This window comes from Bordetella genomosp. 11 (assembly GCF_002261215.1).
Classification (GTDB): domain Bacteria; phylum Pseudomonadota; class Gammaproteobacteria; order Burkholderiales; family Burkholderiaceae_B; genus Bordetella_C.
This window is the reverse complement of sequence record NZ_NEVS01000004.1, coordinates 1028348-1086018: the sequence shown is the minus strand read 5'-3', so window position 1 is coordinate 1086018 and position 57671 is coordinate 1028348. Positions and strand designations below refer to the sequence as shown.

Sequence of the window (57671 nt, the reverse complement as noted above, 5' to 3'; positions counted from 1 at the left end):
AACGCCGTGGTCAACACGCCGGAGTTGCGCGAGGCCTATAACGCGGCACTGCCCAAGGTCACCGATTTCTCTACCTGGGTCGGACTGCACGAGGGCCTGTACCGGCAGTACCAGCGCTTGCGCGCCGCGCCCGCCTTTGCCTCGTGGAGTCCGGTGCGCCAACGCGTCATCGAACTGGCGCTGCGTGACTTCCGGCTGAGCGGTGTGGAGCTGCGCGGCGCCGACCGCGATCGCTATGCCGAGATCTCGGATCGCGAGGCCCAGACTTCGCAGAAGTTCTCCGAAAACGTGCTGGACGCCATCGACGCGTGGTCGCTGCTGGTCGAGGACGAAGCCCGCCTGGACGGCGTGCCGGCCGACGTCAGGCAGGCGGCGCGCCAGGCGGCCGAAGCCGACGGCAAGCCGGGCTGGAAGCTGACGCTGAAAATGCCCTGCTATCTTCCGGTCATGCAATACGCCCGCGACCGCTCGCTGCGGGAAACGCTGTATCGCGCCTACGGAACGGTGGCGTCGGAGCTGGGCGACAGCCAGTTCGACAATTCGCCGCTGATCGAGGAATTGCTGTCGCTGCGCGCGGAGGAATCGCGCCTGCTGGGGTTCCGCAACTTCGCCGAACTGCGCCTGCAGACCCGCATGGCGCGCAGCGCGGAACAGGTCATCGCCTTCCTGCGCGATCTGGCCGGCCGCGCCCGTCCCTATGCCGAACGCGACCTGGCGCAACTGCGCGACTATGCGCGGCAGGAGCTGGGCATGGACGACCTGCAGCCCTGGGACGTGACCTACGCATCGGAACGCCTGCGCGAAGCGCGCTATGCGTATTCCGAGGACGACATCAAGCAGTACTTCACCGAACCGCGTGTGCTGGCGGGTCTTTTCCAGGTCATCGAAACCCTGTTCACCGTGCGCCTGCGCGAAGTTCCGGTGTCGGCCTGGCATCCGGATGTGCGTGGGGTACGCGTGGAACGGCCCGACGGCGACCTGGTGGGCTATCTGTACCTGGACCTGCACGCGCGCGCCGGCAAGCAAAGCGGCGCATGGGTCGACAGCGAGCGCAGCCGGCGCCTGGCGGCGGGCACGCTGCACACGCCGGTTGCCTACCTGACCTGCAATTTCTCGCCGCCGAACGGCGGCAAGGCGGCGCTGCTGACCCACGACGACGTCATTACGCTGTTCCACGAAACGGGACACGCGCTGCACGCCCTGCTGTCCGAGGTGGATGAGCCCGGTGCCGCCGCCTTCGCGAGCGTGGAGTGGGACGCCATCGAACTGCCATCCCAGTTCATGGAAAACTTCTGCTGGGAATGGCCGGTGGTACAGCGCCTATCCGCCCACGTGGACAGCGGCGAACCGCTGCCGCGCGCGCTATTCGACAAACTGCTGGCCGCGCGCAACTTCCAGAGCGGCATGCAGACGGTGCGCCAGATCGAGTTCGCGTTGTTCGACATGCTGCTGCACGACCGGCCCGACGGCGCCGATATCCGTTCCGTGCTGGATCTGCTGAACGAAGTCCGCCGCGAAGTGGCGGTGCTGATGCCGCCGGCCTGGCATCGCATGCCGCATAGTTTTTCGCATCTGTTCGCGGGCGGCTATGGCGCCGGCTACTACAGCTACAAGTGGGCGGAAGTGCTGTCCGCCGACGCGTATGAGGCCTTCGAAGAGGCAGCCCGCGGCGGCGACCAGGGCACGCTGGATGCGCAGACCGGGGCACGCTTCCGGCGCGAGATCCTGGCGGTGGGAGGGGCGCGGCCGGCGGCGGATTCCTTCAAGGCCTTCCGCGGCCGCGAGCCGCGCATCGACGCGTTGCTGCGCCACAGCGGCATGACCGCCCTGCAGGAGTAGCGCCATGCGTCGAACCGCCATGCCGCGCTTCGCCCTGCCCGGCTCGGCCGCCCCGCTATGCACCGGGCCGGATGCCGGCCCCGCGGTATGGGCGCGCGCCGGCGCCTTCCTGTCGCGCCTGGCAGTCGCGATCGCGGCCATTTTTCTGGCAGCCGCCGCCCACGCGGCCCCGCAGCCCGCGATCTACGACATCCATGGCCATCTTCCGGACCTCCGCTTCTCCTTGTCCGGCGCGCAGGGCCACTCCGTCAGCCAGGATGACGTCAAAGGCAAAACGGTATTGCTGTTCTTCGGCTACGCCAGTTGTCCCGACGTGTGCCCAACCACGATGGCGCAACTGGCCGATGTGATGAACCGGCTGGGAGAAGACGCCGCCAATGTCCGCATTCTTTTCATCAGCGTGGATCCGCACCGCGACACCCCGGATGGATTGCAAGCTTATGTGAACGCCTTCAACAGCAATGCCATCGGCCTGACCGGCACGGAAAGGCAGATCGCCGATGTCGCCCGGCGGTATCGCGTCTCTTACCAGATCGATAAACCCAAACCCGGTGCCGACCCGAAGGTCTACAACGTCACGCACAGCCGCGGTGTGTATATCTTCGATCGCGAGGGCGAAGCCCGTCTACTACTGTCGGACAGCAGCTCCACGGAAGAGATCGTTGACGCGCTGCGCAAGCTGATCGGGGGCTCGCGGCGTTAATACAACAGGGCAATCTGTTGTTACATGACATGGACGACCCCGCCACCCCGCCGCCGCTATGATGGCCCGTGTTGCTGTTCCCCTTGGACGCGTATCGAAACGGAAAGGAGCACGTATGGAAATCATCATCATGATCATCGTGGGTTTCATCGTCGGCCTGATCGCGCGCGCGCTCATGCCCGGCAATCAATCCATGGGCATTATCCTGACGAGTATCCTGGGCATCGTCGGGGCCGTCGTGGCCGGATTCCTTGGCCGCACGCTGGGCTGGTACGGGCCCGGCGAACCGGCTGGGTGGATCGCTTCGGTCATCGGCGCGATCATTGTCCTGTTCGTGGTGGGGATGTTCACACGTCGCCGCGGCGCCTAGCCCCCTGCCGGCCCGCGCCGGCCAGCCGCTTGCCCGAAAAGCCGCGCTGCATCGCAGCGCGGCTTTTTTTCGTTTGTTCAACGCCACGGGCACGCCTGACTCGTCCACACGATCAGGGCCGCAATGCCCGCGTCGACCGTACCCGTATGGTCTTTCCAGGTGCGGCGCTTCTTTCCTGGCACACCGGCACGGACATCCTCGACAACAACCACCCGGAAAAAGCAGGCGGGTCCTGTCGACACATGAAGGAATCAACCCGCGGGGAATTGCACGCATGCCGCATTGGCGATGACGTCACAGTGTTCCGGGACGACGCATAGCCGACCGGCAACCCTGCGCCAGATCGCCACCGCATCCTCCACCACGCCGTGCCGGGATCCGACCGTCCGCCCGTCAACGCACTCGCCTGTATCAAGGGAATCCCACCGATGCCAGATCATCTCGTCCTGACGCCATCCGCGTCTGCCTCTTATTCATTCGCCCCACCCGCCGGATCGCCAGGACACACAGGCGGTGCGTTCAAACCGGAAGCCGTATGCCAACGCCCCGCCAGGGCGTCCTCGGACTGCTCGCGACGGGCGCGACCCGCTTCGTCCATCATCGAGACGCCCCCTTTCCGGCTCTCCGCCGGGCGCGCGTCCGGGACGGTATTGCGCCACGCGCCATTGCGCCCTGGAAGAAAAGCGCACGACGATGCGCCCACGTCTTCCCCAAGCAGCGACAGCCTGGCCAGCAGCGGCTATCACGGCAGCACCGGCAGCATCAGCCTGGCGCCGTCCATCGCCAGCGTGTCGTCTTCGGTCTTCACGAGCAACGACAGCCTGTCCACCTTCCCGCGGCCTTCCAGCCAGTTTCGCGCAAGCAGCGAGATCAGCATAACGCTGGTCGACGACACGGCAGGTGCCGCGTTGCCCGCACTTCCGGCCTCGCATCCCGTGACCAGCGTGGCGACGGCAACCATTACCGATCCCAGCGCCATCACCGAGAAGGTGCTGCGCACGGCCGAATCCATCGTGTCCCTGGATCGGGCGCCCCTGGTGCGGGCCGCCGTGGACGCATTGCTGGACGAATGCCCGGCTTCCGACAGCATCGGGCCCACCCTGCCGGCCCCGCCGCAGTCCTTCAGCACCGCGACGCCGGAACCATCCCCTGCCGAGCGGCCGACGCCCGGCTCGCGGCTTTATATCGTGGGCCGCGATATCCATAGCCACCTGTCCGAGCGAACAGCCGGCTGGCACGAACGCGCGGCGTCGAGCATCGTGCAAGCCGCGCGGATGCTGGCGGACGGCGTCGAACGCAATACGATCGAATTCAATTTCATACGGATGTCGCTGGCCCAGGCACTTAACCACTTCGGGCCGCGAACCGGCTCCCCCGCCTCGACGCCGGGCGACAATGACCGTGCCGTTCCCGCCACCGCGGAACAACTGGATGCGCTGGACCGTCCCGGGCGGCTACGCGATCCCGAGAACGCGGATCGCCGCAAGCTCGATGCAGCCCTGGATATCGCCCTCCCCGGCCACGCCGATCCTAAAGTGCGCCGTTTGGCCGGGCGCATTGTCGACCTGGTGGCGGAAATGGCCAACGAGGCGTTCAGGCAGCGCCTGTACCGTGACGAGGTCGAGCATTTGGTGGCCGCCAGCGATCGGAACGACCTCGATGCCATGCATAAGGCGTTCATCCAAATGTACGGGCTCGACCGGTCCTTCGCCTCCCCCTATCGGAGCGACCTGGACCGCTGCGTTGCGCTGGTCGACAGCCTGCCGCCGTCCGTGCAGGAAGACTTCATGCGCACTTTCGCGCTGTCGGCGCAGGTCTCCCCGACGCACGGATTGGGGCGCTACCTGGATACCATCCTGGCGGGCACGGCACTTCCCGACGAGACCAGCGAACGGTTGCGATCCGATCTTCGGCGCTTCATGATGGATCTCTTCGCAGCTGCCGAACGGCTGGCCGGCGCGCGCACCGGCACCGCGCCGGCGGCAAGAACAACGGGTGCGCGCACGACGGCGACATTGCTCGACATGCCGCCGCCAGCCCGCCCAACCGTACGGGCTGTCGCGCTTGGGATCTGGCGCCGTATCTTTCCCGGCACTCGCCTGGAACGCGCGAAACGCCAGGTCTTCCAAGCCATCAAACGACAAGCCGCCTCCGCGAGGCTGCTGACCAGATCGGAATGGCAAGCGCTCGAGAATGCCATGCGGGAACTGGCTCGCCTGCAGCGACCACCCGCCCGTTATGCCGATGTCGTCCAAGCCTGCGTCGGCACGCTGACACCGGGCGAATGCATCGCCCTGCACCACGTGGTCGAAACCTATCCCTTCCTGAAGGTGGACGATCCCGAAGGCCGTCGCATCATGCCGGCTCCGCAAAAGCAACACCTCCTGGCCCTGGATGCGGCACTGACCATGGAATCGGCGACGCGCCACGCCGTGCCGGTGGTGGCCCAGGCGGTCGAAGCACTGCGAGGCGATCGCCGCTCCCCGCGTTTCCTGGACGCGCTTGAAGCCTTGTCGGACTGCCTGGACAAACACGCCGCCGACTTGCCGGATGCCCGGGCCTTGTGCGAATCGGCGCTGCGACGTCTCGCCCTGCCATCCCGCGATGTCCATGCAGCGCTGGAACGGCTCGCAACGCTGACGGCGCAGGGGCGCTTGAAGGACGATATCAAGGCAGAGCAGATCAACAACCGCAAGGCTTCGAACCCGCGGATGGAAACGATCAGCCTGATGCCGGCGCTGCGTGCCCTGGGCGCGGCGCTCGAGCACCGCGCCGCCTGACACCGTGTCACGGTGCCGCCCCTTGGCCGCGCGCCACCGCTGAAAGACAAACGGCCTGCCGTGTTACCGGCAGGCCGCAAGGCCACGGGCGCGCCGCGAGCGGCACACCTATGCAGCGTTAGCCAGCGCCGGCTCTTGCGCCCGGACCTGCGCTTCGGCGTCGCGCAGCGCGGTGCGCAAGCCCTCTTCAACCACCGGGTGGTAGAACGGCATCTCGAGCATGCGGGCCACGGTCAGCTCCTGCTGCAGCGCCCAGGCCAGCAAATGGGCCAGGTGTTCGACGCTGGGACCGACCATCTCGGCCCCCAGGAACCGGCCGGTGCCGCGTTCCGCATATACGTGCAGCCGCCCCTTGTTCTTCAGCATGACGCGCGAACGTCCCTGGTTGCCGAAGTCCACCTCGCCGGTGACATAGTTCCCCTCGGGCAAGCGGTTGTAAGGCGTGCCGACCACCGCGATCTGCGGATCCGAAAACACCACCGCCATGGGTGCGCGGCGCAAGCCCGCCTGGACCTGAGGAAAACTGGCGGCGTTTTGTCCCGCGATACGGCCTTCGTCCGCTGCCTCGTGCAGCAGGGGCAGATCGCTGTTCGCATCGCCGGCGATGAAGATGGGCGACTTGCCCGCCTGCATCGTGTAGCGGTCGTATTCCGGAACACCCGCCGCGTTCAACTTCAGGCTGGTGTTCTGCAGGGACAAATTGCCCACGTTGGGCCGACGCCCGGCGGCGACGAGGACATAGTCGAAATGCTCGACGCGCTCCGTATTGTCCAGCGCGACGTAGCGCACACGCGCCCGGTCGCCATCTCGTGACGTTTCCAGTACGCGCGCATCGGGATCCAGGTAGAACTCTTCCTGGAAAGCCTTCTTCGCGCTTTGGCGCACGGCGGGATCGGTGATACCGCCCAGGCTGCCGCTGACACCGAAGACGCGGACACGCACACCCAGCCGCGCCAACGCCTGTCCCAGTTCCAGCCCGATGACGCCGGGCCCGAAAACCGCGACGCTGCCCGGCAGGTCGTCCCAATAGAAGACGTCATCGTTGACCACCAGCCTGTCGCCCAGCGCGTGGAAGGACGCGGGAACGGCAGGCGTCGAGCCGGTCGCGATCACCACGCTGCGCGCATGCACCTCGGTATGGTCATCGACGCGCAGCACCGTGTCCGTAACGAACCGCGCATAGCCTCGCAGCTTGTCCTCGGCGGGAATGTTCTCCACGCCTTCGAGGACGAAGCCCACGAAGCGGTCGCGTTCCCGCTTGACGCGGTCCATGACCTCGCGTCCATCGACACGCACCTTGCCGTCCACGTGCACGCCGAAGGGCGCGCCATGCGCGGCGGCATGTGCCGCCTCGGCGGCCGCGATCAGCAGCTTGGAGGGCATGCAGCCGATCCGCGCGCAGGTCGTGCCGTATTGCCCGCCCTCTATGATCACGGCGCGCTTGCCCGCGGCCACCGCCGCGCGATAGGCGCCCAGGCCCGCAGTGCCGGCGCCGATAACGGCCACATCGGTGTGCAAGGTTTTCATGCGTAATCCTTATGATGCTCGGATGATGTTATTGCGAGGTCATGTCCGTCCGCGGCCGGAGGCTCAGGCGAAATGCGCCTTGAGTTCTTCCAGGCCGCCGATCAGCGCGCCATTGATGAAGACCTGCGGCGCGGTGGCCTTGCCCGACACGGCACCGATCACCCGGCCACGCACTTTGTTTTCGAGCGGGATGTCGATCGTCGCGTAACCCTTGCTATCCAGCAGCGCCTTCGCTTCGATGCAGAACGGGCAGCCGGGCTTGGAAAACACCACGACCTGATCCGGCTTGCGGGCCTCGGGGGCAAGGTAGTTCAGCATGGTATCGGCATCGGAAACTTCGAAAGGATCGCCGTCCTTTTCCGGTTCGATGAACATTTTTTCGACCACGCCGTCGCGCACCAGCATGGAATAGCGCCAGCTGCGCTTGCCGAAGCCCAGGTTGCGCTTGTCGACCAGCATCCCCATGCCTTCGGTGAAGTCGCCATTACCGTCCGGCAGCAATGTGATGTTCGACGATTCCTGGTCCTTCGCCCATTCGTTCATGACGAAGGTGTCGTTCACCGAAACGCACACGATGCTGTCGACACCGTTGGCGAAAAAGGCGGGCGCCAATTCGTTGTAGCGCGGCAGGTGCGTGGACGAGCAGGTCGGCGTGAAAGCGCCGGGCAGCGAAAAGACGACGACAGTCTTGTTCTTGAAGATATCGTCGCTCGACACCTGTTTCCACGCGTTGTCTTCGCGGACGGGGAAAGTGACGTTGGGAACACGTTGGCCTTCGCGGGCTTGCAGCATCGGTAAATCTCCGGATTCGGGTTGGGGCAAGGACGCCATGGATGAATAATAAATATCCTCTATCGAAACATCAAATTTAATAATTCTTATAAATCGATAGCTTGCTTCAATGACGCCCCTCCACAGGGCTAGACCGGCGTGGGCGTGTAGCCCGCGCCCCGTATTGCGCGTTCCACGGTCGGCTTGTCTTCCGTGCCGGTCACCGTCACGCGGTGATCGGACAGTTCCACCCGAACCGCCGCGCCAGGCAGGGCTTCGGTTACCGCCCGGGTAATCGCCTTGACACAGTGATCGCAGGACATGTCGGGGACTTGATATTGCAGGACCATCATGACTCCTTCAAGCGGATAGCGGCGACGTGCCGCCTTCACGCGGGGCGATACGCCCCGACGATGTTGAAAGGCTACACCTTCCTATGATGGCAAGGTCAACACCGCGCTGGCGCTGCCCGTGGCTTGACCTTACCATTATGGGAAGGATCAGACTAGGCAGCATTCTTTATCTGGAAGCCGACATGAAACCCTCTCCCGAACCCGGCGCCGGCCTGGATCTGTCCATAGAAGGCATGACCTGCGCGTCCTGCGTCAAGCGTGTCGAAAATGCCTTGTCCGCCGTGCCCGGTGTGCGCGCCGCCAGTGTCAACCTGGCCACGGAGCGCGCGCACGTCGCCTTCCAGCCAGCCGGCGACGTCACGGCCGACGCCCTGGTCGCCGCGGTGGCCAAGGCAGGCTACGGCGCCAGGGCCCTGGTCCGCGACGAGGACGAAACGGCACGCCAGGCCCAGGCCCGCGAAGCGGAAGCCCGCCGGCTGGGCCGCCGTTTTGCCCTCGCCCTTCTGCTTACCCTGCCCGTCTTCTTCCTGGAAATGGGCGGGCATATCTTTCCCGGCCTGCATCACAGCCTAAATATGTACGTCGGCACGGCGCGCCTGTGGCTGCTGCAATGGGGCCTGACCACGCTGGTACTGGCCGGTCCCGGCCGCGATTTTTTCCTCAAGGGCGGCGCCGCCCTGGCGCGTGGCGGTCCCGACATGAACTCGCTGGTCGCGGTGGGCGCCGGCAGCGCGTGGCTGTATTCGGCGGTAGCCACTTTCGCGCCCCAATGGCTGCCCGAGGATGCGCGACACGTGTATTTCGAGGCTGCCGCGGTCATTGTCACGCTGATCCTGCTGGGACGCCTGCTGGAAGCCCGCGCCAAGGGCCGGACCGGAGCGGCAATCGCGCGGCTGGCATCGCTGCAGCCGCGCCAGGCCAGGGTCCTGCGCGGACAGGACACGGTGGACGTCCCCATCGAATCGGTGCGCGCGGGCGACGTGGTGCGGATACGCCCCGGCGAAAAAATCCCGGTCGATGGCAAGGTGCTGGACGGCACATCCTTCATCGATGAGTCCATGATCACCGGCGAACCGATACCCGTGGAGAAGCGCGCTGGCGACGCGGTCACCGGCGGCACCCTCAACACGCAGGGCACGCTGACCGTCCAGGTAACGCACACCGGCGCGGACACGGCGCTGGCGCGCATCGCCCGCATGGTGCAGGATGCCCAGGGCGCCAAGCTGCCCATCCAGAGCCTGGTGGACCGCATCACCTACCGTTTCGTGCCCGCCATCATGGCGGTGGCCGCCGTGACGTTCTTCGCCTGGCTGGCGTTCGGCCCGCAGCCTGCCCTGCCGCAGGCGCTGGTGCACGCGGTCGCCGTGCTGATCGTCGCTTGCCCCTGCGCCATGGGACTGGCGACACCCATGTCCATCATGGTGGGAACCGGCCGGGCCGCCGAGATGGGAGTCCTGTTCCGCCAGGGCGACGCGTTGCAAAGCCTGCGCGACGTCAAGACCGTTGCCTTCGACAAGACGGGCACCCTGACGCTGGGCAAGCCCGCAATGACCGATATGGCAATGGCGCCGGGATTCCGCCGCGAGGACGTGCTGGCGTGGACGGCGTCGGTACAGGCCGCTTCGGAGCACCCGATCGCCTCGGCAATCGTCGCCGCGGCCCGGACCGCGGGGCTGGCGACGTCGCCTGTCGGCGACTTCCTCGCCATCGCCGGCGCGGGCGTGCGCGGCGATGTGGGGGGACACCGCCTGCTTGTGGGCGGCGAACGGCTGATGCGCGAACACGGCATCGACGCCGGCACCCTGGCCGGCATGGCGGACGATTGGGCGCGGGCCGGAAAAACCGCCATCTACGTGGCCGTCGACGGCACCGCCGCGGCCGTCATGGCGGTGGAAGACCCCATCCGCGAGACATCGGCGGCGGCGATCGCCGCCCTGCGCGAGGCCGGCGTACGCACCGTGATGATTACCGGCGACAACCGCCACACCGCCCGGGCGGTCGCCACCGTGCTGGGAATCGACGACGTGCGCGCCGAAGTCCTGCCGGAAGGCAAGGTCGAGGCGGTGCGCGCGCTGCGCGAGCAAGCCGGCGGGCATGGCGGCGCGGCGAAGTCCGGTGCAAAGGCGGAGCGTCCCCTGCTCGCTTTTGTCGGCGACGGCATCAACGATGCTCCCGCGCTGGCGGCGGCCGATGTCGGGATTGCCATCGGGACGGGGACCGACGTCGCCATCGACGCCGCGTCCGTGGTGCTGATGGCGGGAGATCCGGCGGGCGTGCCGCGGGCCATGGCGATCAGCCGGGCGACGCTGGCCAACATCCGCCAGAACCTGTTCTGGGCCTTTATCTACAACGTTGCGCTGATCCCGCTCGCCGCGGGGCTGCTGGCGCTGTTCCATGGACCCTCGCTGTCGCCGGTTTTCGCGGCGGCGGCGATGGCCCTGTCCAGCCTGTTCGTGGTCGGCAATGCCCTGCGCCTGCGGGCCTTCGACGCCCGCGGCCAGGGGGCGCTCCCGCGCGCCGGCCGCGCACGCGCGGGCGATCGCGGCGCGGAGCTTCCATCCGGAGCGAAAACATCATGAATATCGGGCAAGCGGCAACGGCATCCGGCATCACTGCCAAAATGATCCGCTATTACGAAAGCATCGGGCTGACACGCGCACCGGAACGCACGGAGGCCGGCTATCGCATCTATGGCGACCATGACGTGCATACGCTGCGGTTCATCAGGCGCGCACGCGACCTGGGATTCTCCGTCGAACAGATGCGCGACCTGCTGGCCCTGTGGCGCGACCGCAGCCGGGCCAGCGGCGATGTGAAACGGATCGCCATGGAACATGTGGCGGCGCTCGAGCGCAAGGCGCGCGAGCTGCAGCAGATGGCCGACACGCTGCACCACCTGGCGGACCATTGCCATGGCGATAGCCGCCCGGAATGTCCCATCATGGACGAACTGGCCGCGGGCTGAAGCGGCTGGCGCTCAGGCCGGCTGGCCTGTCCAATCGGACACGAACTCGCGAAAATCCGGGCGATTGGCCGGCGGCACGGCGCAGGCCGGCGTGCCGATCGCCAGGAATCCCAGGAAACGGTAGTCCAGGGAATCGAAGCCCAGGGCTTCCTGCACCGGCTCCAGATAGGTTCCCAGGCCGGTGCTCCAGAATGCGCCATATCCCAGCATATGCGCGGCATTCAGGATGTTCATCACCGACGCGCCGGTGGCCAGCAGTTGCTCCTGCTCGGGGATCTTGACGTTGTCGTGGTCGATCTTCTGGGCCAGCGCGATCATCAAGGGCACGCCGGCCAGCCATTCGCGTACGGACTTTTCCTTTTCGGGCGTCATGCGCTTGTCGCCGCTGCGCTTGACGGCGTCCAGCGCCATATCCGCCAGCCGGCCGATGGCCTCGCCACGGATCAGCTTGAAGCGCCAGGGGCGCAAGGCGCCGTGGTCCGGCGCCGACATGGCGGCTTGCAGCATCTGGTCCAGTTCTTCGGGGCGCGGCGCGGGCGCGCGCAGGAACTTCATCGAACGTCGGGTATGCAGGGCGTGTATGGGTGCGGAAGTCATGGGGTGTCGATAGGGATTACGGTACGGAGGTAGCCCGGTCCGCGCGCGGCGGCGGGCGATAGAGGTCAACCCAGGTGGGTATGGCGTTCGGGGCGCTCCTCGACCTGCATTTCCGCCAGGCCGTGGAGGATTCCACAGTCCTCCGCGTGGGGCTGCGCCGACAGGCAGCGCTGGCGCAGCGCCGACAATTGCCGCTTCAACTGTGTCAGTTCGGCGATACGTTCGTCGACGTGCCGGATGTGGTCTTCGAAGATTTCATTGATGGGGCCGCAGTTCGCCGCCTGGCTGTCGGCCAGCCTGAGGATCGCCCGGATCTCATCCTGGGTCATATCCAGTGCGCGGCAGTTGCGGATCAGGCGTAGACGCTCGACATGCAGCGGACCATAGCTGCGGTAGTTATTCGCACCCCGTTCCGGAGCGGGCAGCAGGCCTTCCTTCTCGTAGTAGCGGACCGTCTCCACGGTGGTGCCGGCCGTTTTGGCCAGTTCTCCGATCTTCATGGAGATCCTCCTGTTCGTTGACTTGACCCTATAGTAACCCCAGGGTGTCCAATTACCGCTATGGACAAGAAAACGATTCCCATCCAGGTGCGGGCCTCCCGGCCGGAGGACGATTGCTGCCACGCGCACGAGCACGGACATGCCCACGGCCACCCGCACGATCATGGCCACGATCATGGTCATGGTCACGATCATAGTCACGATCATGGTCACAATCTGGCCCACGGCGGCGCCGGGTCGTCCTGCCAGGACGCTGCGGCGCATCGCCACACTGCGGCGTGCTGCCACGGCGATCACCCCGCCGATGCCTCGGCGCCGCCGGCGATGGAAGTCGAGGCCGGCATGACGCTGACCCGGATACGCATCGGGCAAATGGACTGCCCGACCGAAGAGGCCTTGCTGCGCAAGAAACTCGGCGGCATGGCTGGCGTGGCCGATATGCACTTCGACCTGATGCGACGCATCCTTTCCGTGGCGCATGAACCGGCCGCGCGGGAGCAGGTGCTGGCCGGCATCCGCGCGGTCGGCATGACCCCCGAAGTACTGGCCGACCAGGCCCCGGCGATGCCGCCGCCCGCCGAGCGGCCACGCTGGAAGCTGCTGGCCGCGGCCGGCGTCCTCGCGGCGCTGGCCGAGGCGGCGCATTTCACCGGCATGCCGGGCGTCGTCAGCGCCGTCCTGGCCGTGGCGTCCGTGCTGGCCTGCGGGCTGAACACGTATCGCAAGGGCTGGATCGCCGTGCGCAACGGCAATTTGAACATCAATGCCCTGATGAGCATCGCCGTCACCGGCGCGGCCGTCATCGGGCAATGGCCCGAGGCCGCCATGGTGATGTTCCTGTTCAATGTCGCCGAACAGATCGAAGCCCGTTCGCTGGATCGCGCGCGGCACGCGGTGCGCGGCCTGCTCGATCTGGCGCCCCCCACCGCGACCCGGCGGGAAAACGGCGCCTGGCGCGAGGTGCCGGCGGCCGAACTGGCGGTCGGCGATATCGTGCGCGTGCGGCCCGGCGAGCGCATCGCCGCCGATGGCGTCGTCGTGGCCGGACGGTCGGCCGTCGATCAGTCGGCCATCACCGGCGAAAGCCTGCCCGCGGACAAGACGGCCGGCGATCCCGTCTACGCGGCGACCGTCAACGCGGAAGGTTCGTTCGAATACCGCGTCACCGCGGCGGCGCAGGACACCACGCTGGCCCGCATCATCCACTCGGTCGAACAGGCGGCGGCGTCGCGCGCGCCCATGCAGCGCTTCATCGATCGGTTCTCCCGCATCTACACGCCCGCGGTGGTGGTGCTCGCGGTACTGGCCGCCTGCGTACCTCCGCTGCTGTGGGCGCAGCCCTGGGCCGAAGCGGTGTATCGCGCCCTGGCGCTGCTGATCATCGCCTGCCCTTGCGCGCTGGTGATCTCCACCCCGGTCAGCGTCGTCAGCGGCCTGACCGCCGCGTCGCGTCGCGGCATCCTGATCAAGGGCGGCGTTTACCTGGAGAACGGCCGTAAATTGCGCTGGCTGGCCTTCGACAAGACCGGCACGTTGACGCACGGCAAGCCGGCATTGACCGATCTGGTGGCGATCCCGACCGCTGGCGTCCCCCTGACCGGCGGCGCGCCGCGGTCCGCCCCGGACAAGGCATCGCCCGCCATCGCAGGCGAATCGCCTGCATCGCCCGAGACCGCGCGTCTGGCCGCCAGCTTGGCCGCCCGCTCGGATCATCCGGTTTCGCGGGCCATCGCGCGCGGGCATGGCAACGGACCGCTGCACGAGGTCGAGGATTTCGCCGCCCTGCCCGGCCGCGGCGTACGCGGCCGCATCGATGGCACCCGCTATCACCTTGGCAATCGCCGGCTGATGAACGAACAGGGCTGGGAAACGCCGGCCTTGACGCAGGTACTGGATGCCCTGGAAGCGCAGGGCAAGACCGCCGTCGTGCTGTGCGGCGACGATGGCGCGATCGCCGTGGCCGCGGTGGCCGATACCGTGCGGCCCGAAAGCCGCGCGGCCATCGGCATGCTGCATCGCCTGGGCGTGCGCACGCTGATGCTGAGCGGCGACAACACGGCCGCGGTGCGTGCCGTGGCCGGCCAGTTGGACATCGCCGACGCGCGTGGCGATCAGTTGCCCGAGGACAAGCTGGCCGCGCTGGAATCGCGCATGCGCGACGGCCTTGTCGGCATGGCGGGCGACGGCATCAACGATGCGCCGGCGCTGGCGCGCGCGGACATCGGTTTCGCCATGGGCGCGGCCGGTACGGGCACGGCAATCGAGACCGCGGACGTGGCCCTGATGGACGACGACCCGCGCAAGGTCGCCGAATTCGTCGCCCTGTCCCGTGCCACGCATCGGGTGCTGGTGCAGAACATCGTGCTCGCCCTGGGTATCAAGGCGGTGTTTCTGGTGCTGGCCCTGAGCGGCCTGGCGACCTTGTGGATGGCCGTCTTCGCCGATGTGGGGACCAGCCTGCTGGTGGTGGCCAACGGCCTGCGCCTGTTAAGGGCGGGAAACGCGCCGCCGGCCGTGCGGTACGCGAGGAGCGGCACCGCAGGCCATGCCTCGTCGCGGACGAATGAGAGCGAGTCGTTACTAACGCGCTTCCCATCGCAATAACCCACGCCACGCCCGGGAACAGCAGCGCGGCGCTTTCCCGGACACGATGACACTCTTCTCGCCAACGGGCGCGGCATGTACCGCGGCCCCCAAGACACAGCGATCTTCCCTATCCCCACCCCCGCGCGGCCGCCCCTTTACATCGATGCCGCGCTAGCATTTGCCACACATGCGGATACGCGACCTGGCGTCGCCCGCGACGAGGCGCGTCACCGGCGCGACGCCATGCCGGCGACCCTCACGGCGACGGCCGGCGCCGCGACAGAGCCGCCCCGTCCCACCGACGATCCCGCGACGGCTCCGCCGCCCTCGGACCACTGCCTGGAGCCCGCGCTGACGGCCAGGCCCGGCCGGGACTCCCTGCTGGGTGCCCGCATCGCCGGGGCACGCGCCATCCTGCAGGACGAGGCGGGCGATGACGACGACGTGCTGCTGGTCGCGGCCAACGATGTCCACCAGAAAGCGGTGGCGAACCCCGGGAACGCCGACGCGCAGGCGGCCTCGCTATTGCTGTGGCGCGCCGAGGCCGACGCCTGGGCCGCGGCCAACGGCGCGCCATCGTCGCTGGATGAAGAGACCCGGTTGCAGGCCTACCTGGATATGTGGTCGATGGCCTTGGACCCGCCGGAGCCGCCTGTCTTTCATACGCGGCGCGATGTCGCGCGGACATATGTGCTGGAGCGCGCCCGCACCGGCCAGTCCATCGCCATCGCAACGCAGCCGGCGCCGGGGCCTGTCCCGCTCGACAGGCTGATCGATCGGTTCCTGGAAACCCCGGAGGTTCGCACCCGCTATTACCGGCAGTTCGCCGACTATGTGGATACCCACCTGGATCATTTCAGCAAGCTGGGCGCCATCGGCGACGCGCTCGCCGCGGGCATCCCAAGCCTGCGGCTGGAAGAGCGGCCCGCACGCATGTGGCATATCGCAAGCCTGACCGCGTATCCGGCCGGCGCGCATCTACTGCCTTCCGGCTGGGTACTTACCGCGCTGGGCCGGTCCTTGGGGGAATCCTATATTGCGGAAATGCCGGACGGCGAATTCCTGCATATCGATGCCGCGGGCAGGATGGCAAAGCTGCCGCCCGACATGGTGGACCGCGCCGGACGGCTGAACGCGACGGCATTGCTGCAAAGCCTGGGCCTGCGATCGCCACAGCCTGCAGGCCACGGGGAATCGTCCGGGAAGGAATATACCGTCTCGTATAGGCCGTGCGACCCGATCCTCCTGCGCGGCCATATCGTGGCCCAGCGGCGCAAGGCCGTCCTCGCCGCGATCGAGCAATGGAAGGCGGACAACTATCTTCCTTCCCGCACCGAAAGCGTGCTGCGCGTGCTGATTCCCTTCTATGGGCTGCATCACAACCTGAAGTGGGATCCGGGCTACCGGTTGCAGGCCGGCGACGTCGCCTGGGACGCTGCCGCGTTGGCGATCACGGTGGCGGGCATCGCCCTGACCGCCGGCGGCGGCAGCGCCGGCGTCGTTGCGGCCCAGGCTTCGATGCGCACCGTGGCCTCTCAGGGCGTCAAGGCCATGATCAAGGTGGGCATGCAGTCCATCATGCGGCAGTTCCACGTCAGGGTGCTGATGCTGGGTGGCGCGCGCGAACTGGCGGATTTCGTCCTGCCCGTGTTCTCGGCGGCGCGGCTGCTGAAAAGCGCGGCGCGCGTCACGCCGCTGGCAGCGCAGGCCTTGAAAACCGCCACGCAGAACGCCGGCATCGCGCTGCGCGCGGCCGACGCCAGGCTATTGATGAACGGCATCTACGAAGTGCTAGCGCGCACCGCCCCGGCACGGCGGAACTTCACCGCGAACACGATTCGCCATACCCTGGAAGCGGCGTCCCGGCGGCCGGTCCCCATGCGCATCTATCGCAGCGAAAGCGGCGGACTGCGGCGCGGCACGCCGCAATCCGCGATCGGCCCGGACGCGTCGATAGACGATATCCTGGTCGCGATCATCCGCCAGACGGCCTGCGGCGGCAGTGAAACGGGCCCGGTCATGTGCTTGACCGTCAACCGCGTCGTCCCGGCGCAATCCGCGCGAGACCGCCCCGACCCTTGCATCTACACGATCGATACGTCCACCGCGCCCGGCCAATTCCGCAACATCGAGGACATTCTGCTGAACGAGGGCCCGCGCCTCGTCCAGGCGGGCAAGATACACGGCGCCATGCTCGAGCACGCCGTCATGCGCACGCTGGAGCGGCAGGAAGAAAGGATTTTCTATATCGGCACCCGCATCCCGGATGCCATGGTCGTCGGCCGCGAGCATATGGCACCAGACGAAACGCGGGACACGGCTACGGGTGGATAACGGGTTCGGCCGCGGCCAGGGCACGGCCCAGCGGCGCGGCCCCCTCCCCCTCGAAAAGCCCGATCGCCAGTTCGAGTATCCGCCCGGCCGACTCGCTGCCCACCGACGCCCGTGCCAGCGAAAGATACTTGTGCTCGATCTCCGCGTGCGGCATCGGATTCTCCGGCATGCCCAGGGAATAATCCACGCGGCGCGTATAACTGCGGCCACCGCGCACGACCACGGTAACGCGCCCGCCGTAGACTTCCGGATAGGCGCGATCGATCTCCGGATCGATCTCGATATCGACGCGCCGCGACAACGCGACGACGCGCGGCTCGACGATGCGTTCGGGCGTGAACTGCTCCAGGTACGCCTGGCCATCCATCAGCGCCACGGCGATGTTGTAGCGCAGGCTCATCTGCGCATTCAGCACCGAATCGGCGAGATAGTCGAAACCCGTCTGGGTATTCACGACCGACGCAATTCCGGCCACGACCCGTTCGATGTCGTCGCTGGCGATACGATGCTCCCGGACCAGCGCCAGCGCCGCGTCCACGCAGGCGTGGTTACTGCCGCAGCAGGCATGCGGCTTGAAGCAGGTCGCATCGGTATGCCACGTCGCCCCCAGTTCCCGCACGATCATGCCGGGTCGCGGATCGTCTGACATGCCGAACAAAAAGCTGCCATCCCCGGCCTCCAGGATGAAACGCGGCCCGGCGAACCCACGCGCGGCCAGCAGCGCCGCCGTCACGCCGGCTTCGGCGGAACGTCCCGGATGCATGCGCTTGCTCATGCCGCCGTCGGCCGTGAAGGCCCATAGGCCAGCCGACTGCGTGCCCGCCAGGCCCAGCGCGCTCGCCGTGGTGGGCGCATCCAGCCCCAGGATGACGCTGGCCGCCGCGGCGGCGGCGAAAGTGCCCGTCGTTCCGGTCAGATGCCAGCCGCGCATACGCGCGCGACTGGGGTTGGCGGCCTGGCTGACGCGGTTCATGGTCTCGTAGCCGGCCGCCATCGCGGTCATCAGAACGGCGCCGTCCACCTGCTCGCGCTCGCCCAGCGCCAGCACCACGGGCAGCACGACGGCACCCGGATGGATTTTCGCGCGGCTGTGATCGTCGAAATCGAACCCGTGGATGGCGGTACCGGCCGCAAGCACGCTATTTCCCACGCCGACGCGCGCCTGCCCTCCCCATAGCGCGGCTTCGGCCGGTCCCTGACGGTCCCGCGCATACTCGCGCATGATGCGGCCCCAGGGCGTGGCCAGACCGTACAGGCCGCAGCCCAGGCCATCCACCACGGCCTTGCGCAGGACCTCGCGTGTCGCCCGAGGAACCGCCGCCGGTTTCAGCCCGGCGATGAACTCGGCCAGCGCCATCGTGATTCCGCGATGCTCGCGCGACAACGCTTTCCATGATTGCAGGTCGTCCATGAAGTCCTCCGTCGCGATGTTCGTGTTTGCGTGCCCCGGCCACGGACGCCGCCGCGCGGGGCCACGCGGGGATGCCCTAATCGGCCTTCGCGCCGGACGCGCGCGCCACCTCGCCCCAGCGCACCAGTTCGGCCTTGATGAACTCGCCGAAGGCTGCGGGCGAAGTTTGGGTGAAGGGCTCGATGCCGAGTTTGGCCAGGCTGGCCTTTACATCGGGCGCCTGCACCGTCTGCACCAGCGCCTTGTACAGCTTGTCGATCACCGGCTTGGGCGTCTTCGCGGGCGCCATGACGGCAAACCAGTTGAAAGCCAGCACAGTGGGCAGGCCGCCCTCGGCCGAGGTGGGCACGTCTTTCATGACGTCGGCGCGATGGGTATTGGTCACGGCGATGGCGCGCAGCTTGCCCTCGTTCACCATCGTATAGAGCGCAGGCAGGTCGACGATGATGCCGTCCACGTGGCCGCCCACCGCATCCGTGATGGCGGGACCCGCCCCCTTGTAGGGCACGTGGACGATGCGGCCCTTCGAGGCGATCTTGAGCGACTCGATCGCCAGGTGCGGCAGGCCGCCGTTGCCCGAGGACGAGAACGTCACGTCGCGCGTTTTGGACAGCGCGACCAGTTCGGGCAGCGTTTTCGCCGGCACCTTGGGATTGACCGCGATCAGTTCCGGTGTCTGCGCCACCGTGGTGATGCCTATCAGGTCCTTGAGCGGATCGAAGGGCATATTGCTGTACGTATGCGGGCTGATCGCCAGCGGACTCGCACTGCCCAGCGTAATGGTATAGCCGTCAGGGGCCGACCGCGCCACGTAGTCGGTGCCGATGATGGCATTGGCGCCGGGCCGGTTTTCGACGACCACGCTGGCGCCGATGAATTCGCTGAACTTGGGCGCGAGTATCCGCGCCACGATGTCGTTGGACCCGCCGGGCGGAAAGCCCACGACCAGATGGATCGGCCGCGAGGGGTAATCATCCTGCGCCGCGGCCGCGGCCGGAAGAATGGCGGCCACGGCCACGACGCCGGCCACGATGGCCAGGGGCTTGGACAAATTCAGCATGTGAGTCTCCTTGGGATGCGCTTCGCTTGTTCCGGCGTCACCGGCCCTGCCGGGCCGATGACGCGCGGGCGTTCTTGTTGTCTTCGTACGTTTCGTACGCCGTGCGCGATCAGCGTGCCGGGGCAAGCAGGCGCATCAGCTCGCCCACGTCGCCGCACGCCTCGATATCGGCGACCCGTTCGGCTACCTGGGCGGCGCGGGCCGCACCCAGCACGGGCGTTGCCAGGCTGTCGAACTTGGCGCGCAATTCGTCGTCGGACATCGGATTCTGAATCGATCCCTTCGGGTAATCCACCTGGGAACGCCAGCTGGCACCGTCATCCATCTCCAGGGTCATCAGGCACGACACGCCGCGCGGCAGGCTTTCGTCGACCGTAATCTCGACCATCTCCGCAAGCTTCTTCAAGATGGGTTCTTGCAGCCGGGCGTTGTTGTACTGCGGGAACAGCGCCTGGCCATCGGTCAACGCCACCGCCACCGAATACGGTAAGCTGACCTGCGCCTCGTGGTACGTCATGGGATGCGCGTTCTGGTGATACAGCGCCCAGTCAGGATGCCGGGCCATGCGGATGCGCCGGATGCGGCCTGGCTCCGGCGCGTGCTTGCGGCGGATATCCAGCGCGCAGTCGATCGCGTTGTGAATTGGCCGCGCGCAGGAGTACGGCTTGAATTCGATGTCCAGCAGATAGGGCTTATCCAGATCCTTCACAAGCTGGCCAGGATCGTTGCTGTCGGTAAAGGCGTTCAGGAACCCGCGCTCGCCTTCGAAGATGGTGGCGGCGCCCGTGAATCCCAGCTGGGCCATCAGCGCGGCCGTCACGCCGCTGCGCGAGGCCGGGCCGGGATTGAAGCGCTTCTGCATGGACGGACCGTACATCTCCATCAGGCCGCCCGCCTGCGCGCCGGCCAGCCCCAGCGCCGATACGGTTTGCTCCGCCTGCAATCCCAGCAGCCGCGCCGAGGCGATCGTCGCGCCGAAGATGCCGCAGGTGGGCGTGGTGTGATAGCCGCGATTGCGCAGCGAATTGTTGGCCGCCTTGCTGACGCGCTCCATCATCTCGCAGCCGGCCGCAAGGGCCGCGAGCAGCGCCTTGCCGTCCGCCTTCTGCCGCTCGGCGGTGGCCAGCGCGGCGGAATACACCGGCGGGCTGAAATGAAAAAGCGCCAGCACGTCGATATCGTCGAGCTCGACGCTGTGCGACGAAATGGCATTGGCCAGGGCGGCCTGCATCGCCGGCACCCGTGTGCCCTCGCCGATCAGGGTGGCCTCGGCATGGCCGCCGCTGGACTGCGCGAAGCGGCGCGCGACCTCGCCGCTGCCGGTCTGGCTGCCCGCCACGGCCACTCCCAGATAGTCCAGCAGCAGCCGTTTCATCGCCTTGCGGTTGGCTTCTGGCAGCGGTTTGTCACCGAAGGCGGCGAAATGATCGGCGAGTTGTTCGGAAAGCGTCTTGGGCATGATGTTCCTGTCGAGACGTTGATGATTGGGTCTATGTTGAAGATCGGTATCCGTATCGCGCGACGCGCGGTCATTCCGCCGCACGGTCTGGCATGGATAGCAGGTCGATCAGCGGGCGCGCATCCTCCAACGCTTCCAGCGTGTCGCACAGGCGCACCACCTCGTCGATATCGGCGGGCGCCAGGCAGGACTCCACCACGTTGCGGAACTTGTATTCCACGTCGCCTGGCTGCAGGGGGTTTTCCGGGCTGCCGCGGCGGTTTAGGATACGCAGGGTAAAACTGCGGCCATCGCGCGTGCGCGCGGTGACGGTAGCGGCATGGCGGAAGGCCGGACCCATCGCGTTGATCTCCGGGTCCGAGCGGGCATGGACGCGGCGGATGAAGTCCAGCAGGCGGGGATCGCTCAGCCGGTCCTGCCGGTACTGGCTGACGAAGGCAACGCCGTCATGGGCGATGACCGCCAGCCCGTAGTACAGGTTCATCTGCGCCGCCGTCACGCCCTGCGCCTTGTAGTCCCAGGCGCAATGCACGAAGGTCATCTCGCTGACGCCCACGTCCAGCGATTCGATATCGTCCGGCCCCAGCCGGTTTTCCTGCATGATTTGCGCCAGCGCGTCCAGGGCCGAATGGATGCTCGTCACGCTGGCGTGCGGCTTGTATCCCACCTTGGCGGTCTCCCATATTGTCCCCAGGCCGTCGGTCAGGCGCGCGGCGTTGGGCGAATCCGAATACGCCACCAGGTAGCCGCCATAACTGGCTTCCAGCACGTCGCCGATACCGGTGAAGTCGCGCGCCGCCAACTGCGCCGAATACACGCCACTCTGCGCCGCGCGTCCGGCGTGCAGGCGCTTGACCATCGCGCCTTCCTGCGCGGCCATCAGGCCGCCCGCCTGCGAGCCGGCGATGCCCAGCGCATGCCGCATGCGGCCGGCGTCCAGGGCCAGGCTCTTCCCGGCGCAGGCCGCGCCGACGAACACGCCCGACGAACCCTGCGGATGGAAGCCCCGGAAGAACAACCCCATGGTGGCCGCATTGCCCACCCGTATGCCGATCTCGTAGCCGGTGGCCATCGCGGCAATAACGTCGCGGCCGCTCCAGCCGCCGTCGCGTTCCGCGTACGCCAGTGCGATCGGCAGGGCAATGGAGCCCGGATGCAGGATGGATTCCTTGTGAATGTCGTCCAGCTCGAAGGCATGGCCCGCCGTGGCATTGACCAGCACGGCATTGGCGACCGAGGAGCGGCGGCCCGTGCCCATGATGGCGGCGACCGGCGCCGCGCCCTCTTCCTCCACCATATCGGCCACTTTGCGGGTCCACGGCAGCGTGGCGCCGTACAGGCAGCAGGCGATGCTATCCAGCGCGCTTGTCTTGATACGCTGGATGACGTCCGGCGGCAAGTCTTCAAAGCGTATCGACGCCGCGAAGTCCGCCAGGTCGCGGGTTGCGTTCTCCAGCAACGGAGGCTTGGAACTGCTCATGCGAGGATCTCCTATTTGCTACTCGATATGCGTACCGGAGGCCGCGATGGCCTTGGCCCAGCTGGATGCCTGCCGGTCCAGGAAGGCCTGCGTCGCCTGCGGACCTTCGTTGATCACGCTGACGCCGGCATTGCGCAGCTTCAGCTGCAGATCGGGAGACTTGAGGGCCTGATCGAGCCTCGCCGCCAATGTCCTGACGACAGCGTCCGGCAGCTTGGCCGGACCGAGCAGCATGTACCAGGTGGTCACCGAATAACCCGTGACACCCTCTTCCGCCAGCGTCGGAATGTCCGGTGCGATCGGCGAACGCGTGCCGCCGGTCTGCCCGAGCGCGCGCAACCGGTTGTCGCGGATATACGGCATGCTTTCGGAGATCGGCAGCATGGTCACATCCACGCGCTTGCCCAGCATGTCCGCCATCGCCGCGCCGCCGCCCTTGTAGGGAACGTGCAGGTATTGCAGTCCCGCCATCGATTTCAGCACTTCCATCGCCAGGTGCGAGGAGCTGCCGTTGCCCGAGCTGGCGAAACGAATCGCATCGGGCTTCTGGCGGCCGGCCGCCACCAGATCCTTGATGTTGTGGATGGGAAGATCCGGACGCACCATCAGCATCAGCGGCGCCTCGCCCACCAGCGCGATGGGCTTGAAATCGCTTAGCTTGTATTCGACCTTGCGGTACAGGCTGGGATTGATGGCGATGCCGGGCGTGCTGAACAGCAGCGTGTAGCCATCGGGCGGCGCCGACGCTGTCGCATCGAAGGCCAGGTTGCCGCCGGCGCCCGGCCGGTTCTCCACCACGAAGTTGAACCCGGACATTTCGCCGACCTTCTGCGTCACGAGGCGGGCGACGATATCGGCGCTGCCCCCCGCCGGAAATGCGACCAGCGTGCGGATGGGACGCGAAGGCCAGTTATCGGCCTGGGCGGCCTGGCCCAGGGCACAGGCCAACAACGCGCCGGCCAGCAGCGATCTTGTCGGTTTCATTGTTGTCTCCTTCCTCGGTTATGGAACGGATGGCGTGCGCGCGCCATCCCCTATTCGGACGGCGCGACGTCCAGCCGCACCGCGATATTGCGCAATTCGTCGGATACCGGGGGATAGCGCCACATCACCAGGGGATCGTGTCCGGGCACGATGTGCGCCGTCGTGTCGGCCAAATGCCCCAGCGTGTCGTAGCCTTCGATGGCCTGCCCGACGTGGAACACCGTGGTGAAAACCCGGCGTTTTTCGAGGTGCTCATAGAAATGGCTGGCATCGGAAGCCAGCACCACCCACCCGCGCCGCGTATGCACGCGAACGCATTGCAGGCCATGCGTGTGGCCGCCGATGTGATGTACGCTCAGGCCCGGCGCGAGTTCGCTGTCGCCGGCATGGAACACCACCCTGTCCTTGTAGACCAGGCGCACCATTCCGGTGACCTCGTCCACCTCGTACCCATGGTTGAACTGGCGATGGCGCATATGGCGACCGGTGGCGTAGGCCATCTCCGCATCCTGCAAATGAAAGCGCGCGGAGGCAAACGTTTCGAAGGTGCCGACGTGGTCGTAGTGCAGGTGAGTAATGATGACGTCACGCACCTGCGCCGCGTCGACGCCCAGCAGCGCCAGGCCTTCACCCGGCGTACGCAACAGCGTGCGCCCGCGCTTGCGCGCGACCTCCGGCCCGAAGCCGGTATCGACCACGAATTCGCGGCCGTCGCCCCGCACCAGCCAGACGTAATAGTCCATGGGCATCGGGGCGTCGTGCGGATCGCCGCCGACAAAATGATTCTGGCGCCGTCCCTCGCGCGTGGCGTAGCGGACGGCATAGACCTCGTATTGCGGCAGGACCGCGGAGGAAACGGGAAGGATCGTGGTCATGGGTTCGTGGCGGTGAACGTGGAAGAAACCGGTGCGGCCGGGGTCGAGAGCAGCGCGTCCAGGGCGACGGGCACCGGCATGGCGTGCGACGACGATCCGCGCGCCATTCCGCTGCCCAGCGGGACATCGGTACGCGCCAGGCCCGGCGGCCCGTCGGCGTCCAGATCCAATACCGCATCGCGGATGCGCGCGTGCTCCGTGCTGTAGAGAGGAGCGGCCAGGAGGTCGAATTTGCGGACAATGTCGTTGCGCGACAGCGGGTTCTCCGGTTCGCCCCGGGCATGGTCCAGCGCATGGCACAACACGCGGCCATCCCGTAGTGTCACCGTCACAAGCGCCGGACGGCGGTCGGGATAGCCGGCGTCCAGCGCGGGGTCGGCGATGACGGACGTGCGCGCCATCAGCGCACGCACGCCTTCGTCGTCCAGCATGGCGCGCGTATAGCGAGCGGGTGCGGCATCGCCCGCCACCAGCATCGCGGCGATTGAGAACGCGATGGAGAACTGCGCCTGGTCGGCATTGCGTGGCGGCTCGATAGCCGCGGCCCGTGTCACCGTATCGACCTTGACGTCGATATGCGCGATCGCGCCGGGATCCACGCCGCGCATCGCGGCGGCGGCGGCATCGATGGGCGCATGATTGCCACGGCAGCCGCCGTGCGTCTTCATATACGTTTCCGCAATGCTCCAGCGCTCGCCGAGTTGACGCGCGACCTCCCGGCCCTTGCCCGCCTCATCGCCCGCGCCGCCGAAGGCGGGCAGGAAGCCGGTTTCGAAAATGTCCAGTGCGCCTGTCACCCCCTGCGCCGCGTACAGCGCCGCCAGCAGCCCCCCTTCGCAGCTGCGCCCGACCTGCAAGGGTTGGCTGTCTGCGCTCTTGAGCGCGGCCTTCAGGCCCGCGCCCTGGCTGCAGGCGATCGCCACCGCATGCGCGGCGCGGGCTGGCGGCAGGTCCAGCAAGGTGGCCGCCGCGGCCGCCGTCGCCGGCGCGGCCAGGATCGCCGTGCTCTGGAAACCTCGGCGCACCGTGGCGGGGTAGATGGCGCGCCCCAACCGCAGGAAGACTTCGTAGCCGTTGGCGATGGCAGCTACCAGCAGCTGGCCGTCGGCGCCCCGCGCGGCCGCCAACGCCATCGCGGCTGGGATCACGGCCGAGGACGGATGTCCACCCGTATAGCGCGAACCGTCCTCGAAATACGTGGAATGGGACACGGCGCTATTCACGATGACCGCATCGCGCAGGGACCGCCGCACCGGGGTGCCCCAGATGCCACGGGCACCCTCGTCGGGCAGCAGGCGCAGCAGTCTTTCGTGATGGCCCGCCAGCACGCCACTGCATGCGGCCGCCAGCACGTCCAGTACACGCAGCTTCACGGCATCCGCGACATCCGCGGGCAGGCTTCCGTGGCGCGAATGCGCGATGAAGCGGCCCAGCTGCACGGCAAGGGTGTCGACGTTGTCCTGGCTCATCGTGCGCCCCTTAGTCCATCGTCAATCCGATGGACCGGATCACATCCCGCCACTTGCCCACCTCGGAACGCACTTTGGCGTTCGCGTCGGACGTGCTGTCGCCGATCACCTCGGCACCCTGCTCGGCGAAGAATGCCTGGATGTCCGGCAACTTCAGTACCGCGACGACATCGGCGTTCAGCTTCCGGACGACGTCAGGCGGCGTGCCGGCCGGCGCGAACAGGCCATACCAGGTATCGGCCTCGTAGCCCTTCAGGCCGCTTTCGGACAAAGTTGGGATATCGCGCAGCATCGCGGGCCGCGTGGCGCCGGTCGAGGCCAGCGCGACCAGCTTGCCCGACTTGATATAGGGCAGCACCACCGGCGCATTGGCGATCATCATCTGTACCTGGCCCCCCAACAGATCCGTCATCGCCGGGGCACTGCCCTTGTACGGCACATGCGTGATCGAAACGCCCGCCATGCTTTTGAAGATCTCCGCAGCCAGATGCGGCGGCGTGCCGTTGCCGGGAGAAGCGTAGTTGAGCGTTCCCGGCCTGGCCTTGGCCAGGGCGATCAACTCCGCCACCGAACGGGCCGGCACACCGGGATTCAGGACCAGGACGTTCGGAGTGTTCGCCACCAGCGTGATGGCGGTGAAATCCTTCGTCGCGTCATAGGACAGATTGCGGTACAGGCTTTGGTTGATGGCATGGGTGCCCACCGTGCCCAGGATGATGGTGTAGCCGTCGGCGGATGCCCGCGCGGCGGCCTCGGTGCCGATATTGCCGCCAGCACCCGCGCGGTTCTCGATGACGACAGGCTGCTTCCATCTTTCACCCAGCTTCTGGGCCAGCGGCCGCGCCAGGATGTCGGTACCGCCCCCCGGCGGAAACGGCACGATCAGTTTCACCGGCCGATCCGGAAAACCTGCCGCACCGTCGCCCTCGCCGGCTGCGCTGGCCGGCGCCGCGTGTAGCGCGGCCACGACGGTGACGAATAGCGCGCCCGCGATGGCGGCCCGGGCGCATGCGGCGATACGCCCCGCGCGATGGATGGTCTTCTTGCCTCGTATGCTCATATCCGCCCCTTTTCTATGTTCCACTCCATCTCGCCCGATCGTCGGCAATCCGCGTTCACGCCCGCGCTTCCTTCCGCATCTCGCCGGCGTGCTGCCGGCGTGTGCGCTCGTCCACGCTCAGCGCCACCATCCAGGCATCGCGCAGCGCGGCCAGGAAATCGCCGGGCACATTGCAATCGCCCACGCGCGCGTAGGGAACGCCACTGGCTTCCACCGCCGGCAATAGGTCCAGGTTCGGCCGCGGACCCGTGGCGAACACCAGGATGTCGCCGACCGGAATGTGCCGCGGCGCCTCGTCCCGCACCTGGATCTCCAGGGCCTCGCCTGCCGCTTTCAGGATGCGGCAGCGCGTCAGCAACGTCACGCCGTCCGCGGCCAGCCGCTCGATCAATTCGAATTTGTTGTTGCGCGCCATGCCGTTGGCGATGCCCGCCTGCATCTCCAGCACGGTGACCCGGGCCCCGCGCACCCGCAGTGCGTCGGCGGTCTCCGCGCCTACCATGCCGCCGCCCACGATCGTGACCCGCGCGCCTGCCGGCAACGCGTCAAGGTCGGCCAATAGCTCCCAGGCATGCGCGACCCGCACCGTCGCCGCCAGCGCACCGATATCCAGCGGCGGAGCAGCCGGCCGCGAACCCGTCGCGACGACGATGTAGTCCGGCGCATACGCCTGGATGGCGCGTACGTCCGCGGCCACGCCCAGGCGCACGACGATGCCCATGCGCTGTACCGTCCGCCAGCGGTAGCTCCATACGGGCTCCACCTCCTGCTTGTCGGGGGAAGCCGTCGCCAGCGGCATTTGCCCCCCGGGCCGCTCCCGGCTCTCCCACACTTCTACCGCATGCCCGCGTCCCTTCAACACCCGGGCAGCCTCGATCCCCGCGACACCGGCGCCCAGCACGAGCACCCGGGCGCGCGGACCGGCAGGAGCCGGGTAAAGCTGCGGTTCCGCGTATTCCAGGCGCTCGAACTCCGTGCCCATCATTGGGTTCTGCACACAGGCGACGTCTTTCTCCAGCGTCAATCGTTCGAAACACACATTGCACGCGATACAGGCGCGGACGGGCGCATCGATCTGCCCGAAGGCCTTTGCGGCCCAATGCGGATCGGCATACAGCGCGCGCCCGATGGACACGAAGTCCGCGGCTCCGCTGGCCAGCACCTGCTCGGCATCCTCGGGCTGCACAATGCGGCCGGCCACGAACACGGGAATGCCGACGGACTGCTTGATGGGCCGCGCCGTATCGGCCAGGCAGCCGCGCGGAAACGACGGCGGCTGGATGCAAAACTTCGACAGCTGCGGACTCTCGTTGCTGCCGCCGGACAGGTCTATCGCGTCGGCGCCGGCGCGCTCCACGGCTTGCGCCAGCGCGATGATTTCGTCCTGTCCATAGCCGCCCGCGGCGAACTCGCTGGCGCTCAGGCGTATCACCAGCCGCAGGGATGGCAAGGCATCGCGCACGCGGTCTATGGTTTCCAGCAGGAAACGCATGCGATTGCCGATCGACCCGCCGTAATCATCGTCACGCCGGTTGATGCGCGGACTGAAGAACTGCTGGAACAGATATCCATTGGCGGCATGGATCTCCACCCCGTCATAGCCGGCCAGCCACAGACGCCGCGCCGCCGCCACGAAAAGCATTTGAATATCGGCGATTTCCGCGGCGGACAGGGGGCGCACCGTGTCGCCCGTATTGGGATTGGCCCACGGCGACGGCCCGACCGGTTCCATGTTCAGCACGGAACGGCGCAGCAGCGCGCCGCGATGATTGAGTTGGCCGAAAACCGCGCAGTCGTGGCGCTTGATGGCTTCCACGATACTGGCCAGGCCGGGAATGAAGCGGTCGTGATAGCAGCACAGCGAATTGTTATGCGGCCGCGCCTGCTCGGTCACCACCATCGCTTCGGTCATGATCATGCCCACGCCGCCGCGCGCGCGCTCTTCGTAGTACTGCTTGTCGCGTTCGGTCGACAGACCGTCGGTGGTGCTGTAGTTGGTGCCCATGGGGGCCATCACCACGCGATTCTTCAGGCGCAATCCGCCTACCAGCCCGGGCTGTTGCAGCAGCATCGGCTTGTCTCCTTGTCGCTTCGAATGGATCGCCTCAACGTCGCGGGGGACGGTCCAGGCGGACGGCGATGTCGTCCAGGCCCGGTCCGGCGCCGGGATAGCGCTGCATGACCAGCGGATCGTGTCCTGGCACCACATGGGCCGGCGACGCCGCCAACGCTTTCAGGCGCCGATAGCCTTGCAATACGTCGCCCACGCTGTACACCAGCGGAAATACGCGATCCTGTTCGAAGTGCTCGTAGTAATGGCTGGCGTCCGAAGCGAGCACGACCCAGCCCCGCGCCGTATGCACGCGCACCGCTTGCAGGCCGTCGGTATGGCCGCCGATCCGGTGCACGCTGATGCCGGGCGCGATCGTGGCGTCCCCATCATGGAAAAGCACGCGGTCGCCATAGACCAGACGCACCATGCCGCAGACATGGTCGGGCTCGTAGGCGCGATTCAACATGCCGCAGCACATATGCCTGCCAGTGGCGAAGGCCATCTCGCCATCCTGCAGGTGGAAACGCGCGTTGGGATAGTCGTCCAGCGTACCGGCGTGATCGTTGTGCAAATGCGTGATGACGATGTCGCCCACGTCGCCGGCCCGCACACCCAGCCGTTCGAGCGCGTGCGCCGGGTGGTGCAACAGGGTGCGGTGCCGCTTGTCCGCCATGTCCTGCCCGAAGCCGGTATCCACCAGTACGACACGAGGGCCATCGCGAATGACCCACACGTAGTAGTCCATCGGCATGGGGGCATCGTGCGGATCGCCACCCAGGAAATTGGCGGCCCGCTGCGCCGGGCGCGTCGCGTACCGGACGGCCAGGACCTCGTAGTCGGGCAGGCTCGCGGCGTCCGCGACCTGGACGTCCCGAGACGTCGAAGCACCCGCGGCGGTCTGAGGCTGCTGCATCGGATCGTTGTCTCCATGCGATGCGCGCCTCCGTCCCGCCCCGGCTTGCTGCCGGGCCGTAGTGGCGCGCTCTTGTGATGCAGAGCAGTCTAATTTCAGGCCTTTAATCGATCAATTGGATAGAATTACAAACACTAATGAACCTGATTCATCAATTGCCCATGGAAAACCTCAACGCATTGCGCGTCTTCGCCAAGGTCGCCGAAACGCGCAGCTTCACCGATGCCGCCAAGCACCTGGGGCTGACTTCCTCGGCGGTCAGCAAGGCCATCACCCGTCTCGAGCGCGAGCTGGGCCTGCGCCTGCTGCACCGGACCACGCGGTCTGTGGGACTGACCAACGACGGCGCCAGCTTCTTCGAGCGTTGCCAGCAAATCCTCACCGACGTCCAGGATGCCGAGAATTCGCTGAATCGCTCGCGCGCCGCGCCGCACGGGCGCCTGCGGGTACACATGCCGGTGGGATTCGGCCGGCGCGTGATCGTGCCGCATCTGAGCGGTTTCATCGAACGCTATCCCGACTTGGTGCTGGACGCCGAATTGAGCGACCGCATGGTCGACCTGGCCTACGAAGGCATCGACGTCGCCGTGCAAATCGGCGAACTAGCCGATGCCCGCCTCATCGGCCGTCGCCTGTGCAACCTGCGCTTCGTCGCCTGCGCCGCGCCGGAATATCTGGCCCGCCATGGCGAACCGGCCACGCCGGACGATCTCGACCATCACCATTGCATTGCCTACGTACTGATGCACACCGGGCGCTACCGCGAATGGCAGTTCATCAAGGATGGCCGCACCTTCGGCAAAACCGTCTCGGGCCGGCTGAACATCAACAACGCGGAATCGCTGCTGGAGGCCGCCACCGCGGGGCTCGGCGTGGCGATGATCAGTAACTTCATCGCGGCCGACGCGCTGCGCGACGGCCGCCTGCGGGCCATCCTGACGGACTATGTCGCGCTGGGCCCGCAGGTGTCGGCCGTCTATCTGCCAGGCAAGAACCTCTCGCCCAAGGTGCGCGCCTTCGTCGATTTCCTGACCGACCTCATCGAGCGCAATCCGCATTGGGACGAAGCGAGCGGCGGCCTGCCCTATCGGCAGGCAACGTAGCTCGCTATACTGCCGAACGGCCCGCCATCCACGGAATGCCCTTGTCCACGCAGCGAACCACCCCCACCCTGCCGAAGTCCCGCGCCACCCGCGGACAAAAGAACGGATACACACAAAAAGACGTCGCGCGCGAAGCCGGCGTATCGCAGAGCGCGGTTTCGCGCGTATTCGCCGGCCGCGGCTACGTGGCCGCGGAAGTGCGCCAGCAGATCGAGAAGGCCGCGCGCAAGCTGGGCTATCTGCCCGACATGGCGGCACGCTCGCTGGTGAAGGGACGGTCGAACATCGTGGCGGTGGTCACCAGCAATATCACCCACCCGTTCGTGCCCCAGATGCTGGAAAAAATGACGCTGGCGATCCAGCAGCGCGGACAGGAAGTGCTGCTATTGAATTCGCCCCCCGGCCAGGATATCGACCGCCAATTGCCGCTGGCCCTGCGCTATCGCGTCAAGGGCATCCTGATCGCCAACGTCAGCATCGGCGCCCGCGTTGCCCGCCAGGTGCGGCAAAGCGGGACGCCGATCGTGATGGTCAACCGCTATGTCGAGGAAAAAGCGGTTCATGGGGTGTCCTGCGACAACGTGCACGGCAGCCGCCTGGTGGCGCTGGACTTCATCGCGGCCGGCAAGCGGCGTATCGCCTATATCGGGGGCCTGCCGGATTCGCCGACCAATGTCGTGCGGCGGGATGCGTTCCTCCACGCGCTGCGCGAACACGGCATCACGCCGGAAGTCGTGCTGGAAGGGGCGTTCTCGCATGCCTGGGGATATGAAGCGGCGGGCATCCTGCGCCAGCGGCATGCCGCCGTGGATGCGGTGCTCTGCGGCGACGATATGATCGCGATCGGGATGCTGGACGGTTATCGGGGCCTGCCGGGCGGATTGGCCGCCGCGCCGGCTATCGTCGGCTTCGATGACATTCCCAACGCCAGCTGGCCGCCCTATATGCTTACCACCTACAGCAACCCGTTGGACCGCATGATCGATCGCGCGCTGGACCTGCTGGAGCAACCCGCGGATTGCGCGCCGGTGCGCGAGGTATTGCAAGGAGAACTGGTGCGCCGGGCGTCGTTCTAGGCTTAGGACGGTATCGACCCGACCCGCGGATCCAGCACATCCCGCAGCCCGTCGCCGATCAGGTTAAGCCCGAGCACCGTCATCGCCAGCACCATCCCGGGGAACAGGCAAATCCACGGCGCGTCCGGGATAAAGTCCCTGCCGTCCGCGATGATGTTGCCCCACGTGGGCGTCGGCGGCGGAGGCCCCACGCCGATGAAGCTGAGCACGGCCTCGGCGAGTATCGATATCGCGAAAATAAAGGTCATCTGCACGATCAAGGGCGCCAGGCTGTTGGTGGCGATATGGCGCAGCAGGATACGGACATGTCCCGCTCCCGCCACCTTCGCCGCCTGCACGAATTCCATCTGCGCCAGCACCAGCGCCGCCGCCCGCATGATGCGCGCCGTGCGCGGCGTATAGGTGATGACGAGCGCGATCACCACGTTGGTCTCGGAAGGCCCAAGCACCGACGACAGCGCGATGGCCAGCAGGATGCCGGGAAACGCCATGAGGGCATCCATCACGCGCATGATGGGATTCTCCAGGCGCCGGAAATACCCCGCGCACAGGCCGATGATCGTCCCGAGCAATCCCGTGAACAGCGTCACGAAGAAGCCGATGCGCAGCGATACCCGGCTGCCGTACAGCATGCGGCTGAATACATCGCGGCCGAAGCTGTCCGTGCCCATCCAATGGGCGGCGTTGGGCGCGCCCAGGCGGTAGCGGTAGTCGTTGACCACGGGCGAGTACGGCGCCAGCCAGCCCGCCAGCAAGGACATCAGCACGATAATGGAAAGCAACACCAGTCCCGTCATGAACAGGCGATGTCCGCGCAGGCGCGCCACGATGCGGGACGAGGCCACGCGCCGCCACCATGACGGCGTGGCCCCGGTCTTGCCTGCGGTCAACTCAACGGCCATAGCGCACCCGCGGATCGAAAACGGCATACAGCAGGTCCACGACCAGGTTCACGATCACCATGGCGCAGGCGATCATCAGCAGGCCGCCCTGTATCACCGGCAGGTCGCGCCGCTGGATCGCGCCGATGACCAGCCGCCCCACGCCGGGAATGGAAAAGACCGACTCGACGATTACCGCCCCGCCGATCAGGATGCCCACGTTCACGCCGATCACCGTCAGCGTCGGGACGGCGATGTTGACCAGCGCATGCCGACCCACCACCGTGCGCGGGGGCACGCCCTTGGCCCGGGCGGTGCGGATGTAATCCTGGCCCAGCACTTCCAGCATGCTGGAGCGCGTCATGCGCGCGAGCAGCCCGAGTTGCGTGGCGGCAAGCGCGGCCGCGGGCAGGAACAGGCTATGCAGCCAGCCCAGTGGGCTTTGCGCGAAGGGCACATAGCCGCCTGTGGGAAACCAGCCCAGTTGCACCGAAAACAGATAGATGCCGACCAGGCCCAGCCAGAAATCGGGCAGCGAGAGCCCGAGCAGCGCCAGCGACATGGCCAGCTGGTCCACCCAGGTATTGCGTCGCACGGCGGCCAGTATGCCCGCGCTCATGCCCACCGCCACGGTCATCAGCAAGGCCAGGAAAGTCAGCGATGCGGTCACCGGCAGGCGTTCGAGGATCGCTTCGGTCACGCCACGGTTCAACAGCAGGGAGCGGCCGAGATCGCCATGCAGGACGTTGACGTACCAGCGCCACGCCTGCACGTAGGCCGGTTGGTCCAGGCCCAGTTCGGTGCGCAGGCGCGCCAATTCCTGCGCGCTGGCGCCAGGACCCGCCAGTTCCGCCGCCGCATCGCCGGGCACCAGCCAGATCAGGCTGAGCGTCAGCAGCGAAACCAGCAGCAGCACCGGAACGGCGCTCAATAATCGACGCAAGAGATACATCAACATGCCTGCTCCCCGGCACGGCATCGCGGCGCGCCAACGCGCCGCGAGTGGCCGCGATCGCGCTTATTCGTACCAGACATCCCACATGCGCGGGACGCGATGCGGCACGAAGTTCTTCAGGTTGGACCGCGCGGCCTCGAGTACGCCGATGTCGCCGACCTTGATGGCATACACCTGCTCGTAGACGATCTGCTGGATGGTCGCGAAGGCAGCCTTGCGGTCGGCGAATTCCGGGGCGCTGTTCAGCTTGGCCACGGCGGCCTCCAGGCCGGCATCCTTGTGGTGCTGCCAGTTCTGGTCGCCCGTGAACAGTACGGCAACGCCGTTGGGCCCTTCGTAAGGCTCGATACCGACCATGATGGGGAACAGGTTCCAGCCCGTGGGCTTGTCGCGGGCGGCCAGCGTGGTGGGCCAGTCGGCGATGCGCAGCTTGACGTTCATGCCGATCGCCTGCAACTGCTGGGTGGCGATGACCGCCGTGTCGTTGTGGTTCTTGAAGCCGTTGTCGGCGATGAAGGTGATTTCCTCGCCCTTGTAGCCGGACTCCTTCAGCAGCTTCTTGGCCAGATCCAGGTTGTGCTGGTTGTACAGGCTCTTGCCCACATCGCCCGCGTAATAAGGCGTACCGGGATGCTGCCAGCCATGCGTCATGCGGTACAGGCCATCGGTGGAGATGGCCATGATCTCCTCGTCGTCCAGGGCCGCCTGGATTGCCTGGCGTACCTTCAGGTTATCGGTGGGCGGCGCGCCGGCATTTAGGATGATGGTCTGGAAGGCCCAGGGCATCATCTCGTAGATCTTGATACTGCTGTCGTTCTTCAGGCGCTTGGCGGCGGTGGGCGAAATGGCTTCCAGCACCTGGACTTCGTTGGTCTGCAAGGCCGACTCGCGGGCGCCGGCCTCCGGCATGAAACGGAAGGTCACCGTATCGAAGTACGCCGTCTTGCGGCCGCCCAGCCCGTCGCGGCCCGGGTAGTTCGGGTTCGCCGAATAGGAGTCGAAGCGCTTGAGCTTGACGTAGCTGTCAGGCTTGTACTCGACCAGCTGGAAGGGGCCGGTGCCGATCACGTTGATCTGGTTCGGTCCCTTGGCGGCTTCCTCGGCCGGATAAATGGCCACGGGCGCGCGGGGTGAACCCAGGAATTCGATGAAACCCTGGAAGGGCTTCTTCATGAAAATCCTGATCGTGTAGTCGTCGACGATGTCGATATGGTCGACAAGCGACATGTTCTGCGCGCTGCCGCCGTAGCGGGCGTAGCGCTCCAGCGAGGCCTTCACGTCCGCGGCCTTCATTTCCTTCATGTTATGGAACAGGACACCCTTGCGCAGCTTGATTTCGTACGACAGGCTGTCCGGCGCGACGGAATAGCTTTGCGCCAGGTCCGGGATGGTCTCTCCCTTGTCGTTGCGGGCGAACAGCGCTTCGTAGATGTGCAGGTTGATATTGCGTGCCGCCTGCGCGAAGGTGATCTGCGCGTCCAGGCTGGGCGGCTGGGCCTGCTGCGCCACGACCACGTCGCCGCCGCGCTTCTGCGCCAGGGCCGGAGCGGCGGCCAGCACGAAGGCCGTCATGCATGTCGCCGCCAGCAAGCCGGCGGACGGAAAGAATCGCTTCATATTCACTTCCCCTTGACACTAGTCTGTGGTGCCCGTTGCCGGCAACGCGCTGCCCGCCGGGAATCCCTTGCCCCTGTGACGCCCGGCACGGCAAGGCGCCGGCAGCGTCGCGCGCACGGGCATGGCGCGCCGGATCAGGTCGCGTAGTCCGGTTCCTGCTTGTCCAGCATGCGGCGCCAGGCATCCAGGTGCAGGCGCGCGTCGAAGCGCTCGCCCCACGGGCCGTTGTAACGGTCGCGCAGGTTGTCGCCTATGCTCTTGAGCTTCATGCCGGTGTTCATCGCCGTCATCTGGTACATGCAGGTGCGCTCGGCGATGTAGAGTTCATCGAAGGCCTCGGCCACGCTGGGGCCGACGACCGTGACACCGTGGTTCTTCATGATCAGGATGGTACGTTCGCCCAGCACGTCGGCAATGCGGTCGCCCTCTTCGTCCCACAGCACGACGCCGTTGTGGACCTCGTCATAGGCCACGCGGTCGTACAGCATGGCGCTGTTCTGGTGCACCAGTTCCAGCCTGCCCTCTTCCAGCAAGGACAGCGCGGTAAGGTATTGCGGATGCACGTGCAGGATACAGCGCGCCTGGGGATGCTTCAGATGCAGCCGGGCGTGAATGTGAAAGGCGACCTTGCGCAGCTCGCCGTCGCCGCGCAGGACATTGCCCTGCAGGTCGCAGACGATCAGGCTGCTGGCCGTGATCTCGCTGTAGTGGTAACCACGCGCATTGATCAGGAACAGGTTGTCGGTACCAGGCAGCATCATGCTGCAATGGTTGGCGATCTGTTCGTTCATCCCCAGGCGATTCATCGCCCGGAAGATCGCCGCCATATCGCAGCGGATTTCCCATTCGCCGTCGATCATGCCGGCCGCCTGCGATGGCGGCGCGGGCCGCGTCGTTGCGCTCATTTATCCCTATCCCTCTACCGACGGCCGGAAGCGGCCTTGATGTGACTACGTATGCACATCATGGTAGAAGCCCCGGGATGGGGGCGTCAACGGGAAAGCGCGCGGCTGCGGGTTTTACCTAGGATGGGCGACGAAGAAATCCCGCAGCGCCTCGCCCAGGGATACGGGCTCTTCGATGGGCGTCTGGTGGCCTCCCGCCAGCTCGGCATAGCCGGCGCCGAGGATGGCGGCAAGGGCCCTGCCCTCGGCGGGGGTGGTGATGATGTCTTCGGCGGCCGATATCACCAGCGAGGGCTGGATCCACGGCTTGGCATCCGGCGCCGCCTTGAATGTTCCCAGAGCCTGCAGTTGCCGCTTCTGGTCGGCCAGCGACTGCGGCGCGGGATGGTCGCGCAGCGCCGCGGTGAACCCCGCGACGTTCCTCGGCGATGCCAGCCACGCCTTGCCCGCCAGCCAGGGCAGCGCCGTATCCACCAACAGGTCCAGATCCGCGTCGGCCTCGCGCAACGCCAGCAAGGTTTTCAGCGCGAGCAAGGTCGTGGTACTGAACGAGCGCGTGGAATTCACGATGGCGCAGGGCCCGCAAACTTCGGGCACCGAGGCCATCATCGTCTGCACAATCGCGCCCCCCATGGACTGGCCGACCAGCCCGACACGGGTGTAACCCAGGTGGCGGATCAGGCCCGCCGTGTCCGCGGCCATGGTCTCGATCGAAAACGCCCTGCCGTCATCTTTCGTGCGGCCCACCGCGCGGTTATCGAAAGCGACCACGGTGTACCGTTCGGCCAGGGTGGGCACGACAGCATTCCAGAATGTCAGATCGCAGGCGTAGCCCGCCACAAGGACGATGGGATCGCCGGCGCCCTGGATCTTGTAGTGCATTTCCAGGTCGCCGATTCGCGCTGTCGACATGATGATTTCTCCGGATCCGTGTCGGGTTGGAATAAGAACAGAGCGTTAGCACGAAAGGACACGGGCTTCGGCGTAATCTCCGGTATCCGAAATTATCGGCGCGCCGGTCCGACATCGCGGTTGCGGTTCCGGCGCGGCATGCCACAACATTCAACGCTTGGTAAACGTACGATCAACGGGCCTCCGCGATGGCCCAATCATGGAAGGCGCGCATGCCGGGAGACATGCCCCGCGAACGCAACCACGTCAGCCAATAGCCGCCGATGCTGACCTCGGTATCGAAAGGCCGCACCAGCGCGCCGCGGCGCAATTCGGGGGTGAACATGCAGGGCGGTGCCAACGCCACCCCGGCGCCTTGCACGGCGGCCTCGACCATCAGCCGGGACGAATCGAAAACCGGACCGCTCAACGTCCAGGGCGCGAGACCGGCGGCCGCGAACCATATGTTCCATTCGTCCGCGCGATAGGAACGCAACAGGGTTTCCCGGGTCAGGTCGGCCGGCGTGGCCAGGCGTTGCGCGACCGATGGCGCGCACAGGACGGCCAGGGGCGCATCCAGCAGCAGCGCGCCATCCGTACCGGGCCATCCGCCCTCGCCGAAGCGGATGGCGAAGTCCAGGCCCTCTGCCGCCATGTCCACCAGGTTGTTGTGGGTCAACAGCCGCAGCTCCACGAAGGGATGCGTAGCGCGAAAGTCCTTGAGCCTGGGCAATAGCCATCCCACCGCGAAGGTGCCCACCACGCCGACGGTCAGCACTTCGCGCAGGCCGCCTCCCTCGAATTGCTTCACCACGGATTCGATGCGCCCGAACGCATCGCTCAGGACCGGCAGCAAGGCCCGCCCTTCATCGGTCAACGCCAGTCCGCGGGGCACGCGCTTGAACAGCGGCGTGCCCAGGCGATCCTCCAGTCCGCGTACCTGCTGGCTGACCGCGGCCTGCGTCACGTTCAATTCCTGTGCGGCAAGGGTAAAGCTCAAATGGCGCGCGGATGCCTCGAAAGCGCGCAAGGCATTCAACGGTAGATAAGGACGCACGCAACCTCCGGTACAAGTTTTTCTTTTGGGCGCCCTCAATTATCCTCGTTTGTTCCAGGGACCGAATCTCGCGATAGTTACGGCTCGATGCATATCCCCTGTTTTTTCCATCGTGAAGGAGACACGCCCATGCCCCCGAAGCCGGACCATCCCCCCATCTCGATAACCCGCCGACAAGCGCTGTCGTGGGCGGCAGCCGCCCCGCTGCTGATGATGCGCCCCGCGCTCGCGGCCGGTGACGCCGCTGCCGCGCCGGCCGGCACGGCGCGGGACGTCGAATATGCCCACCTTGAACGCGCCCATCGGCGCCGCCTGGGCGTCTACGCCGTCGACACCGCCACGGGCCGCGAAGTGACATACCGCGCCCACGAACGCTTCGCTTTCTGCAGCACCTTCAAGGCCGTGCTGGCCGGCGCGATTCTGTCCCAGGATGCCGCGCAGCCCGGCCTGCTCGATCAGCGCATTCTCTACACCGCGCACGAACTTGCTTCGTATTCGCCCGTCACCGAAAAGCACGTCCACGGCGGCATGACGATCGCGCAGCTATGCGCGGCGGCCATACAGTACAGCGACAATACGGCGGCCAATCTACTGCTGCATCGCCTGGGCGGGCCGCGCGCCCTGACCGCCTACGCCCGTGGCCTCGGCAACCCGACCTTCCGCCTGGACCGCTTCGAAACCGCGCTGAATACGTCCATTCCCGGCGATGAACGCGACACGTCGACGCCGGCGGACATGGCGCGCACGCTGGAAACCCTTGTGCTGGGCGATGCCCTGCCCCCGGGCGCCCGAGCGCGGCTGAAAACATGGCTGCTGGGCAACAAGACCGGCGATCGCCGCATCCGCGCGGCCGTGCCGCCCGGTTGGCAAGTCGCCGACAAGACCGGCACGGGCGACTACGCCAGTGCGAACGACTTCGGCGTCATCTGGCCGGCGGACCGGCCGCCCGTGGTCCTGGCGATCTACACCGCCAGCCGCGATCCGCATGCCAAGGCGGACGAAAGCCTGATTGCCGAAGCGGCGCGCATCGCGCTGGCGGCATTGGCCTGATCGGTCCGAAACACGGGCTAGCGCCGATATTCGTCGTAAAAGGGCACGTACGCCAGATCGGATAGCGCGATCCCGGACGCGCCGTTGCCTTGATATATCCGGCCGGCGGCATCGACGAAAACCGCCCCGGCGTTTCCTTGTCGCAGCCCTTGCTGCCAAAAAGCATAATTCCAGTCGTTCAGCGCCAGATTCACAATCGCTGTCGAATTGGGAACCGATATATATACGCCTCGCGTATCGGAGGATATTTTCGGGCTGCCGCCAGACGGGTTTGAGGGATCGGTGCCGGGGATATATAGGTCCAGCGGAGACTCGAGGCGGTCCGGCTTCCAGGAGGCGCCGCCGTCGACCGATTTCGCCCACCAGATATCGTGGCCCTCTCTATTGCATATCAATCCGTACAGCGCGTCGCCAGGATAGCCTGGCGACCAGACGTCGAACAATCTGTAAGGGTCGCCCAGCCGCCATGACAACGTTTTGAGTCCTGTCCATGTCACGCCCCCATCGTCCGAAAACGACAGAACGGCCGATTCCTCACCTGTCGAATTCCTGTCGTAGCCGCAAACGTATAGCCTTGTCCTTTCCTTATACCAACACGACCGGATACTGGTCACATAGTTGCCCGCCAACCCGTTGCCCGTGTTCACGACACGCCACTTCTGGCCGTCGTACCAGGAAAGGCCTTCGCCGGCGTGCCCCAGATAAGCCTGCATCGATGCATGCATCCGGGTAAAAACACACACGACCCGGTCGCTCGCCAGTCCGTCTCGAACCGTGTAATGCGACGCGGAAACATCCTGCAGCAACGGGTTGCTGGAAAAGAAGAAGCCCGCGTCCTCGGTAGCGATCCCGTAGTACGGCGTCGTCGGGCCGGGGCTGTAGCACAGATCATTGATTTGCCGCCGGCCCAGGTAGGTGGTGCCCAGGTTGTCTACGCTCGACCAGCTATTTCCGCCATCGATGCTGGCGGCCAGCCCGGTGTTCGTCCCCGCCAGGACGGGCACCTCGGGTTGATAGGACGACCCCATCACACAGCGGACGGCGTTGCCCGGAAGACCCTCGGCGGTGGTCGCATACTGCCAAAGCGGTGGGTATGAGTCGATATCCGCCGTCGCGGCCACCGCGTTACCGACATTTGTCGGTATGAAGACCTGTCCGCCCTGTACGGTGAAACGATCGACGGCATCTTCCGCTGCCCCCGCCCCGGCTCCCAGGTCCAGCCCATTGGTCGGGCCGAAAAGCTTCACGGATTCCCTTTCCTTATCCATAACCCTTAGGTTCCTATCGTCCAGGACGAATAGATTCCCCGCGGAAGCATGGAGGGTACGGAAGAAATCATAGCCAATGGTCAGGAGCATTTCCCAGGACTGCCCATCGTCGACAGATTTCAACAGCCATGCAGACTGGTCCCGTCGACATAATATGTACCAGCTTCCGTCGGCATCGATATGAATGTCATCGACCTCGTACGCATAGGCGCTGTCGAAACTCGGCGGTTTGGAGGGGGCTTTGAATTCTGTCTTATAGGTCCAATGCTCTCCGCCATCGCTCGATATGGCCAGCCCGCCCTCCGTGCAAACGTAGACTTTCCCGCCAAAGTATCTGACACGCCACGTGATGAAATTGTCGGGAAGCACCGACGTCCGCCATTTCTTCGTCTCGACGTTGTATATCGATACGGTTCTATTGAAGATTTCGTCGCCAGGTGGCCACTCGGCCGCAAAATACGTAACGGCGACCGGTCCCAGGATGTCATCCGTCAGCATCGCCGCAGCCTGATCGATATCCACACTGCCTATGCAGTTCGTCGCCAGGCCATCATGCTCCCGGGTAAGAATCCGCGGGTCGCTGTCCGGCGATGCTTGAACCCCGAGTCCGCCGCAGGCCGGGGCGGCAAACAACAGCGCGCCGGAATGCTGATTCACGCAAATATCGCCCTCGCCCGTCTGGCCGGGAACCCGCGGAATCCACAATGTTCCAAGGTCGCTCGATGAGCAGATCGCAGGGCCCGCGGCTGCATACACGTCCTGGCCTTTCCCGGGCACGACAGCCGAAACGGCGTTGCTGGACAACCCATTAGCTTGGGTCTGATAGCGCCATATATTTCGCATTCGAGTCTCCACGCAGGATGAGTATGGCCGGACCTATCCGGATACGCCGAGCCCGAGGCTCCTCTGGTGGGCATGCGTACACGCGCCGGCGATATGGAGAGCCTACTTAAGTCGCCGCGAGAGAGCTTTTAAATACGGTGGTTTAGTGTTGAATTTCGTCCCGACTCGGCCCGGCGCCAGACGCGACGCGTTCCGATAACGCGGTTGGCCAGGTCGGCGCGATGGGCCTGCAGGTCCGACGGAGAGGTTCCCGCATCTGGCGCCAGCCGCGCCCATCCGCTGGAGATAGGTACCGATCGCGGCGGGCGCATGGCCGGAAAACGGCTGGGCGCCTCAGCCCTCCGGCTGGCCTGCCCAATAGTAGAAAGGCATATATGCCACGTTGGATAAACCTACACCAGACGATCCATTACCCCGATATATGTTCCCATCGGCGTCAATGAAGGTTGATCCGACATTTCCTTGCCGTAATCCGTCTTGCCAATACACGCACTGCAGGAAATTCTGAGCCGGCACGGGGAAATAGATTGAATTCGGCAACGATATAAATTGCCCCCGCGTGTCCGAATAGATCTTCGGACTGCTGTCCGGCGCCGAACCGGCGCTCTGCTTGTAGATGTCCAGCATGAAGGCGCCGGCAGTGTCCCATGAAGCGCCCCCGTCGACCGATTTGGCGAACCAAATATCATGGGCTGCCTTGTTGCAAATCAGGCCATAGAGAACGTCGCTGGAATAATCGACCGAGCATACATCGAACAGCCTGTAAGGCACGCCAACGGGCCAGGACAGCCGCCTGACGGCAACCCAGGTTTTACCGTTATCTTCGGAAAACGACAAAGCCGCCGATTCCTCGCCCGTGAAGGGATCTTTATCGTAGCCACAGGCGTACAGACGCGGCTTTTCCTTGTACCACCCTGGCCGGATACTCAGGACGTGATTCCCGGCCAGACCGCTATCCTTGTTCGCGATATGCCACTTTCCATCCAGGCAATAGGAAAGGCCTTCGCCGTCATGTCCAACCCACGCTTGCATGGACGTGTACATTCGGGCAAAGACACAGACGACTCGGTTGCTCGCCAGTCCATCCCGCGTTGTGTAATGCGCCGCCGACACACCGGGCAGAAGCGGATTACTGCAGAAGAAAAAACCGTTGTCGGCGGCGATGCCATAGAAAGGCGTCGTGGGCGTCGAACAATAGAATAGGTCGTTTATTCGCGTCCTTCCCAAGAGAGTGCTGCCCAGCCTGTCCAGGCCGGCCCATGATTGCCCGCCATCGATGCTGGCCGCCAAGCCACTTGGGGTCCCCGCCAGCACAGGCACGCCCGGCTTGCTGGGCGACCCGGAAACACACAGCACGGCGTTATCCGGCAGACCCCGGGCTGTCGTCGCGTACTGCCAAAGCGGAGGATACGATGCGATGTCGGCGGCCGCGGCGACCGCGACGCCGACATCCGTCGGTATGAAAACCCTGCCATCGTGCACAGTGAAACGATGGTTCGAGTCGACCGAGGCGCCCACCTTCAGACCATTCGCATCCCGGAATATCTTTACGGAACTCTCGCGGGTATTGAATACCGTCAGCCGGCTGTAGGAAAGGACAAACAGGTCGTCGCGGGATGCCTCGATCGTTTGGTAGGCGTCCTGCAGGTTCGACAACAGTATTTCGCAGGTTCGCCCCCCATCGCTGGATTTCAATAGCCAGGATGACACTGTCGATTGGCACAGGATATACCAGGTCCCGTCGACGCCTATGTGAATATCGTTGACCCGTGCCCCGGAAGCGGCTTGACCGGCCCAAGGCAATCTGGGCGGAGCGGAGAACCTGTCTATATAGCTCCAATGCTCGCCACCGTCGGCGGATATGGCGAGGCCACCTTCCGTGCAGGCATAGATTTTTCCGGAGAAAAACCTGACACGCAGAATGTTGAAGCCGTCGGCGAGTTCCACCATCCGCCATTTCCCGGTTTCGACTTTATATACGGATAGCGTCCTCGCCAGGCGGTCGCCCACCCCGCTTCCGTCGTAGTGCGAAATGACCACCGGCCCCAGTTCATCATTGGCCGCCACTGCCGCTGCCTGATCGATGTTTACCGATCTTATGCAGTCCGAAGCCAGTCCGTCACGTTCGCGGGTGAGGAAATGCACCTCGCCGCCAAACGATCGTTGCACCCCAAGTCCCGTGCAATCCACTGTGGTGAAGACCAGAACCCCGGAAGCCTGATTGACGCAGATGTCGAAGTTATTCGACTGGCGTAACACTGCCGGGTTCCACCATTCTCCCAGGGTATCCGATCCCGAAATTCCCCCGGTCGTCGCCACATATAGGTCTTCACCTTTGCCGGGCACCAGGGCGATGACCCCGTTGCTCAATAAACCGTTCGCCAGTGTTTGATAAGTCCATATACTGCGCATCCGGCTCTCCGCTGAAACGTTCGTGGCGGCGGCCTATCCGGATGCGACCCTCTCCCCACCTGGGCTATTCGGATGCAACGCCTGGAACCGGGACGATATGCAACTTCAGCGACACGGGCTTTTAAATCTCGACGAGCTGTTTTGACTTCCTGCCGAACCATCGGGTGGGATTCACGCCGCACCTCGAGCCGCCACGATGCCCGGCCCACGCATCACAGTCACGCCGAGCTTCGCCAGGATGCCGCGCGTCGCCTCGTCCGGCACGTCTTCCGCATAGACCTGGATGCCCAGCGAGCGCGCGGTTTCCAGCACCGAGACCGCCAGTTGCTGGCTGCCCAGGCTGCGGGCCATGCCGGTGACGAAGCCTCCACCCAGTTTCACATAGGCCAGCGACAGGCTGTGCAGCAGGCTGACCGCGCTGAGCTGCTGCGCCAGGCGGCGCACGCCGACGTGGGCGCCGCAGTCGTTCGCGATGCGGCACAACTCCGCCACGGCATCGCGCCGCTCCACCACCGCGTGCGCATCGACTTCCAGGTACAGCCGCGTCGCCAATTGCTTGCGTTCGGCCAGCATCCGCTCGACCTGCAGCAGGAAGTTGGGATGCGACAGCGAGGGCATCGCGATGCGCACCGTCACGTCGCCTTCGTTCATCATCAGCCAGCTGACTGCCAGGCGCACGGCCTGGATATCGCAGTCGGCGGTCAGATCCAGGCGTGTCGCCGCCGGAATGAACAGCTTGGCGGGAATCGGTTCCGGCGATCCCTGGCTGTGCAGCATCAGGGTGGCTTCCTGCCGCATGACGGAGCCATCCAGCGCCAGCAGGGGTTCGAGCGCCAGCGTAAAGCGCTGGCGCTCGATGCCGTCGGCGATCGCCCGGCGCCACGCCGATTCGCCATGCGCGGACAAGGCCTGCGCATCGTCCGTCGCCAGCTGCACGTGATCGTCGCCCGCGCTTTCGCCGCGCATCAAGGCGAAATCCAGGCGTCCCAGCAGATCGCCGACCTTGTCGCCGCGCTGGTAATCCGTCATGCCCAGGGCCCAGCGGCAAAGCCCGCCCTCGCCGACCGGAATGCGCGCCTCGCGCAGCTCGTTGCGCAGGCGCTCGGCCACCAGCATGGCGGTCGGCGCGGCGCAGCCGGGCATCAGCAAGGCGAAGTCCGAGCCGTTCAGGCGCGCGACCAGCGTATTGTTGAGCTGGAATTGGTCGAGCAGGGCCGCCACCCTGCTCCCCAGGCCGGCCAGCCATTGGTCGACGAAATCACGGGGCATGTGGCGATTGATCGCCGCCAGGTCGCGCTGGCGGAACACCAGCACGTGGCCGTCTTCCGATTCCGTCCCGCGTTGCGCGTCCGGCCTGCCGGGGCTCTTATCGACGGCACGCAGGAATTCGTTGATGAAGTACTTGCGGTTGGCCAGTCCGGTAACCGCGTCCTGGTTGACCTCGATCTCCAGGGATTCGATGCGCGCCGTCTGTTCCTCGGCCGTGGCGCGCAGTTGCTCGCGCGTCTCGTTCAGGGCCTCCGTGATGCCCGACAATTCCGGCACGCGCGCGGTCAGCGCCCCGCCGAACTGCCCGCGGCCGATCGCGCGCATATGTTCGCCTACCTCGGCCAGCAGGCGCTTTTCGATCCACCGCACCAGGGCAAAAGCGAACAAGGCCCAGACCAGGCCCGCCGCGACGATGACCAGGATCATCTGCAGGCTGCTCGCCCACAGCGTCTCCCAGGCATAGGCGTCATTGGCCGTCAGCGTGACCTCGCCGATCTGGCGCCAACCGTCGGTCACCACGTGGCTGGCGGATTTGGCGGACAAGGAAACCAGCCGCTGGAACCAGCCGGGCACCGCCGTCGCCGCGCTCTGGCCGCTGCGTTCGATGATGATCTGGCCCTGGGGATCGGTCAGCCGCACCAGCGAAAAATGCCCGCCGTCATACAGCGCGGACACCAGCAGTTCCTGCGTCACGCGCGAACTGTTCGCGGGCTGCGAGAGCGATAGCGCCAGGGATACGGCCGCATCGCTGCTCTGTACCTGCAATTGGCCGGCCAGGTAATCGCGCGCCGCGGTCACGCTCAGCGCCAGGGTGCCGAGCAGGATGATCGCGATGGCGATGGTGATACTGAGCAGTAGTTGTCGAAGTATGGACATGGATGAATTCCTGCAACGCCTATTGCCGGATGCCTTCACGCGCCATGCGCTGAAGCAGATCGCGCCAGCGGCCGATACGATCGACCGGGGCGGCATGTTTGCCGTCGACGTACACGCCGTCGGCATTGAAACTGAATACGGGTGTCAGATCCCTGCGCTGACTGGCGGGCAGGATATCGGATATCAGGCTGTCCAGCACCAGCGGCACCGAATTGGCGGTCGGATAGTAGGCCAGCACCATGTGAGCGATCTGCTCGCTGCTTTCCGGCCCACCGATGCGCGCGCGCACATACACGAAACGGAGCTTGCTGGTCGGCACGCCCAATTTGATCAACGAAAAATACTTGCCGATGACGAAGTCTTCGCAGTCGCCGGCGCCCTTGCCCAGCGCCTCCAGCGGCGTGGCCCAGTAATCGGCCTGTCCCCATATCGTCTGGTCCTCGGCCTGCAACAGCCTCCGGTTCCAGAAGGTATTCACGCTGGTCAGTTTGTCCGGCTCGTCCAGCGCCCTGTCGTCTTGCAGCAATTGCAGCCAGGCCGCGACCGCGTGCGCCCCCTTGCTGCCATACCGGCTGGCCGCGACCTGCTCCAACCGCGCGGTGTCCAGCTCCAGCGCGCCGCTGATTCCCCACCCGAACAGCAGGCAGAAGAAAGCCGCCCTGGCCCAGGCCCGGACGGCGCGCGAAGAGGTGGGGTTAAGCATGAAACATATTGTAAGACCAACCCGGACGGTCCCCGTCGCCGGGGCCGTCCGGGAGCGCGGCCCCCGCTAGCGATCAGCTGTGGCCATGCAGCTTACCCTTCTGGATCAGATCGTTGATGATGGCCTGGTCGTTCTGCAGGCTGCCACCGTTGGTCAGATCCACGCCGTGCAGCACGATCTTCTGGTCGAAGGCCTGTTGCGCCGCACCGCCCGTGGTGCTGACGTTGATGACCGTATCCGTACCGCTCTTCGAGAAGTGCAGGTACTTGGACAGGTCGCCGTCGGCCGGGTTGTTCAGCAGCTCGTGCAGGTCCAGGACATCGCCGCCGGCGGACGCGGCGCGGGTATCGAAGTCCATGATGGTATCGACAGCGGGGTTGGCCGTCGTGCCGCCGTCGTGCAGCGACCACTTGAAGGTGTCGCTGCCATCGCCGCCGTACAACGTGTCGTTGCCCGCGCCGCCCACCAGGGTATCGTTGCCCGCATCGCCGTACAGGGTGTCGTTGCCGCCCTGGCCGTAGATGGTGTCGTTACCGTTGCCGCCGTGGATCGTATCGTTTCCGCCGCGCGTGTCGCCGCCCACGTTCAGCGTATCGCTATGCTGGCTGACGTAGTTGTAGACATCGCTCGACGTGGGAGCATGGCCCAGCGTATCGGTCAGGTAATCCAACAGCCCTTGCAGGCCCTGGCCGTTGTGCGTGCCGGCCGGATGCTGCGTCGAGTTCAGCGCGTCCGTGTTGATCGTATCGCCGAAGATGATGTCGTTGCCATCACCGCCATTGATCGTATCGGCGCCGACCGCGTTGGGATCGGAATGCGATCCGCCGCCGTTCAGGGCCGTGGTCAGGTCGCCCGGCTGCAGCACGATGTCCACTTCGCCGGTGGGACCGGTGACGTAGAGGTGATCGACCAGCAAGAAGTTGTCCACGCTGATGGACGCGTTCGAGTTGTTGTTGGTGTTGTCCTGGACATCGAAATCCAGGCGATACTGGCCCGCGCCGTGATCGCCGGTCGTGATGTGGCCGGTGCTGGTGCCGGACTCGATCGTCGTCCAGCTATTGCCGTTCTTGACCTGCAGGTACCAGGTGACCGCATCGCCGGCCTTGAAGCTCGAACTGGTGCTCAGGTCGAACTCGAAGTGCGCGGTATGGCCGCTGGAGACCGTCACGCCGTCGGTCGCGTACTGCGTGGACTTGGGATCGTTCCCCTTCGTACCGTACTTGTCGGAGATCTGGATCGATGAGCCGCTGCCTTCGCTGATGGACCCGCCGCCGTTCTGGATCGTATTCCAGCTGCCGGTGCTGTCGAAGCCGTAGTACCACGACGTGCTCAGGTTGGTGGTGCCGTCGCCGAAGTCGACCTGCCCAGTGCCGGCGGCATCGGTGTTGTCGAAGAACTTCAGGTAGTTCTCGTTCACACCGTCGCCGATACCGATACCGTGCACGGTGCTCATCGCGGCCAGCGCCTGGAACGCGTCGATCGAGTGCTGCAGGGTCGTCGAGCTGGTCGACGAACCGTTGCCGCCGCCGTTGTAGACGGTGGGATCGCCGTCGGTCATGAAGAAGCTCAGGTTGTCGTAACCGTTCGCCGTTCCCTTGCCGGCCGCCGCCTGCGCGTTGAACCAGTCCACCGCGGAATCGAAGGCGTCCTCGTAGTTGGTCGAACCGGAGGCATCCAGGTTGTTGATCGCCTTGATCAGCTTGTCGGTCGCCTGATCGACATCGCTCAGGTCCAGGTTCTGCACGGTGACGGCCGTATCGGCCGAGCTGCCGAAGCCGATCAGCGTCACGTTGACAATGCCGTCGTGGCCGGCCAACTGCTTGACGAACTGCGTCAGCGCGTCCTTCACCAGTTCCATGCGGGTCTGGTTGCCGGCGATGTCGCTGTCCATGCTGCCCGAGTGGTCGACGATCAGCGCGATGTTGTAGTTCTGGCCCGGCGTGGTGGTGGTGACCGTGCCGCCCGTATCGCCCATGATGATGTCGTTGCCCGAACCGCCATTCAGCGGCGGCGTGGTACCGCCATGGCCGTTGTTGTCGCCGGTGCTGGTGTTGTCGCCCTGGATCAGATTGTTGGTGGCCAGGCCGAAGTTGTGCTCGGTGGATGTGTCCTGGCCGCCGTGCGCCGTACCGCCGTTGTCCTGCACCTTGAAGCCGAAGGAAGTGTCCTTGCCGTCGGCACCCGGGGTGTATACCAGCTTGCCCGCCGCGATATCGCTGGCGGAAATCACCTGGCCCGCGGTAACGGCCTGGCCGTTCAGCGTCAACGTGCCGCTGTCCGGGGTGCGGGTGATGATGACGTCCTGCAGCGTGTTGTGCTCGCCGTTGCTGTCGGCGAAGTTGAACTCCGCGGTCGTGAAGGTGTGCGATCCACCCGCGTTGACGGTCGTGGCATTGTCGCTGGCGGTCGGCGCATCGTTGGTGCCGTTGATGGTCACCTGTACCTGATGCGTGGCCGTGCCGTCGGCCGAAACCACGGTGTAGACACGCGTGCCCAGGCTGTCGCTGCCGGACAGCGCCTGCACCGCCGGATTGCTGTTGTCCAGCGTGTAGGTCCAGTGGCCATTGGCATCGACCGTGAACGTGCCGTACTGGTCGTGGATGGTATTGGCCTGGAAGCTGCTTTCGCCCGCGTCCTTGTCCTGGATGGCCAGGGTCCCGGTCAGGGCGGCGCCGTCTTCGTAGACGGTGCCGTGATCGGAACTGCCCTGGCCGACCGTGATGATCGGGATGTCGTTGGTACCGGTCAGGGTAATGGTGACCGTCTGCGTGTCGGTGCCGCCGTGGCCGTCATCGACCTTCACCGTGAAGGTGTCGGTCTTGTGCTCGTCCTTGGCCAGCGCCTGGGTCGCCTGCTGGTCTACCGTGTAGGTCCACTTGCCGGTGCTGTCCAGCGTCAGGGTGCCGTAGGCGCCCTTGGCCGGCGAATCGATGGTCCAGGTATGGCCGTCGTGGTAGTCCTTGTCCGCGACGGTCAGTTGGCCGGATACCGAGGTTTCGAGATCCTCGGTCACCGAGGCCGTGGACTTGCCGCTGATGACCGGGTCATCGTTCGTGCCGACGATCGTAACCGTCACGGTGTGTTCGCCGCTGCCGTCCAGCGACTTCACCGTGAACTGCTCGGTCATGGTTTCGTCTTTACCCAAGCCCTGCACCGCCGGATCGCTGTTGTTCAGCGCATAGGTCCAGTTGCCGTTGGCATCGATGGAGAACGAACCGTGCACCCCAGGCGTACCGGTCTGCACCTGGAACTGCGATTCGCCCGGATTCGGGTCGACCACATCCAGCTTGCCGCCGGTGGTGTTCGGGACCGCGTCCTCGACCACCGTGCCTGCATCGCTGCCCGGGCTGTGCGGCGTGATCGTCGCGCCATCGTCGGTACCATTGATGGTGATCGTGATGGTGCTGGTCTTCGAACCGTCCTGGCTGGTCACCGTGTAGGTCTCGACGATGCTCTGCCCGGCGTTCAGGCCCTGCACCACCGCGTTGCCGTTGTCCACCGTGTAGGTGTACGAACCGTCGGCGTTGAACACCAGCTGGCCCAGCGGCACGTTGCCGTTGCCCGTGCTGCCGTCAAAGTGCGCGCCCGCCTGGAAGTGGCTTTCGCCGGCGTCCGTGTCGCTGATCGTCAGTTGACCCGTGGCCACCAGGTTGCCATCGTTGTTGACGTTCTGGTCTTCGGTCACCGCACCGGTGCCGGCGCTGACCACCGGCACGTCGTTCGTGCCGATAATCGTCACCGTCACCTGGTGCGTGGCGCTGCCGTCGGCCGAGGTCACCGTGAACTGCTCGGTCATCGTCTGGCCCGCGCCCAGCGCTTGCACCGCCGGATCGCCGTTGTTCAGCTTGTACGTCCAGTTGCCGTTCTCGTCGATCGCGAATGTGCCGTGCTCGCCCACATGGTTGGTCTGCGCCACGAACTTGTTCTGGCCCGCGTCGGCATCCTGGATGTCCAGCTTGCCGCCCGTCGTGTCCTGCGCGGCGTCTTCCACCACCGTGCCGTGGTCGCTGGCCGTGCCCGGCTGGCCCGGCGTGCCCGGGTCGTGCGGGGTGATCGTCGCGCCATCGTCCGTACCGTTGATGGTGATCGTGATGGTGCTGCTCTTCGAACCGTCCTGGCTGGTTACCGTGTAGGTCTCGACGATGCTCTCGCCCGTCTTCAGGCCCTGCACCACCGCGTTGCCGTTGTCCACCGTGTAGGTGTACGAACCGTCGGCGTTGAACACCAGCTGGCCCAGCGGCACATTGCCGTTGCCCGTGCTGCCGTCAAAGTGCGCGCCCGCCTGGAAGTGGCTTTCGCCGGCGTCCGTGTCGGTGATCGTCAGCTGGCCCGTGGCCACCAGGTTGCCATCGTTGTTGACGTTCTGGTCTTCGGTCACCGCACCGGTGCCGGCGCTGACCACCGGCACGTCGTTCGTGCCGATAATCGTCACCGTCACCTGGTGCGTGGCGCTGCCGTCGGCCGAGGTCACCGTGAACTGCTCGGTCATCGTCTGGCCCGCGCCCAGCGCCTGCACCGCCGGATCGCCGTTGTTCAGCTTGTACGTCCAGTTGCCGTTCTCGTCGATCGCGAACGTGCCGTGCTCGCCCGCATGGTTGGTCTGCGCCACGAACTTGTTCTGGCCCGCGTCGGCATCCTGGATGTCCAGCTTGCCGCCGGTCGTGTCCGGTGCCGTGTCTTCCACCACCGTGCCGTGGTCGCTGGCCGTGCCCGGCTGGCCCGGCGTGCCCGGGTCATGCGGGGTGATGATCGCCGTGTCGTTGGTACCCGTGATCGTTACGGTCACCGTCTGGGTGTCCGTGCCACCGTGGCCGTCGTCCACCTTAACGGTGAAGGTATCGGTCTGCTTCTCGCCTTCCTTCAGCGACTGCACGGCCTGCGGGTCGACGGTATAGGTCCACTTGCCCGTGGCGTCGACGCTGATCGAACCGTAATCGCCCTTGGAACCGTTGACCACCGTCCACGTATGCGTGTCGTGCGCGTCCACGTCGGAAACCGTCAACTGGCCGGTCACCGAAGGCGCGCCGTCCTCGGTCAAAGCCCCGTTGTGCACGCCGGAGATGACCGGGTTGTCGTTGGTGCCATCGATGGTGATCGTTACCGTCGCGGGCGTGCCGTCGGCGCTCTTCACCGTGAAGGTTTCGGTCAGGTGCTCGCCCGCGCCCAGCGCCTGCACGCGGGGATCGCTGTTGTTCAACTGGTACGTCCAGGTGCCTTGCGAATTGACGGAGAAGCTGCCGTACTCGCCCGGCGTCTTGCTTTGGGTCTGGAAGGTCGCTTCGCCCTTGTCCGCGTCCTGCACATCCAGGTTGCCGGACACCGCCTGCACGCGATCTTCCTGCACCGTACCGAGGTCGTCGCCGGGGTGATGCGGGGTGATGATCGCCACGTCGTTGGTGCCGGTGACGTTCACCACCACCGTTTGCAGGTCGAAGCCGCCATGGCCGTCGCTGACCTGGACCAGGAACTTCTCTTGCACCGTCTCGCCTTCGCGCAGCGACTGCACGTTCTGGTTCACGGTGTACGTCCACTTGCCGGTCTGGTCGACCGTCAGGTTGCCGTAGTCGCCCTTGTTGCTGCCCAGGATGGACCAGCTGTGGGTGTCATGCGCATCCACGTCGCTGACGTTCAGCTGGCCGCTGACCGCGGTCGCGGCGTCTTCCTTGATCGCACCGCTGCTGACGCCGCTAATGTGCGGCGCATCGTTGGTGCCGAGGATGGTAACCGTCACCGTTTCAGGCGTACCGTCGGCGGTCTTGACGGTGAACGTCTCGACCAGTTTTTCGCCCGCGCCGAGTGCCTGGACTTCGGGGTTGTTGTTGTTCAGCGTGAACAGCCAGCTACCATTGGTTCCGACCAGGAAGGTACCGTGGGGCGTGGTGATGACATTGGCCTGGAAGTAATTCTGGCTGGCGTCGGCATCCTTGATATCCAGGTCGCCGCCCGTCCACTGCTGCAAGGGGAAATCTTCCCGCACCGTGCCGGAGTCGTCGCCCGTGACGACCGGCACGTCATTGGTGCCCGTCACGGTAACCGTCACGGTCTGCACCGCCGTGCCGCCGTGGCCGTCGTCCACCACGACATGGAAGGTCTCGACCTTCTCCTGGCCTTCGGCCAGCGATTGGATCGCCTTGCTGTCGGCCGTATACGTCCACTTGCCCGTGGCATCCACCGTCAGCGTGCCGTACTGGCCCTTGGGATTGCCCTGCACCGACCACGTGTGCGCGTCGCTCGTGTCCACATCCGACACCGCCAGCTGGCCCGATACCGACGGCGCCGCGTCTTCCTTCAACGCGCCGGTCGCTTCGCCGCTGATCTGCGGAACGTCGTTCGTACCGTCGATCGTGATCGTGACTTCGGTCGTCGTGCCATCGGCCGTCACGACCGTGACCTTCTCGGTCAGGCTCTCGCCCACGGCCAGCGCCTGGACCGCCGGATCGCTGTTGTTCAGGTTGTACGTCCAGTTGCCGTTCGCATCGATGCTGAACGTGCCATGCTGGGTCGCCGTGTTGTCCTGCGCCTGGAAGAACGACTGGTCATGGTCGGCATCGACGATGTCCAGCTTGCCGCTGGTGCTCAGCGTCGTGTCTTCCTTCACCTCGCCCTTGTCGCTGTCCGGCGAATGCGGCGTGATGACCGGAACGTCGTCCGTGCCGTTGATCGTGATCGTGATCGTGCTGGTGGCCGAGCCGTCCTGGCTGGTCACCGTATACGTTTCGACGACGCTCTCGCCGCTGCGCAGGCCCTGCACCACGGCGTTGTCGTTCGCGACCGTGTAGGTGTACGAACCGTCGGCATTGAATACCAGCTGGCCCAGCGGCGCGTTGCCGTTGCCCGTGCTGCCGTCAAAGCGCGCGCCCGCCTGGAAGTGGCTTTCGCCCGTGTCCACGTCGGCGATCGTCAGCTGGCCCGTGGCCACAAGGTTGCCGTCGTTGTTGACGCCCTGGTCTTCGGTCACGGCGTTGGTGCCGCTGCTCAATACCGGCACGTCGTTCGTGCCGATGATCGTTACCGTCACCTGGTGCGTGGCGCTGCCGTCGGCCGAGGTCACCGTGAACTGTTCGGTCAGCGTCTGGCCGGCCCCCAGCGCCTGGACGGCGGCATCCCCGTTGTTCAGGTGATAGGTCCAGTTGCCGTTCTGGTCGATCGAGAATGTGCCGTGGTCGCCCGCATGGTTGTTCTGCGGCGTGAACTTGCTTTCCCCGGCGTCCGCGTCCTTGATGTCCAGCTTGCCGCCGGTGGTGTCCGGCGTGGCGTCTTCCACCACCGTGCCGTGGTCGCTGGCCGTCTCCGGCTGGCCCGGCGTACCCGGGTCGTGCGGGGTGATCACCGGCACGTCGTTGGTGCCGGTCAGCGTCACCGTCACGGTCTGCAGGTCGAAGCCGCCATGGCCGTCGCTGACCTGGACGACGAACTTCTGCTGCACCGTGTCGCCTTCGCCGAGCGACTGCACATTCTGGTTCGCCGTGAAGGTCCACTTGCCGGTCTGGTCGACCGCCAACGTGCCATAGGCACCCTGGTTATTGCCGACGATGGACCAGCTGTGGGTATCGTGCGCGTCGACGTCGCTGACATTGAGCTGGCCGCTGACCGTCGTGGCCGCGTCTTCCTTGATCGCGCCGGTGCTCTGCCCGCTGATGTGCGGGAAATCGTTGGTGCCGACGATCGTGACGGTCACCGTGGTCGGCGTACCGTCCGCGGTCTTGACCGTGAAGGTCTCGGTCAGCTTTTCGCCGACGCTCAGCGCCTGGACCTGCGGATCGCTATTGTTGAGCAGGTAGCCCCAGGTGCCGTTCGAGGCGATGGCGAAAGTGCCGTGCTCGCCCGTCACTCTCTCGGCCTGGAAGTGCGATTGGCCCGCGTCCGCGTCCTTGACGTCCAGATCCCCGCCGGTCAACGGCAGAAGATCTTCGTATACGGTGCCCGTACCGTGGCCCGTGACGACCGGCACGTCATTGGTGCCCGTCACGGTGACCGTCACGGTCTGCACCGCCGTGCCGCCGTGGCCGTCGTCCACCACGACATGGAAGGTCTCGACCTTCTCCTGGCCTTCGGCCAGCGATTGGATCGCCTTGCTGTCGGCCGTATACGTCCACTTGCCCGTGGCATCCACCGTCAGCGTGCCGTACTGGCCCTTGGGATTGCCCTGCACCGACCACGTGTGCGCGTCGCTCGTGTCCACATCCGACACCGCCAGCTGGCCCGATACCGACGGCGCCGCGTCTTCCTTCAACGCGCCGGTCGCTTCGCCGCTGATCTGCGGAACGTCGTTCGTACCGTCGATCGTGATCGTGACTTCGGTCGTCGTGCCATCGGCCGTCACGACCGTGACCTTCTCGGTCAGGCTCTCGCCCACGGCCAGCGCCTGGACCGCCGGATCGCTGTTGTTCAGGTTGTACGTCCAGTTGCCGTTCGCATCGATGCTGAACGTGCCATGCTGGGTCGCCGTGTTGTCCTGCGCCTGGAAGAACGACTGGTCATGGTCGGCATCGACGATGTCCAGCTTGCCGCTGGTGCTCAGCGTCGTGTCTTCCTTCACCTCGCCCTTGTCGCTGTCCGGCGAATGCGGCGTGATGACCGGAACGTCGTCCGTGCCGTTGATCGTGATCGTGATCGTGCTGGTGGCCGAGCCGTCCTGGCTGGTCACCGTATACGTTTCGACGACGCTCTCGCCGCTGCGCAGGCCCTGCACCACGGCGTTGTCGTTCGCGACCGTGTAGGTGTACGAACCGTCGACGTTGAATACCAGCTGGCCCAGCGGCGCGTTGCCGTTGCCCGTGCTGCCGTCAAAGCGCGCGCCCGCCTGGAAGTGGCTTTCGCCCGTGTCCACGTCGGTGATCGTCAGCTGCCCCGTGGCCACCAGGTTGCCATCGTTGTTGACGCCCTGGTCTTCGGTCACGGCGTTCGCGCCGCTGCTGACTTCCGGCACATCGTTGGTGCCGGTGATGGTGATGGTCACATCCTGGAGGGCCGTACCGCCGTGGCCGTCATCGACCAGGATATGGAAGGTTTCCTGGACCTGTTGGTCCTTGGCCAAGGCCTGCGTCGCCTGCTGGTCGACCGTGTAGGTCCACTTGCCGGTCTGGTCGACGCTGATGGTGCCATATTGGCCCTGGGGCTCGCCCGACACCGACCAGGTGTGCGTATCGCTCTTATCCACATCGGCCACGGAAAGCTGGCCGGAAACGGTCTGCTCGACATCCTCCGTGGCCGCCGCCGTGTTGGGGCCGCTGATGGTCGGGACGTCGTTGGTGCCGTCGATGGTGATGGTCACCGTGGTTTCGGTGCCGTCCGCGGACTTGACCGTGAAGGTCTCGGTCAGCTGCTCGCCCACGGCCAGCTGCTGTACCTGCGGATCGTCGTTCGTCAGGTTGTACGTCCAGTGGCCTTCGGTGTCGATCGAGAACGTGCCGTGCTGTCCGGCCGTACCGTTCTGCGCCTGGAAGAAGGACTGGTCGTGGTCGGGATCGACGATGTCCAGCTTGCCTTCAGCCGTCAGGACTTCGTCTTCCTTGACCTGGTTGGCGTCGGGGCTGCCTTCGCCCGGAGTGATGACCGGCACATCGTTGGTGCCAGTCACCGTCAGGGTCAACGTCGCGATGGAGGTGCCGCCCTCGCCGTCGGAAATCGTGTAGTTGACGGTCGTCGTTTTGGTTTCGCCGGCCGCCAGGCTCTGGAAATCCTCGCCCGGATTGAAGGAGTACGTACCGTCCGCGCGGATCGTGAACGTACCGCCGGCCGAACCGGCAACCTCCACACCGGCCGAGGTCACGTCCTTGTCGCCCGCATGCACGACGGTCAGCGTATCGCCGTCCGGATCGATATCGCGGCCCACGCCCTGGGCGTTGCCGGTCAGGACGTTACCCGAGACCGCCGCGTCCTCGGTGGTGGTGGCGGCATCGTTGACCGCCAACGGCGCGGGGTTGGTGACGTTCCAGTTGAAGGTTTCGGTCACGGTCGCGCCGCTGGTATCGGTCGCGGTGATGGTGACCTGGTAGACACCGTTGTTGCCGCCCTGCGAGGCGGAATGGTCGATGGCGCCGGTGATCACGCCCGTGTCCGGGTTGATCGTCAGGCCTGGGGGCAGGCCGTTGGCCGTGAAGGTCAGCTTGTCGCCGGTGTCGACATCGGCGAAATGACCGGCCACGCTCACATTGATGTTCTGCTGCGCGTCCACGCCGTTGACGTTGTCGATCGCGGTCGCGGTCGGAGCGTCGTTCAGGCCGTTCACCGTGACGGTCACCGTGGCGGTCGACGTATTGCCGAACGGATCGGACACCGTGTACGTGACGGTGCTGGTTTCCGACTGGCCGGCGCCCAGGTGATGATACGCATCGCCCGGATTGAAGATATAGCTGCCGTCCGGGAACACCGTGAAGGTACCGCCGGTGGAACCGGCGACCTGCACGCCACCGGTCGCCATCGGCGTGCCGCCCACCGACTGGATGAAGACCGCGTCGCCGTTGGGATCGGTGTCGTTGGTCAGGATATTGCCGGTGACGAACGACTTCTCGGTGGTGGTGCCCGTATCGTTGCCGGCGGTCGGCGGGTCGTTGGCGGGCGCGTTATTGTTCGTCGCCAGGCCGGCCGGGGTCAGCAGGTTGATCGCGGGAGTACCGGCGCCAGGATAGGCAAGATCCAGCGGGGAGGTCGACTCGACCACGCGGGCCAGGCGC

General features: G+C 65.7%; 38 protein-coding genes (2 of these 38 running past the window's edge). 11 read left to right on the top strand and 27 right to left on the bottom strand.

All coding sequences use genetic code 11. The annotated features are described in order from the left end of the window. From CAL28_RS12485 to CAL28_RS12475, 3 genes are all read left to right on the top strand, one after another. A protein-coding gene (locus tag CAL28_RS12485; protein WP_094844576.1) for a M3 family metallopeptidase crosses the window boundary here: on the top strand, window positions 1-1839 show its 3' portion. 225 nt of this gene lie to the left of the window's left edge; the window shows 1839 of its 2064 coding nt (coding positions 226-2064); its start codon lies off the left edge, out of view; its stop codon occupies window positions 1837-1839. Window positions 1840-1843: 4 nt separating this feature from the next. After that, the gene (locus CAL28_RS12480; RefSeq protein WP_094841684.1) at window positions 1844-2542 is read left to right on the top strand and encodes an SCO family protein; all 699 of its coding nucleotides are present in this window, start codon (window positions 1844-1846) and stop codon (window positions 2540-2542) included. 115 nt (window positions 2543-2657) lie between these two features. Next, window positions 2658-2912 carry a GlsB/YeaQ/YmgE family stress response membrane protein gene (locus CAL28_RS12475; protein WP_094841683.1) on the top strand — a complete coding sequence of 85 codons (255 nt, stop codon included), beginning with the start codon at window positions 2658-2660 and terminating at the stop codon, window positions 2910-2912. 742 nt (window positions 2913-3654) lie between these two features. Here CAL28_RS12475 and CAL28_RS12470 read toward each other — a convergent pair. Continuing rightward, window positions 3655-3873 (bottom strand): hypothetical protein, encoded by a 219-nt coding sequence (locus tag CAL28_RS12470; protein WP_094841682.1) that lies wholly within the window; start codon window positions 3871-3873, stop codon window positions 3655-3657. On the opposite strand from CAL28_RS12470, the gene CAL28_RS12465 reads away from it, so the two are divergent. After that, on the top strand, window positions 3857-5692 hold the full coding sequence (locus CAL28_RS12465; protein WP_094841681.1) for a hypothetical protein: 1836 nt from the start codon (window positions 3857-3859) through the stop codon (window positions 5690-5692). The two genes, CAL28_RS12470 and CAL28_RS12465, sit on opposite strands and share 17 nt — an antisense overlap. Window positions 5693-5800: 108 nt before the next feature. Here the strand turns inward: CAL28_RS12465 and CAL28_RS12460 are convergent, their stop codons facing one another. From CAL28_RS12460 to CAL28_RS12450, 3 genes are all read right to left on the bottom strand, one after another. Beyond that, window positions 5801-7219, bottom strand: coding sequence for a dihydrolipoyl dehydrogenase (locus CAL28_RS12460; RefSeq protein WP_094841680.1), 1419 nt, complete (start codon window positions 7217-7219; stop codon window positions 5801-5803). Between the two features lie 63 nt (window positions 7220-7282). Then, window positions 7283-8011 carry a glutathione peroxidase gene (locus CAL28_RS12455; protein WP_094841679.1) on the bottom strand — a complete coding sequence of 243 codons (729 nt, stop codon included), beginning with the start codon at window positions 8009-8011 and terminating at the stop codon, window positions 7283-7285. A gap of 128 nt (window positions 8012-8139) precedes the next feature. Beyond that, window positions 8140-8343 (bottom strand): heavy-metal-associated domain-containing protein, encoded by a 204-nt coding sequence (locus CAL28_RS12450; RefSeq protein ID WP_369597668.1) that lies wholly within the window; start codon window positions 8341-8343, stop codon window positions 8140-8142. Window positions 8344-8525: 182 nt separating this feature from the next. Here CAL28_RS12450 and CAL28_RS12445 point away from each other — a divergent pair, with 182 nt between their 5' ends. Continuing rightward, the gene (locus tag CAL28_RS12445) at window positions 8526-10922 is read left to right on the top strand and encodes a heavy metal translocating P-type ATPase (protein ID WP_094841678.1); all 2397 of its coding nucleotides are present in this window, start codon (window positions 8526-8528) and stop codon (window positions 10920-10922) included. Next, window positions 10919-11308, top strand: coding sequence for a Cu(I)-responsive transcriptional regulator (gene cueR, locus CAL28_RS12440; RefSeq protein ID WP_094841677.1), 390 nt, complete (start codon window positions 10919-10921; stop codon window positions 11306-11308). Before CAL28_RS12445 ends, cueR begins: the two co-directional genes overlap by 4 nt. A gap of 12 nt (window positions 11309-11320) precedes the next feature. Here the strand turns inward: cueR and CAL28_RS12435 are convergent, their stop codons facing one another. Together CAL28_RS12435 and cadR are read right to left on the bottom strand one after the other, a co-directional pair. Continuing rightward, window positions 11321-11905: a nitroreductase family protein gene (locus CAL28_RS12435; RefSeq protein ID WP_094841676.1), complete on the bottom strand. Its 585-nt coding sequence runs from the start codon at window positions 11903-11905 to the stop codon at window positions 11321-11323. A 65-nt stretch (window positions 11906-11970) separates the two neighbouring features. Next, complete coding sequence (gene cadR, locus CAL28_RS12430; protein WP_094841675.1) at window positions 11971-12405, bottom strand: Cd(II)/Pb(II)-responsive transcriptional regulator; 435 nt, start codon at window positions 12403-12405, stop codon at window positions 11971-11973. A gap of 60 nt (window positions 12406-12465) precedes the next feature. On the opposite strand from cadR, the gene CAL28_RS12425 reads away from it, so the two are divergent. Both CAL28_RS12425 and CAL28_RS12420 read left to right on the top strand, forming a co-directional pair. Then, window positions 12466-15009: a heavy metal translocating P-type ATPase gene (locus tag CAL28_RS12425; RefSeq protein WP_094841674.1), complete on the top strand. Its 2544-nt coding sequence runs from the start codon at window positions 12466-12468 to the stop codon at window positions 15007-15009. A 225-nt stretch (window positions 15010-15234) separates the two neighbouring features. Further along, a complete protein-coding gene (locus CAL28_RS12420) occupies window positions 15235-17325 on the top strand; it encodes a hypothetical protein (RefSeq protein ID WP_094841673.1) in 2091 nt (696 codons plus the stop codon). Here CAL28_RS12420 and CAL28_RS12415 read toward each other — a convergent pair. The 10 genes from CAL28_RS12415 to CAL28_RS12370 all read right to left on the bottom strand — a co-directional run bounded on the left by CAL28_RS12415 (window position 17312) and on the right by CAL28_RS12370 (window position 30089). Continuing rightward, window positions 17312-18736, bottom strand: coding sequence for an MmgE/PrpD family protein (locus CAL28_RS12415; protein WP_094841672.1), 1425 nt, complete (start codon window positions 18734-18736; stop codon window positions 17312-17314). The two genes, CAL28_RS12420 and CAL28_RS12415, sit on opposite strands and share 14 nt — an antisense overlap. Before the next feature lie 76 nt (window positions 18737-18812). After that, the gene (locus tag CAL28_RS12410) at window positions 18813-19796 is read right to left on the bottom strand and encodes a Bug family tripartite tricarboxylate transporter substrate binding protein (RefSeq protein WP_094841671.1); all 984 of its coding nucleotides are present in this window, start codon (window positions 19794-19796) and stop codon (window positions 18813-18815) included. 109 nt (window positions 19797-19905) lie between these two features. Then, entirely contained in the window at window positions 19906-21255 is a 1350-nt protein-coding gene (locus tag CAL28_RS12405) for an MmgE/PrpD family protein (protein WP_094841670.1), read from the bottom strand. 70 nt (window positions 21256-21325) lie between these two features. Next, complete coding sequence (locus CAL28_RS12400) at window positions 21326-22735, bottom strand: MmgE/PrpD family protein (protein ID WP_094841669.1); 1410 nt, start codon at window positions 22733-22735, stop codon at window positions 21326-21328. A gap of 18 nt (window positions 22736-22753) precedes the next feature. Then, entirely contained in the window at window positions 22754-23719 is a 966-nt protein-coding gene (locus CAL28_RS12395) for a Bug family tripartite tricarboxylate transporter substrate binding protein (RefSeq protein WP_094841668.1), read from the bottom strand. A gap of 50 nt (window positions 23720-23769) precedes the next feature. Next, window positions 23770-24594, bottom strand: a complete 825-nt coding sequence (locus CAL28_RS12390) for an N-acyl homoserine lactonase family protein (RefSeq protein WP_094841667.1) — start codon at window positions 24592-24594, stop codon at window positions 23770-23772. After that, window positions 24591-26063: an MmgE/PrpD family protein gene (locus CAL28_RS12385; RefSeq protein ID WP_094841666.1), complete on the bottom strand. Its 1473-nt coding sequence runs from the start codon at window positions 26061-26063 to the stop codon at window positions 24591-24593. Before CAL28_RS12385 ends, CAL28_RS12390 begins: the two co-directional genes overlap by 4 nt. 10 nt (window positions 26064-26073) lie before the next feature. Further along, window positions 26074-27123, bottom strand: a complete 1050-nt coding sequence (locus tag CAL28_RS12380; protein WP_094841665.1) for a tripartite tricarboxylate transporter substrate binding protein — start codon at window positions 27121-27123, stop codon at window positions 26074-26076. A gap of 55 nt (window positions 27124-27178) precedes the next feature. Beyond that, a complete protein-coding gene (locus CAL28_RS12375) occupies window positions 27179-29194 on the bottom strand; it encodes an NAD(P)/FAD-dependent oxidoreductase (protein ID WP_176463976.1) in 2016 nt (671 codons plus the stop codon). Window positions 29195-29228: 34 nt separating this feature from the next. Beyond that, window positions 29229-30089, bottom strand: coding sequence for an N-acyl homoserine lactonase family protein (locus tag CAL28_RS12370; RefSeq protein WP_094841663.1), 861 nt, complete (start codon window positions 30087-30089; stop codon window positions 29229-29231). A 137-nt stretch (window positions 30090-30226) separates the two neighbouring features. Between CAL28_RS12370 and CAL28_RS12365 the strand changes: the two genes are divergently transcribed. Both CAL28_RS12365 and CAL28_RS12360 read left to right on the top strand, forming a co-directional pair. Further along, window positions 30227-31192: a LysR family transcriptional regulator gene (locus CAL28_RS12365; RefSeq protein WP_094841662.1), complete on the top strand. Its 966-nt coding sequence runs from the start codon at window positions 30227-30229 to the stop codon at window positions 31190-31192. 41 nt (window positions 31193-31233) lie between these two features. Next, window positions 31234-32268, top strand: a complete 1035-nt coding sequence (locus CAL28_RS12360; protein WP_176463975.1) for a LacI family DNA-binding transcriptional regulator — start codon at window positions 31234-31236, stop codon at window positions 32266-32268. A 2-nt stretch (window positions 32269-32270) separates the two neighbouring features. Here CAL28_RS12360 and CAL28_RS12355 read toward each other — a convergent pair whose 3' ends face one another. The 6 genes from CAL28_RS12355 to CAL28_RS12330 form a co-directional block, all read right to left on the bottom strand. After that, window positions 32271-33170, bottom strand: a complete 900-nt coding sequence (locus tag CAL28_RS12355) for an ABC transporter permease (RefSeq protein WP_094841660.1) — start codon at window positions 33168-33170, stop codon at window positions 32271-32273. Continuing rightward, window positions 33160-34107 carry an ABC transporter permease gene (locus CAL28_RS12350; RefSeq protein ID WP_094841659.1) on the bottom strand — a complete coding sequence of 316 codons (948 nt, stop codon included), beginning with the start codon at window positions 34105-34107 and terminating at the stop codon, window positions 33160-33162. The genes CAL28_RS12355 and CAL28_RS12350 overlap by 11 nt, the downstream gene beginning before the upstream one ends. Window positions 34108-34167: 60 nt before the next feature. After that, on the bottom strand, window positions 34168-35721 hold the full coding sequence (locus CAL28_RS12345; protein WP_094841658.1) for an ABC transporter substrate-binding protein: 1554 nt from the start codon (window positions 35719-35721) through the stop codon (window positions 34168-34170). A 134-nt stretch (window positions 35722-35855) separates the two neighbouring features. Next, window positions 35856-36626, bottom strand: coding sequence for a class II aldolase/adducin family protein (locus CAL28_RS12340; protein WP_094841657.1), 771 nt, complete (start codon window positions 36624-36626; stop codon window positions 35856-35858). Window positions 36627-36740: 114 nt separating this feature from the next. Continuing rightward, window positions 36741-37538, bottom strand: coding sequence for an alpha/beta fold hydrolase (locus CAL28_RS12335; RefSeq protein WP_094841656.1), 798 nt, complete (start codon window positions 37536-37538; stop codon window positions 36741-36743). A 172-nt stretch (window positions 37539-37710) separates the two neighbouring features. Continuing rightward, window positions 37711-38574: a LysR family transcriptional regulator gene (locus tag CAL28_RS12330; RefSeq protein WP_094841655.1), complete on the bottom strand. Its 864-nt coding sequence runs from the start codon at window positions 38572-38574 to the stop codon at window positions 37711-37713. Between the two features lie 129 nt (window positions 38575-38703). Here CAL28_RS12330 and bla point away from each other — a divergent pair, with 129 nt between their 5' ends. Further along, window positions 38704-39624 (top strand): class A beta-lactamase, encoded by a 921-nt coding sequence (bla, locus tag CAL28_RS12325; protein WP_094841654.1) that lies wholly within the window; start codon window positions 38704-38706, stop codon window positions 39622-39624. A gap of 17 nt (window positions 39625-39641) precedes the next feature. Here the strand turns inward: bla and CAL28_RS12320 are convergent, their stop codons facing one another. The 5 genes from CAL28_RS12320 to CAL28_RS12300 all read right to left on the bottom strand — a co-directional run. Continuing rightward, window positions 39642-41735, bottom strand: a complete 2094-nt coding sequence (locus CAL28_RS12320) for a sialidase family protein (RefSeq protein WP_141218183.1) — start codon at window positions 41733-41735, stop codon at window positions 39642-39644. A 333-nt stretch (window positions 41736-42068) separates the two neighbouring features. Next, on the bottom strand, window positions 42069-44147 hold the full coding sequence (locus CAL28_RS12315; protein WP_094841652.1) for a sialidase family protein: 2079 nt from the start codon (window positions 44145-44147) through the stop codon (window positions 42069-42071). 171 nt (window positions 44148-44318) lie between these two features. After that, entirely contained in the window at window positions 44319-46292 is a 1974-nt protein-coding gene (locus CAL28_RS12310; protein ID WP_094841651.1) for a bifunctional diguanylate cyclase/phosphodiesterase, read from the bottom strand. Between the two features lie 19 nt (window positions 46293-46311). Further along, complete coding sequence (locus CAL28_RS12305) at window positions 46312-46995, bottom strand: transglutaminase-like cysteine peptidase (RefSeq protein ID WP_094841650.1); 684 nt, start codon at window positions 46993-46995, stop codon at window positions 46312-46314. Between the two features lie 73 nt (window positions 46996-47068). Then, a protein-coding gene (locus tag CAL28_RS12300; protein WP_094841649.1) for a retention module-containing protein crosses the window boundary here: on the bottom strand, window positions 47069-57671 show its 3' portion. 383 nt of this gene lie beyond the right edge of the window; only the last 10603 of its 10986 coding nucleotides appear in the window; its start codon lies beyond the right edge, outside the window — the gene reads right to left on this strand; it ends in the stop codon at window positions 47069-47071.

Coding starts and splice junctions, on each gene's coding strand:
- CAL28_RS12480 (WP_094841684.1), top strand. CDS start 1,844: ATGCGTCGAACCGCCATGCCGCGCTTCGCCCTGCCCGGCTCGGCCGCC.
- CAL28_RS12475 (WP_094841683.1), top strand. CDS start 2,658: ATGGAAATCATCATCATGATCATCGTGGGTTTCATCGTCGGCCTGATC.
- CAL28_RS12470 (WP_094841682.1), bottom strand. CDS start 3,873: ATGGTTGCCGTCGCCACGCTGGTCACGGGATGCGAGGCCGGAAGTGCG.
- CAL28_RS12460 (WP_094841680.1), bottom strand. CDS start 7,219: ATGAAAACCTTGCACACCGATGTGGCCGTTATCGGCGCCGGCACTGCG.
- CAL28_RS12455 (WP_094841679.1), bottom strand. CDS start 8,011: ATGCTGCAAGCCCGCGAAGGCCAACGTGTTCCCAACGTCACTTTCCCC.
- CAL28_RS12450 (WP_369597668.1), bottom strand. CDS start 8,343: ATGATGGTCCTGCAATATCAAGTCCCCGACATGTCCTGCGATCACTGT.
- CAL28_RS12445 (WP_094841678.1), top strand. CDS start 8,526: ATGAAACCCTCTCCCGAACCCGGCGCCGGCCTGGATCTGTCCATAGAA.
- cueR (WP_094841677.1), top strand. CDS start 10,919: ATGAATATCGGGCAAGCGGCAACGGCATCCGGCATCACTGCCAAAATG.
- CAL28_RS12435 (WP_094841676.1), bottom strand. CDS start 11,905: ATGACTTCCGCACCCATACACGCCCTGCATACCCGACGTTCGATGAAG.
- cadR (WP_094841675.1), bottom strand. CDS start 12,405: ATGAAGATCGGAGAACTGGCCAAAACGGCCGGCACCACCGTGGAGACG.
- CAL28_RS12425 (WP_094841674.1), top strand. CDS start 12,466: ATGGACAAGAAAACGATTCCCATCCAGGTGCGGGCCTCCCGGCCGGAG.
- CAL28_RS12420 (WP_094841673.1), top strand. CDS start 15,235: ATGCCGGCGACCCTCACGGCGACGGCCGGCGCCGCGACAGAGCCGCCC.
- CAL28_RS12415 (WP_094841672.1), bottom strand. CDS start 18,736: ATGGACGACCTGCAATCATGGAAAGCGTTGTCGCGCGAGCATCGCGGA.
- CAL28_RS12410 (WP_094841671.1), bottom strand. CDS start 19,796: ATGCTGAATTTGTCCAAGCCCCTGGCCATCGTGGCCGGCGTCGTGGCC.
- CAL28_RS12405 (WP_094841670.1), bottom strand. CDS start 21,255: ATGCCCAAGACGCTTTCCGAACAACTCGCCGATCATTTCGCCGCCTTC.
- CAL28_RS12400 (WP_094841669.1), bottom strand. CDS start 22,735: ATGAGCAGTTCCAAGCCTCCGTTGCTGGAGAACGCAACCCGCGACCTG.
- CAL28_RS12395 (WP_094841668.1), bottom strand. CDS start 23,719: ATGAAACCGACAAGATCGCTGCTGGCCGGCGCGTTGTTGGCCTGTGCC.
- CAL28_RS12390 (WP_094841667.1), bottom strand. CDS start 24,594: ATGACCACGATCCTTCCCGTTTCCTCCGCGGTCCTGCCGCAATACGAG.
- CAL28_RS12385 (WP_094841666.1), bottom strand. CDS start 26,063: ATGAGCCAGGACAACGTCGACACCCTTGCCGTGCAGCTGGGCCGCTTC.
- CAL28_RS12380 (WP_094841665.1), bottom strand. CDS start 27,123: ATGAGCATACGAGGCAAGAAGACCATCCATCGCGCGGGGCGTATCGCC.
- CAL28_RS12375 (WP_176463976.1), bottom strand. CDS start 29,194: ATGCTGCTGCAACAGCCCGGGCTGGTAGGCGGATTGCGCCTGAAGAAT.
- CAL28_RS12370 (WP_094841663.1), bottom strand. CDS start 30,089: ATGCAGCAGCCTCAGACCGCCGCGGGTGCTTCGACGTCTCGGGACGTC.
- CAL28_RS12365 (WP_094841662.1), top strand. CDS start 30,227: ATGAACCTGATTCATCAATTGCCCATGGAAAACCTCAACGCATTGCGC.
- CAL28_RS12355 (WP_094841660.1), bottom strand. CDS start 33,170: ATGGCCGTTGAGTTGACCGCAGGCAAGACCGGGGCCACGCCGTCATGG.
- CAL28_RS12350 (WP_094841659.1), bottom strand. CDS start 34,107: ATGTTGATGTATCTCTTGCGTCGATTATTGAGCGCCGTTCCGGTGCTG.
- CAL28_RS12345 (WP_094841658.1), bottom strand. CDS start 35,721: ATGAAGCGATTCTTTCCGTCCGCCGGCTTGCTGGCGGCGACATGCATG.
- CAL28_RS12340 (WP_094841657.1), bottom strand. CDS start 36,626: ATGAGCGCAACGACGCGGCCCGCGCCGCCATCGCAGGCGGCCGGCATG.
- CAL28_RS12335 (WP_094841656.1), bottom strand. CDS start 37,538: ATGTCGACAGCGCGAATCGGCGACCTGGAAATGCACTACAAGATCCAG.
- bla (WP_094841654.1), top strand. CDS start 38,704: ATGCCCCCGAAGCCGGACCATCCCCCCATCTCGATAACCCGCCGACAA.
- CAL28_RS12320 (WP_141218183.1), bottom strand. CDS start 41,735: ATGCGAAATATATGGCGCTATCAGACCCAAGCTAATGGGTTGTCCAGC.
- CAL28_RS12315 (WP_094841652.1), bottom strand. CDS start 44,147: ATGCGCAGTATATGGACTTATCAAACACTGGCGAACGGTTTATTGAGC.
- CAL28_RS12310 (WP_094841651.1), bottom strand. CDS start 46,292: ATGTCCATACTTCGACAACTACTGCTCAGTATCACCATCGCCATCGCG.
- CAL28_RS12305 (WP_094841650.1), bottom strand. CDS start 46,995: ATGCTTAACCCCACCTCTTCGCGCGCCGTCCGGGCCTGGGCCAGGGCG.